Origin of the sequence: Micromonospora sp. NPDC050695 (genome assembly GCF_040654415.1) — a bacterium.
Lineage (GTDB): Bacteria > Actinomycetota > Actinomycetes > Mycobacteriales > Micromonosporaceae > Micromonospora.
The window spans coordinates 1-47,887 of record NZ_JBFAHZ010000042.1 but is presented as its reverse complement, the minus strand read 5'-3'; the positions used below and the strand labels follow the sequence as shown (position 1 = coordinate 47,887).

The window sequence follows — 47,887 nt, the reverse complement described above, 5'->3', positions numbered from 1 at the left end:
ACCAGAAGCCCACCCGGGACAACCTCACCAAAGCCGCATGACCCTCACACAGCGTCACCAGCAACCAGAACAGGACTTGCGACCTGCTGCACTAGTCACGGCCACCCCGGCGCGGGCCGTCCGGGTTCTCGGTGGACGGTGGCGTGTGGCCGAGCTCGGACGAGATCCGGTTCGCGGTGTCCAGGAGGAGCGGAAGGTTGCTCTTCAGCTGATCCAGGCTCGCGATGACCTCGATCGCCGTGAGCGAGGCGGCGGCGGTGACCTGCCCGCGTGAATCCCGGATCGGCGCGGCGACGCACATCACGTACGCGTCGTGCTCCCCGTTGTCGGCGGCCCAGCCGCGTTCACGGACGCGGGCGAGTTCGGCGTCGAGGGAGTCGTGGTCGGCGACGGTGGTGGCGGTGAACCTCTCGAGGACGACGTGCGAGAGCAGGCGCTCGCGTTCCTCGGGGGGCAGGTAGGCGAGGATCGTCTTGCCGACGGCGCTCGCGTGGATCGACACCGCCCGGCCTACCCGCGAGGGCAGCTTGACGGCGTCGAACGCCGGGCTGTCGACCTTGTCGATGTAGATGATCTCGTTGCCGGTCAGCTGGGCCAGGTGCACGGTGTGGCCGGTCTCGCGTTGCAGCGCCCGTAGCGGTGCGGCGGCGAGCTGGCGCAGGTCCATCGCGCCGAGCGCGAGCTCGGACAACTCGATCAGCCCGCTGCCGAGCACGTAGGTGCCCGCGCCGGTCCGGCGGACGAAGCGTTCGGCCTCCAGCGTCCGCAGGATCCGCAGGGCCGTGGACTTGTGGACGCCGAGTACGTCCGCTGCCTCCGTGAGGGACAGCGGGCGCTCCGCCGATCGACGGATGAGGTCGATCGCGCGGCGAATCGATTGGGCCACGGGCAGGTCCCCCCTTGCGCTACGGCTGCTGCGCCGCCGCTGTCGTTGCGTGATGTGCAATGTAGTCGACGCGATAAGCGACCACCGCTTGACGCCGTTGCATATGGCGCTACGATCGTTGCAAATTGATCCCTGGGGAGTGGCTCATGACGGTGCCAGAGCCCCGAGGGCGGGCCGCCGGCACGGACTGGTTCGGGACCGCCGTCGAGGCGCTGCCGGACGACGCCGACCTCGGCGTCCTCATCGGACGGATCTGGGATCCGTCCGTCGCCGGGCCGTCACCTGTGATCGTCCGAGGTGACGAGGTCATCGACGTCAGTCACCGGTTCCCGACCGTCCGGGACATCTGCGAGCTGCCCGATCCCGCCGCGACGGTGGCAGCGCTCGACGGACGACCGGTGGGCAGCGTCGAGGAGGTGCTGGCCAACACCGGCGCCGCGACCCGCGACCACACCCGGCCCTGGTTGCTCGCCCCGGTCGACCTCCAGGCGCTCAAGGCGGCCGGGGTGACCTTCCCCGTCTCGATGATCGAACGCGTCATCGAGGAACGAGCACGGGGAGACCTGGCACTCGCGGCGGACCTGCGTGGCCGGATGCTCGCCGACATCGGTGCCGACCTGTCCAGCCTGGCACCGGGATCGGCCGAGGCGGAGCGGCTCAAGAGTCTGCTGGTCGCCGAGGGCATGTGGAGTCAGTACCTGGAGGTGGGGATCGGACCGGACGCGGAGATCTTCACGAAGGGCCAGGTCCTCTCCGCCGTCGGCACCGCCGTTCCGGTCGGCGTGCTCGCGGCGTCCAGCTGGAACAACCCGGAGCCCGAGGTCGCGCTCATCGTCCAGTCCAGCGGCCGGATCATCGGTGCCACCCTGGGCAACGACGTGAACCTGCGCGACGTCGAGGGCCGTTCGGCGCTCCTGCTGCCCCTGGCCAAGGACAACAACGCCTCATGCGCCCTCGGTCCCCTGATCCGGTTGTTCGACGACCGGTTCGGCCTGGACCGGGTGCGCGAAGCCGAGGTCGGTCTGACGATCCGCGGCGCGGACGGCTTCCACCTGGAGGCGGTCTCGGAGATGACGCGGATGTCGCGCGACCCGGCGGCCCTGGTGCGGCAGCTGGTCGGCCCGCACCACCAGTATCCCGACGGTGCCGTGCTGATGCTCGGCACCATGTTCGCGCCCATCGAGGACCGGGACCGCCCCGGTGAGGGCTTCACCCACAACGTCGACGACGTGGTGCGGATCGGCTGCCCGGCGCTCGGCACCCTCATCAACCGCGTGCGGCACGCGGAGGAGTGCGAGCCGTGGCAGTTCGGCGTCCGCGATCTCATGGGCAACCTGGCAAGGAGGGGACTGCTGTGAACCTGGTCAGCACGGTCGATCCACGCGATGGTCGACGCCGCGCGACGGATCTCGTCGAGACCGACGAGATCCGGCTGGAGGCGATCACCGCCCAGGCGGCCCGGGCGGCGCGGTGGCTGTCCGACCTGGGGAGACTCGGCAGGGCGGAGCTGCTGGACGCGACGGCCGCCGCCCTGGAGACCCGTCGCGCGGACCTGGTCGCCGCCGCGGTGGCGGAGACCGGGCTGGGCCACGCGCGTCTGGACCAGGAGCTCACCCGGGCGTCGCTCCAGTTCCGGATGTTCGGCGACGTGCTGCGCGACGGCGGGTACGTCGAGGCGGCCATCGACCACGCCGCCGACACACCGATCGGGCGCGGCCCCGATCTGCGCCGGATGCTCGTACCCCTCGGGCCGGTAGCCGTCTTCGGGGCCAGCAACTTCCCGTTCGCCTTCTCGGTCGCCGGGGGCGACACCGCCGCCGCGCTCGCCGCGGGTTGCCCCACGGTCCTGAAGGCCCACCCGTCCCACCCGCTGACGTCACACGCGTCCGCCGACGCGATCGAGTCGGCCATTCGCGACGCGGGCGGTCCCGAGGGCGTCATGACCATCGTGTACGGGGAGCAGCCCGGCCGTTCGCTGGTACGGCATCCCGCGATCCGGGCGGTCGCACTGACGGGCTCCGTGAGCGCGGCCCGCGCCATCCAGGCGGCCATCGACGAACGACCCGATCCCATTCCCCTGTACGCCGAACTGAGCAGCGTGAACCCGATCGTCGTCCTGCCCGGTGCGGCCGCCGACCGGGCAGACCAGATCGCCGAGGGGCTGTTCGCCTCCTTCACGGCCTCGGGCGGTCAGCTGTGCACCAAGCCCGGACTGGCGTTCATCCCGGCGGACCGCGACGGTGACCATCTCGTCGACGGGCTGCGGGCGAGGGTCGGCGCCTCGGGCGGTGCCGTCCTGCTCAACGAGCGGATCCGGGACGCGTACGAGAGTCGGGCCGCGACGCTCGAACGGGCCGGCGCCCGCGTCTCGGCGCGGCCCCACGTCGCACCGGGGGAGGGGTTCACCGTCACGCCGGCGCTGCTGGAGATCGGTCTGTCGGGCCTGACCGCCGAGATCGCCGACGAGTGCTTCGGCCCGCTCATGGTCGTGGTCCGGTATCCCGACGTCGCCGACCTCGACGCGGTGCTGACGACCGTCCCACCGTCGCTGACCGGCTCGGTCCATCGTGGTCCGGACGACGACACCACTGTCGTACGCCGACTGGTCGACGTGCTCGCCGCCCGCGCGGGGCGCATCGTCTTCGACGGCTATCCCACCGGTGTCCGCGTGTCGTGGGCACAGCACCACGGTGGGCCGTGGCCGTCGACCAACGCCGTGCACACCTCGGTGGGCGCCACGTCGATCCGTCGGTTCCTTCGCCCGCTGGCCTGGCAGGACGCCCCGGACTGGGTCCTGCCCGAGGAACTGCGGGACGGGTACACCGCCATTCCCCGTCGCGTCGATGGACGCTGGGAAGCACGGATGAACAGGGAGGAGCGCTGATGTCGACGACGGATCGTCCGCTGCGCAGCGGACAGTGGTTCGGTGCGGAAGGCCGCAACGGGTTCATCCACCGCTCCTGGATGCGCAACCAGGGGTTCGCGGACGACGTGTTCGACGGTCGCCCGGTGATTGGCATCGCCACCACCTGGTCGGAGCTGACACCCTGCAACGCCCACCTGCGTGACCTGGCCGAGTCGGTGAAGCGCGGCGTGTGGGAGCGCGGTGGTCTGCCGTTGGAGTTCCCCGCGATGAGCCTGGGTGAGCCCCTCATGCGACCCACGACCATGCTCTACCGCAACCTGTTGGCGATGGAGCTGGAGGAGCTGGTCCGGGCCAACCCGCTCGACGGGGTCGTCCTGCTCTCCGGCTGCGACAAGACCACCCCCGGCCTGTTGATGGGCGCGGCGAGCGTCGACCTGCCGACCCTCATGATGACCGGCGGCCCGATGCTCAACGGCAAGTTCCGCGGTCAGGACATCGGTTCGGGCACCGTCGTGTGGCGCTTCACCGAGGAGATGCGGGCCGGCCGGATGAGCGCCGCCGACTGCGCGGAGGCGGAGGTCGGCATGTCCCGCAGCCGAGGTCACTGCATGACCATGGGTACCGCCTCCACGATGGCCTGCGTGACCGAAGCGCTGGGCGTGCAACTGCCGGGGGCCGCCGCCGTGCCGGCGGTCGACTCCCGGAGGTACGCGCTCGCGCACGCCGCCGGACGCCGGATTGTCGACATGGTCGGGCAGGACCAACGGCTGTCCTCGGTGTTGGACCGACGCGCCTTCGAGAACGCGATCCGGGTGAACGCCGCGATCGGCGGTTCCACCAACGCCGTCGTCCACCTGCTCGCGATCGCCGGACGCCTCGGCGTCCCGCTGTCCCTGGAGGACTTCGACACCCTCACCGCCGACGTGCCCATGCTCGTCAACCTGATGCCGTCCGGGGCGTACCTCATGGAGGACTTCGCCTACGCCGGCGGCGTCCCGGCCGTGATGGCGGAGATCGCCGGGCTGCTGCACCTCGACCACGTCACCGTCAGCGGGAAGAGCGTGGCCGACAACATCAGCGGCGCCCAGTGCTGGAACCGGGACGTCATCGGCACCATGGCGGAGCCGTTCCAGCCGACCGGCTCGGGCACCGTGGTGCTGCGCGGGTCGCTCGCGCCGTCCGGGGCTGTGCTGAAGGTCTCCGCCGCCTCCGCCCACCTCCTCGCGCACACCGGGCCGGCGCTCGTCTTCGACCGGATCGAGGACTATGTCGTCGCCGCCGACGATCCGGACCTTGCCGTCACCCCCGAGACGGTGATCGTGGTGCGGAACGCCGGACCGCGCGGCTACCCCGGCTTCCCGGAGGTGGGCAACGTGCCGATGCCGCGACGGCTGCTCGCCGACGGCATCACCGACATGGTGCGGATCTCCGACGCCCGGATGAGCGGCACCGGGTACGGCACCTGCATCCTGCACGTGGCACCGGAGGCGTCCGTGGGTGGCCCTCTGGCGCTGGTGCGCACCGGCGACCTGGTCCGCGTCGACGTGCCGACGCGGCGGTTGGACCTCCTGGTCGACGACGAGGAACTCGCCCAACGCCGGTCCGCCTGGCAGCCACCACGGCCGACGGCCGACCGCGGCTGGGCGCGCCTCTACAGCGAGCACGTCCTCCAGGCCGACCGGGGAGCGGACCTCGACTTCCTCGTCGGCGGCAGCGGCAGCGGCGTACCCCGGCACTCGCACTGACCGGAGGTCTCAGCTCTGTTGGTAGTTCACCGCGGTGAACCCGCACGGCTGGTGCAGGTGCAGGTAGTAGGCGCCCTCGCCGAGATCGTCCAGGTCAGCGCCGCCGATCAGACCGACATAGTCCATCGGTTGTCCGCAATCGGGGCAGTCGGGGTGCTCGGCGTCCTGGATCCAGTCCGGCCGGCCGCCCAGCGTCGAGCCGCCCCGGTCCCAGGCACTGGACTGGTAGGGGCTCGCCAGGGCCGGCCCCGGGACCGAGGTCTGCGTCGGCGGGTCCTCCGGCACGGCCGTCTCCGGCGGCAGGTAGCTCGGACGGGTGTTGCCCGCCCACCAGGTGGCGCCACCGCCCGGCGTGACCTGGCTGTAGAGGGTCGTGTAGCAGGCGCAGTTGTGGCAGGTCTCGAACACCAGCCGGCCGGACCAACGCGTGTGTGCCAGCGCGGCGCCGATGGCTGGTTCGGTGGTGTCGAGGTCGGCGGCGACCCAGAGCGGTGCGGCACACCACGGGCAGGTCGGCCCGCCCACACGTCGGGGTTCATCGCGCAGGACCAGGCGGTACGCGGTGTCCCCGCAGAGATCCCGCCGGTCGCCGGTGGGGTCGAGCGTCCAACCACCTTCGAGCGCGTAGCTCAGCGCACCGACGTGCAGCTGGTCCGCGCCGGCCGGCGGGTGCGTCGACCAGCGACGCAGGGCGCTCTCGGCGAGCGGGTGCGCGGTGTGGGCCAGGATCAGCAGCAGATTGTTGAGGTCATCCGTGCTCTGCCCGTCGTCGATCCGCTCGATGACCCGGCGGACCACGCCGGCGTCTGCCGCCCGGTACAACGTCGCCGGCCACCACAGGTCGAGATCGAGCAGAAGCTGATGGTGCGGGACCAGACGTCGCGGGTCGGCGGCGGCGATCTCGCACAACTTTTCCATCGCGTCGTCGTCCTCGGCGGCCGCTCTTTTGATCAGTTCCTCGATCACGAGCGGATGGTAGCCGTGCGGTACGACGAGACGCGCCGCGCTGGTCACCTCGTTCAGGGGTGGGCAGACGAGAGCGCCTCGGCGATCATCCGATGGCCCTGGGCCTCGAACGGCTCGTCACCGACCTGGTAGGCCCAGGCCGCGGTGCCGATCGCCGCGCGGACCCGGTGGCGATGCCAGTCGCCGGCCTCGCGGGGATCGGCGCCGTACCCGTCGAGGAAGGCCACCTCGAGGGCCGGGTCGCGGCGGAAGTCCTGGGCGGCCAGACGGGAGAAGTCCGTGGACGCGGGTCGCATCGCCGCACGGCCGAAGTCGATGACACCCACCAGGCCGTCGTGCACGAGCCAGTTGCGGGGCTGCCAGTCCCCGTGCGTGGGTACGAGGGTCGCGGGCGGCGTCGGCCAGGCGCTGATCTCGGATCGCAGTCGCGACACGGTGGGCGCCGCGATCCGGTGCGGTTGGCCGAGCCACGCCAGCGACTTCTCGTTCTCACGCCGTTCGTGGTCGTCATCCGCGACGGCGGTCTGCGTGTGCAGCAGGGCCAGCAGCTCGCCGGCCTGCCGGTAGGTGGCGGGGTCGTCGGCGTGTTCGCTGCCGAGCACCAGCTCGCCGGGCAGGTACCGGGTGATGAGGATCTTCGCGTCGGCGTCGCCGTGCACCAGCGTCGGCGCGCGACCTTTGCCGGTCCAGGGGCCCAACCAGGTGCGATGGGCGTCAAGTTCCCGCCGGATGTGATGGTCGTCGTCGCCGCCGGCCTTGACGACGAACCGTGATCCGGCGCGGGTCACCTCGAGAACGGTGGTCGTCGTCAGGCCCCAGCTGTGGTCGCGGTCGACGGTCGCGCCCGGGAGCCACTGGTCCACGAGTGCGCGCTGGCGCGCCGAGAGCTTCCCGAGCCCAGAGGTCACGGTGGAGATCATACGAGGCACGCGAGCAGGCGGCGGCGTGCCGCAGTGGGGTGCCGCCTAGGTCCGCTCGGTGCCCTCGTAGAGGTCGAGATAGAACTGCTCGATCTCGTCGGCCCTGCTCCCCAACCCGTCGGGGTCGACGATGTCGTGCCCGATGCCGAACTCACGCGGCAACTCGTGTGTCGAGAACGCGAGGTCGTTCCGGTCGGCGATGCCTCTCGGGATGTCGGTCGCCGCCTGACGGTCGATGACGCCGTCGTTGTCCGAGGTGACGATCGCCAGCTCGCGTAGATGCGGGCACCTCGGGTCGGCCTTGAAGTTGCGGACGACGCGCAGGTACTGCGACAGCGCCGCGGACGAGAAGCCCTCGGAGTCGACCCGGTCGGGGACGAGACCGAAGCCGAACAGGACGGTGAGGGGCTTGACGGCGACGTCGGGCACCCGGTCGGGGTTGGGTGCGTAGAGGGGCGACAGCAGGAGAGCACGATGCACCACGTCGGGACGGTGGCCGATCAGCCAGGTGGCCAACACGCCTCCACCGGAGATGCCCACGACGCCGACCGTGTCGCCCAGGCCAGCCGCGACGTTCAGCGCGTCGTTCGCGGAGTCGACCAGTTCGTAGGCGTCGACCTTCGCGTGCGCCAACCTGTCGGCGACACCGTGTCGGGGCGCTCGTGGCACCCAGACGTTGTAGCCCCGGTCGAAGAACAGCTTGGCCAGTCCGCGGTACTGGTCGGGGCACTCCGTGTGGCCGTGAAGCAGCAGGACGGCCTTCGCGCTCACCCGTCCGTGCGTGAGGAACTGACTCCGGCACTCGGGGAGCACCTGCGGGTCGGCCGTCTCGGCCGCGACGGTCCGCGCCGCCCGATCGCTCGCCGACTCGAAGCTCAGGGTCTCCGGCGTCGCGCGCTGCAGGGCGTCGGTGCGCAGCGGCCACCCGTACACCGTGGCGACGGCCACGACGACCAGGGCGAGGAAGCCGGTCAGTACGAGCGCGACGCGGGTGCGGCGACGGGCACGGACGGGACGGTTCCGGAGACCTCCGGCCAGCTCACTGTCCACCGTGTCCCCCATTTGTGCGCGTCGACGCCGCCATTCTGCCCACCACCCACTGGGCAAACTCTGGAGAAAGTGCGTATCGCCGCCATCGGTGCGGGTTGATCACGTCAAGTTGTGCGGAAGTCCGCGCTGCGAGCATGGCACCTGCCTCACTCCGCCACTCTCCTGGAGCCAATAGGTGCACGACACGATTCTCGACCGACAGCAGGAAACCGCGACCAGGTTGATCGGCGGCTCTCTGGGCAGCGTCACGAGTGCCTCCGGACTGCAATTTCTTCTCCGGCGCGCCACCGCGGACTGCCTGGATCTGGTCAACCGTTTCCATCGTCAGGATTGCTCCCTGGAGAGCCGGGCCGCCCGTTACCACGTCCCCCGCGATCGGATTCGCGTGGCCGAGTGGCGCATGCTGACCAGGGCCGAGGGAGGTTACACCGTCCTGATTTCGCGCCCCGGCCAGAACGATCTGGTCGGGTTGGCGCATCTGTTGTGGCAGGCGTCGGCACCACCGGAGGTCGCTCTGCTGATCGCCGACGCCTGGCAGGGACTGGGCGTCGGCAGGGCCGTCGGCGGGAGGCTGCGCGAGCTTGCGGCCGCGCACGGTCATCCGGTCCTGGGGGCCTGCGTGCGGCCGCAGAACATCCGCGCCATCCGTCTGGCCCGCCGCTTCGGTCTGGAACTCGACGACTCCGCCGACCAGGTGTGAGGCGACTCGCCGTAGATGCTTCCCCGCCGACCAGATGGTAACGGTGAGTATTGAGGACTGGACTGCGGGAGCGCGACCGTCGTCATCCTCATCCTCCTCGTGACGGGATGAAAAGGCAGGCCAGCCAGGGGTGCGGGTGCCTTCCGCGCTCGCCCGCTCGACGCCGAGTTGATTGCCGCGACAGCCGGTCTAGTTGTTGTCAAGAGAATCTTCACTGAGCGTGACTAGCTTGATTCGTGGCTTTGAATCGTGTCAGGGCTCTGGTTTGCGGCAACAGGGGGTTCCCGCAAGCCAGACGCGACGCGGGGGGGAATTCATGCAGAAAACGGGGGGCGAGTGCGTTTTGTCCCGCCACAGTTCGGCTGATACATCGGCGCCAGGGACCAGTGCGTGATCCCAGCCCAGCGCCGTCCATTCGACAGCAATACCCGGCCGGCAGGTGCAGGGGCCGGCCGGATCCACGACGGTGAAGGGGGACCGCTTCGCCTGCAAATCATGGGTCCATTGCGGGTCTGGCGGGGTGCCACCGAACTCGACGCGGGCCCACGGCAGCAACGGTGCCTGCTCGCGCTCCTGCTGGCTCGCGTGGGCCACCCGATCAGCATGACCGATCTGACCGCGCTGATCTGGGGCGCGGACTCACCGCCCAGCGCGGTAAATGTGATCCACAAATACATCGGTGCGTTGCGCCGCCTTCTCGAACCCGACCTGCCGCCGCGTGCCTCCGGGTCCTACCTGTTGCGCAGCGGCAACGGATACCGATTCACCGCGGGCCCGGAGATGCTCGACCTGGTGGCGTTCCGCTGGCGCGTCGCCTCGGCGCAGGCGAGCGTGGCCAAGGGCCGCCCGGACGAGGCGCTGGACTACTACGCCGAAGCCCTGCAACTCTGCCGCGGCTTCGCCGGAGACTCCCTGGCGGACAGCAACCGGGCCGCGGCGACCTTCGCGGGCATCGTGGGCGAATTCTTCGACGCGGTGGTCGACGCGGCCAGGATCGCCGTCCGGGTGCGCCAACCGTCGCGGGTTCTGACACCGCTGCGGCTCGCGGCCGAGATGGATCCGCTGCACGAGGTCGTTCACGCGAGCCTGGTGACGACCCTCGCCGCAGCCGGCCAGCAGGCCGAGGCGTTGGCGGTGTACCGGAAGATCCGCGAGCGCCTCGTCGAGGAGCTGGGCATCGATCCCGGGCACAGTCTCCAGGACGCCCACCGTCAGGTCCTGACCCAGAGCGCCCTGCCGCAGGCCGCCGAGGCGGACTCCGTCGTACCCGGCGTCCGGTCCGACGACGTCCCCGTCGCGCCGCTGGTCCGCCCGGCGCAACTGCCTCCGGACCTGTCGCAGTTCGTCGGGCGGTCGAGCGAGCTCGCCCTCCTGAGCGACCTCGTGGCCGGTATGCGCGACGACGGGAGGACCAGCCCACTGGTGGTGGCGATGGACGGCATGGGTGGCGTGGGCAAGTCCACTCTGGCCGCTCACTTCGCCCGTCTCGTCGCCGACGAGTTCACCGACGGTCAGCTCTACCTCGACCTCCAGGGCGAGCAGGACGACGACGATGCCGTCCGTGCCGGCGACGCCCTGCGCTCCATCCTGTACGCGTTGGGCGTCCCCGCGTCGCAGGTCCCCGACACGTTCGACGCGCGCGTCGGGACGTACCGCAGTTTGACGGCGGGGAAACGCGTTCTGCTGCTGGTGGACAACGTGCGCGATGCCGGGCAGGTTCGTCCGCTGCTGCCGAACTCCGCCGACAGCCTGGTGCTGCTCACCAGCCGGCGTCCGCTGCTCGGACTCGCCGCCTTCGACGGCGCGTACCTGCTGCGTCTCGACGTACCGGATCTCCCGTCGGCCCGGGAACTCCTGGTGCACCGCCTCGAGCGCTGGACGAAACGCAGGATCGGTCAAGCGGACATCGCGATCGTGGACGAGATCACCGAGCTGTGCGGGCGGCTGCCGCTGGCGCTGGCGATCCTGGCCGCTCGCCTCACCGCGCGTCCCACCCTGTCACTGGCGTCCGTCCTTGCCGACCTTCGTGACGGTGCGCGCCGTCTGGAGGCGTTCCCCGGGGGTGTGGGCGCGCACGATCCGCGCACCGCGTTCTCCTGGTCGTACCGGCAGCTCAGCCCCGGCGCGGCCCGGCTCTTCCGGCTACTGGCCGTCTCCCTGACCCCCGGAATCACGGCGCAGGCCTGTGTCAGCCTGTCGGGCCGGGAGTCGGCCAGGACGCACGCCGAACTTGCCGAGCTGACCGAGGCGGCGTTGGTGACCGAACACGAGGACGGACGGTTCACGTCGCACGTGCTGGTCAAGGCGTACGCGCAGGAGTGCCTCCAGGACGTCGAGTCGGCGGAGGAACGCCAGGACGCGGTCTGCCGCCTGCTGCAGTACTACCTGCACAGCAGCTACAACGCGCAGGTGCTGCTCGCACCTCACCGGGTTCCGATCGAGCCCCCGCCGGCGCCGCCCGGTGTCGTGCCCGAACAGCCGGCGACCTACGAGGAGGCCATCGCCTGGTTCGCCGACCAGCGTGAGGTGCTCAAGGAGGCTGTCCGGCTGGCGGAGCACCTCGGGTACGGCATCGTGCCCTGGCAGCTCGCCATCACCATGCAGCAGTACCTGCAGTGGGCCGGGTACTTCCAGGACTGGGAGGACGTGATGCGCGCGGCCCTGCAGGCGGCCCGGGAGGGCGGCGACGAGGTCGGCGAGGCGCACACCCTGCGCAGCCTGGCTGGCGCCCGGTGGTCGTTCGGGGCCAGCGAGGAGACGCTCGACCTGCTGGCGGCCGCCCTGCGGATCTTCGAGGAGCGGGGCATGCGTCTGGAGCAGGCCCTGGTGCACACCAACCTCCACTGGGTGCACGAAGCGCTCGGCCGGCACGGGCAGGCGCTCGTGCACGGCGAGACGGCGTTGGCCCTCTATCGCGAGATCGGCTACCGCCGTGCGGTGACCCTGAGCCTCATGTTGACGGGCAGTTCGCTTGCCCGTCTCGGTCGGCTCGACGAGTCGGCCGCCATGCTGGAGCAGGCCCTCGACCTGCACGAGCAGATCCGTGGCGACCTTGAGGCCGGCTGGGACGCGACGCTGATCGCGATGGAGGGCGAGACGCGGATGGCCATCGCCTCGAACCTCGCCGAGACGGGCCGCGTCCGCGAGGCGGTGGAGCAGTTGGAGTTATCGGCCGAGACCTCGCGGCGGGTGAGCCACCGGCCGAACGAGTTCGAGGCCCTGCACCGGCTCGCCGAACTGTTGATGTCCGTCGGTGACGTCGGCGGGGCGGCAGTGGTGTTCAAACGAGCCGGCGAGGTTCTCGCCAGCTTTCCGGACGGCGGGCCGGAACGGCTACGGGATCGTTTCGCCTGGCTGGCGCAGAAGATACCGTCGGACCACCGCGATGACCAGCGGTAACCTGCCGCCCGGCCACCCGGATCCAGGTGGCCGCGCACTGTCGAGGGGACGGTTATGACCAGCACCGCTGACCGGATGACGGCGGCCTATTTCGACGCCTTCGAGGCGCTCGTGGCGGTGACACCGAAGGGCTGGCACGCCGAGCGGGGCACCGCCCGGGGTTCGCTGACCCACTGCGGCGTGCCGCTGTTGAACGTGGCCTACGACATGACGCCGGAGCCGGATCTCGGGTCGCTCGACGAGGTGGCGACCGAGGTGGGCAGGCAGGGCGCACGGTGGTCGATCATGGTACGGCGTGGCGTGGGCGACGAGGTCGTCGATCTCGCGGCCCGGCACGGGCTGGTCGAGCGCCAGGAGGTGCCGATACTGGGCTGCGCCGTGGACGACCTCGTGTTCCGGGCGAGCGCGGCACAGCGCGAGCTGGTGCACCACGTCGGCGCGGCGAGGAGCGACCTCTACACGGAGATCCTCGCCCAGGGCTTCGAAACGCCCGAGAGCGTCTTCGGACCACTCATGGGCGGCGGCGTGCTCGATGCCGCCTCCATGACCGGATACCTGGCCGAGGACGACGGCCAGCCCGTCGGTACCGGCTTCGGAATCCGGACCCCCGACGCGATCGGTGTCTACAACATCGCCGTCGTCCCGTCCGCACGAGGTCGGGGCCTGGGCCGGGCGATCACCGAGGCGGTGCTGCGCGACGGCGTCGCAGCCGGCGCCCGATGGGCCTTTCTGCTGCCCAGCGTGATGGGCCAGCCGCTCTACGAGTCGATGGGCTTCCGGCTCGTGGACAACTGGACCATGTTCACGGCGCGGTGAGCGTCCGCTCCGGCGGACGACGCCGGAGCGTGGGCAGCCCGGTTACCGTTGCGTGTCCTGTGAGCGCGGCGGGAACTCGGTGACATAGTGCAGCCTGTCGCCGATGTCGCAGACCTTGTCGCGCATCGTCCGGGTGCCGCCGTTCTGCATGGTGTGCATGGCGTCGCAGGCGTTGCGCCACTCCTGGCAGGCCGCCGGCACGTCATCGAGATCGAGGTGCGCCTCGCAGAGCAGGATCGACGCCTGGAAGACACCGGTGCTGTTCTGCGCCTCGACGGCCGCCTCCACCGCCTGCTCAAGTTGCCGGACGGCCTGGTGCTGACGACCCATCTCACCAAGACACTCGGCGAGGGCGAGGCGGATGTCGGCCTCGTCCGTCCTCCACTCGGCCTGCACACTGCGGGCGAGCGCGTCCTGCAGGCACGACAGGGCCTCATCGACAGCGCCCAGCCGGGCGAGTGAGTGTCCCCGGGCCGCCAAGGCCCGGATCGCACCCTGTTCGACACCGGCGGCGCGGTACAGCGCCAGTGCCCTGTCGCTCTCCTCGAGCGCAGACTCGTGTCGGCCGAGCTCGGTGTTGATCCGGTGCAGGGTCGCGTGGACGATCCCCTGTTCCAGGAGCATGCCGTCCTCCGCGAAGACCTCCTGCGCATCCGAGAGCAGGTCGAGGGCCTCGTCGTAGGCGGCGAAGTAGTAGCAGGAGTCGGCGAGGCTTCGCATGGCCTGTGCCGCACCGACCCGATCCCCCCGGTCCCGGGCGGATTTCAGTGCGAGCCGCGTGACGTCCTGCCAGTCGTGGAACCGCCCGCTGCGCTGCAACCACGGCTGCATGGTGAGGGCCAGCTGCCACGGGACGGTGGCGACGTTGCCCTCGGCCGCGTGCCGCACCGCTTCCGGCAACACCTCGCGGTGGTCGTCGAACCACCGCATCGCCTCGCCGTAGCCGGTGGGCCGCTCCGGAACGATCGTGGCCGGCGCCGGTGGCGGGGCGATCATCGAACTCTGCGGCACCAGCGCGGTCGCCGCGTGGTAGCTGCTCTGCAGATAGTGCTGCAGGAGCCGGGTGGTCGCCGCCTCCCGGTCCGACGCGGACTCCTCCTCCAGGAACAGCTCCTGTGCGTACGCCTTGACCAGGACATGGGATGTGAACCGGCCCCTGTCGTCCTCGTCCAGCAGCGCCGCGTCGGCGAGGTCCCGCAGGATGGCGCGGGCGACCCGGGGCTGAGTCTCGGACAGGCTGGCGAACGCCGCGGCCGAGATGCCCGACGCCATGGCGGCGGAGGACAGCCGGAAGAGGCGGGCGGCCTCCGAGCTGAGCTGGCGGTACGACCAGGCGAAGGCGGCACGTGGATCGCGTACGCCTCGGCCGCTGGAGAAGGCCGCGAGCCGTTCGGTCCCGTCGCGGAGCTCGGCAGCCACGTTCGCGAGGGAGAGGTGGGGACGAGCGCTCAGGCGCCCGGCCAGGATGGCCAGCGCCAGTGGGAGGCGACCGCACAACTCGATGATCTCGTCCAGGATGTCGGCCGGAGCGGGGGTTTCCGCCACAGGACGGTTCGGAGCGCGGTCGAGCCGGCGCCGGACCAGCTTGCGGGCGGTCGTCATGTCCGGAGGGTCGAGGTGCAGCAGGTGGGCACCGTCGAGGGCGGAAAGCTCGACGAGCGGCTTGCGGCTCGTCACGAGAACCAGGCTCTCCGTCGAATTCGGCAGCAGCGGGCGTAGCTGCGCCGAGTCGCGTGCGTTGTCGAGGAGCACCAGGACGCGCTTGCGGGCGGTGAGGCTGCGGTAGATGCCGGCACGCGCGGCGAGGGTCTCCGGAACGCTGGACACGTGGACACCCTGGGAGGACAACAGCGACCCCAGGGCATCCCCGGCGGACATGCTCTCGACATCGGTCTGGTCTCCGCGCAGGTCCAGGTACAGCTGGCCGTCGGCGAAGTCACCGGCGACCAGGTGGGCGAAGTGGGCGGCCAGCGTGGATTTGCCGACCCCGCCCATCCCGTCGAGAGCCACGATCAGCGGACCGGTCCGCTCGGCGTCGTCCAGGCCGTCGCGAAGGCGATGGAGAGTCGCGAGTTCGTCGACACGGCCGACGAAGGTGGGCAGGTCGGGTGGCAGCTGTGCCGGCCGCACCAGCGGTGCCGCCGGGAAGCGGTCGAACGTCTGCGCCTCGCGGTCGCCCGCCCCGTCGGTGGCCGGCGCGATCGGCGCCTGGCTCAGCACCTGCCGGTGCGCGGCCTGAAGTGCCTCGCCGGGTTCGATGCCCAGGTCCTCGACGAGGCGGTTGCGTACGGTCCGGAACACCTCCAGTGCCTCGGCCTGGTGGCCGGCCGCGGCGAGGGCGGAGATGAGACCTGCCTGGACGGGTTCGTGCAACGGCGCCATCGAGGCGGCCAGTCGCAGGGGTCGCAGCACCCGTGCCGGACGACCCAGCGACACCGCCAGCTCGGCGGCGGACACGCACACGTCGAGGAACTCACGGTCGAGGGCAATGAAGATCGACATTGCGGGTGTCCCGTAGGCGTACGTGTCGCCCGCGGGCCCGCGCCAGAGCCCCAGCGCCTCGACGTAGCGGTCCAGTGCCTCGTCCCGGTGCCGCAGGACGAGACTGGCCCTTGCGGCGCTGACGAACTCACGGAAGGTGATCAGGTCCAGCATGCCGGGGGACGGAGCGAACAGGTAGCCGTCGCCGTGCCGCCGCAGATATGAACCGGTGCCGCGCAGCGGGAGCGCGGGTTCCATCAGGCGCCGCAACGTGCCGACGTACTTGTGGATCACATTGGCGGCGCTGGCCGGAGCATCCTCACCCCAGATCAGCTCGATCAGCTCACTCATGCTGATCGGCCGTCCGGGTCGAGCGAGCAGCAGGGCCAGCAGGTAGCACTGCTGCCGGGGCCCGGCGTTCACCTCGACGCCGTCGCGCCACAGCCGCAGGGGCCCCAGGATCTCGAAGTGCAGCGTGCCACCGGCCGGGCCTGGTCCCTCGTCGGCGCGGACGGCAAGTGCGCCGGCCGAGTTCGACATGTCAATCTCCTGCTTCTGTTTCGGGGCCCGTCGGGCAGACAGCCGCTCCGATCCCAACGGATCGCGAATGTGTCGTTGCCAGCGGTGCCGCCAAGTCTACGTCCGTCGCGCTGACCAGCCTCGTCGCGCCAAATCGAAACGGACACCCGCCGTCGAACGGCGAGGCCGGGGCGAAACCCTCCCCGCGACTCCGGGACGGAAACCAGAAGATGTCAACTGACCGTCGCCAGGATGTGCCCGGACATGTACCTCCCAGCAAGGACGGCCCCCCATGACTGCGTCAGGAAGCAGGACCCTGCGCGCCCCGGCTCACGCCGGAATGCACAACAAGGCGTACGAACCCCAGTGCGCCGCCGAGGAGGACCGGCACACCGGCGAGGCGACGTCGAGCCGCCGGGGCGGACTGACCCTGTTCGCCCTGGCCCTGGGGACCTTCGCCATCGGCACCGGTGAGTTCGGCAGCAACGGGATCATTCAGCTCTTCGCCGCCGACATGGGCGCGTCCATCCCGGTCGCGACGTACGCGATCAGCGCCTACGCGTTCGGCGTCATGATCGGCTCACCGGCGATCACACTCCTGGCGGCCCGAGCCAACCGTCGTACCCTACTGCTCGGCCTGATCGCGCTCTTCCTGGTCGGCAACGTGCTCTCCGCCCTGGCCCCGAACATCGTGACCCTCATCGTCTTCCGGTTCATCACGGGCAGCGTGCAGGGCGCGTTCTTCGGCGCCGGGGCGGTCGTCGCCGCCTACGTCTACGGGCCCGGCAAGGGCGGAAAGGCCTTCGCCACCGTGATGGGCGGCCTGACCGTGGCCACGGTCGTCGGATCGCCGTTGGGCACCTTCGTCGGTCAGCACGCCGGGTGGCGCACCACCTACTGGACCGTGGTCGGGGTGGGTCTGCTGGCCGGCGCGGCGCTGCTGGCCTGGCTGCCACGCACCGACGACCTGCGCGGTAGCTCGGTGGCACGCGAACTCGGCGCTCTTCGGCGGCTCAACGTCTGGCTCATGGTGGCGGTCGCGGCGCTCGGCATCTCCAGCATCTTCGCCGTCTACACGTTCATCGGGCCGTTCGTCACCGATGCGGCGCGGGAGAGCCCGGCACTCATCCCCGTCGCCCTCGCCGTCTTCGGCCTCGGCATGGCGTTCGGCAACTACTACGGCGGCCGGGCGGCCGACAGGTACGGCAGCCGCCCGCTGATCTACGGCTTCAGCTACGTGCTCGTGGTGCTCGTGGCGATCGGCGTCGCCGGCAGCGACATCCTGATCCTCCTGCCGGCACTGTTCGGCGTCGGCGCGACCATGATGTTCGCGATCCCCACGATCCAGGTGCGGCTGACCGGGTTCGCGCCCGACGCGCCGACCCTGATGGGGGCGCTCAACCTGGCCGCTCTCAACCTCGCCAACTCGCTCGGCGCGATCGGTGGCGCCGTGACCCTCGGCCTCGGATGGGGAACCCTCTCCACCGTCTGGGCGGGATTCGCCCTCACCGCCGCGGGTCTGGTCCTCTACCTCACCACCGTGGGTCGGGTCAGGTCAGCCGGTACGCCCAGCTGACGCGCACGTCGTGCGGTGGGCGGCCGGACCCGCGAGGGCCCGACCGTCCACCGGCACGGGCGTGCGTCACCAGCACAGAGGACGTACCGGCAGGCCGGCCGACTCCGGGTGGTCATGCGGGTTTCGCGTCTCCGGTGCCTCGGAGGGTGGAGTCGACCGCGGCGTCGACGCGCGGCGCGTGAACTCCCGCACCACGTGGGCGAACCGTTCCGCCTCCTCCAGGTGGGCGAAGTGGCCGCTGTTCTCGAACACGCGGAGTCCGGCATCGGGAATGCCCGCCTGCAGGATCGCGGCGCACTCCGGTCCGAAGCTGACGTCGTGCGCCCCGGCGATGACCATGGTCGGCACCGTGATCAGGTGCAGCTCGTCCCGCACGTCGAAGACCTCGTCGAACTCCACCGCCGGTCGCGGCCAGCACCGGAGCATGCCGCGCATGCCCACGAACTCCACCTCCCGCCGCGAATAGTGCGCGAAGTGTGCCGGGACGATCTCCCGCAGGCGTTGGGTGGCCGAGGGCATGTCCTGCCTCGGGGCGCTCTCCACGGCGAAGCTGCCCAGGGTCCGGCGTGCCAGCGCGGCCGGTGCCGTGGCGTAGAGGATCAGACCGGCGGTCTTGTCCGGCCGGCGCAACGCGTAACTCTGCGCGACGAAACCACCGTGCCCGTGCCCGAGAACGACGATCGGCCCCTCGGCGAAGAATCCGGCAACGGCGTCCAGGTGCTCCACGTAGGTGGCGATGTCGTACCGATGATCGCCGGACAGCCCACTCGAACCGCCCGTTCCGGCCGGTTCGAGGTAGATCACCGTGTGGTCCCGTTCGACCAACGGCATCCTCAGATATTCCCAGTGCATTCCGGGACCACCCGGATGCACCACGCACAGTGGGCCGTGGCCGCGAATATGACAGACCAGGGACACTTCGCCCGCTCGAACAGTGTGGCGGCCCTCAGGCGTACGACTCATGGCGTGCAAAGCTCCTCGAAGATCCGAGTTGAAAACGTCCCCAGTCGCCCCCCTGGCCGTCGATACTGCCGCAATAAAGTTGATTTCCAGTTCATTTCCCGTCCACTGCCGGGTTAAGAGCCGTCCCGCTGCGTGACGCGGTGGGGTGTCAGGTCGGTCGGGGTCGACCTGGCGATATCGCGACGAGGCCGTCCCCGGCGGTCCTAGACTGCGAGCGTGTCCGGCGGCGCTGCTCATTGCCGGCGGCGAGGGGACGGGTGTCATGCAATCTCGGTCGACGCGGGCCGGACCACGATCCGGCGAACGAACCGGGCCCACCGCCGGTGGGGCCAACCGCGAGATGCCGCCGGAATTGGGCTCGGACGCGATCGGCGTATTTGAGGGCCGCACGTTCATGTTGTCCAATTCGATCGGTGACGTGCCGGCGAACTCCATTGCCGGCCTGGTGCACGACGACACCCGTTTCATCAGCCGGTGGGAGATGACCGTCGACGGGCACGCTCCGCTGGTACTCAGTGCGAGCACGGTCGACGCGTACTCGGCGGCGTTCTTTCTCGCGAACCCGGAGATCCCGGGCCTGCCGACGAACCGGATCGGCGTGCGGCGTGAGCGGTTTGTCGGAGACGGCATGTACGAGCGGATCGCGGTGCAGTATTTCGGCGTCGAACCGGTCTCGGTGTGCCTGCGTTTGGCTGTCGACGCGGACTTCGCCGATCTCTTCGAGATCAAGCGGCAGGGCAGCCGGAGCCGGCAGTCCGACGTCCGGCGCACCCACCGGCCCGACGATTCCACCCTGTGCTTCTCGTACCAGAAGTCGAACTGGTCGGCCGTCACCACGGTCGAGGCCGAGCCGCGTGCCGACCGGCTGGAGGGCGATTCACTGGTCTGGGAGGTGCACCTTCGGCGAGGCGAGACCTGGCATGGCGAGCTGCGGGTGCTGCTGAACTGCCGAGGCAAGGAGTACCGGCCGAGCGGCCGTGGCTTCGGCGAGCCGCACGACCCCGGCCCGGACGACGCGACGTCGCGGTGGCTGGCCAACAAGCCGCACCTCAGTGCGGAATCGGACCTGTTGTACAACGTCTACCACAAGTCGGCAGTCGACCTGGTGTCGATGCGGATCGTCAAGGAGATCAATGGCGAGCAGGTCGTCCTGCTGGCCGCCGGCATGCCCTGGTTCCTGGCGGTGTTCGGGCGGGACACCCTGATCGCCGCGTACCAGAGCATCAGCTGTGGAGCGGACGTGGCCCGGGGCGCGCTGGTCACCCTCGCCAAACACCAGGGCACCGTCGTGGACGACTTCAGCGACGAGGAGCCCGGAAAGATCCTGCACGAGTTCCGGTCCGGTGAGCTGACGCAGCTCGGCGTCATGCCGTACGGTCCGTGTTTCGGCGCCGCCGACACGACCCAGCTGTGGCTCATCCTGCTCTCCGAGTACTGGCGGTGGACGGGCGACGACGCGTTGGTCCGGCAGTTGCGTCCCAACGCCGACGCGGCCCTGCGGTGGATCGACCACTTCGGGGACCGCGACGGCGACGGCTACGTCGAGTACGGCACGCGCTCGCACGAGGGCATGCGCAACCAGTGCTGGCGCGACTCGCCGGACGGCGTGCAGTTCGCCGACAGCACGCTGCCCGCCCTGCCGGTCGCCACCTGCGAGATCCAGGGCTACACCTACGACGCGAAGGTCCGTGCCGCCCAACTCGCCGACGGGCCCTGGGCCGACCCCGCGTTGGCTCGCCGGCTGCGCGCCGAAGCCGCCGATCTGCGGGAACGGTTCAACCGTGACTACTGGCTGCCCGCGCGCGGCGGCTACTACGCGATCGGCCTCGACGCCGACAAGCGTCCCATCGACTCGATCACCTCGAACATGGGCCACCTGCTGTGGAGCGGGATCGTCCCGCCCGACCGCGCCGAAGCGGTCGCCCGGCAGTTGATGTCGGATGAGATGTTCTCCGGCTGGGGCGTCCGGACCCTGTCCAGCGCGGATGTGGGATACAACCCCATCGGCTACCACCTCGGCACCGTCTGGCCGCACGACAACTCGATCATCGCCGCCGGCCTCGCCCGCTACGGCTACCGCGACGAGGCGAATCGGATCGCGACGGCGATGATGGAGGCGGCCGCCCACTTCGAGTACCGCCTGCCCGAGGCGTTCTCCGGGTACGATCGAGGGCTCGGCCGGCGACCGGTGCCGTACCCCACCGCCTGCAATCCCCAGGCCTGGGCCAGCGGGGCGCCCCTGCTGCTCCTGCGCACGATGCTCGGGCTCGACGTCCGCGACGGAACCGTCGCCATCGACCCGCACATCCCCGACGCGTTGGGGAGCATCCGGCTGGCCGGTGTCACCGTGCACGGTGTACGGCGGACCATCGAGGCCACCGGAACGCGCTCCTCCGCCTGATCCGCGCCACACCCCACCGGACCGGTCCGACGCCGACGTCTCATGGTGTCCGGCAACTCGCCCGCAGCGTGGACAGTGCCCAGCGGTGCCAGGACCTGACCGTACGGACCGGCACCCCGAGTGCGCGGGCCGTCTGGTGCGTCGTCCGACCCGCCAGGTAGGTGTGCAGCAGCACCGCGCGATGTTCCTCGGGAAGCCGCCGCAGCAGCGTGATCGCCTCCGCCGTGGCGACGGCGGCATCCGCGTGATCCGGCTGTGAGACGTCGAACTCGGGCTCGATGCTCTCGCGCTGGGCGGCGCACTCCCGAAGAGACGTGACTGCCAGGTCCCGCGCGACGGATGTCAACCAGTCCCGAAGCGGGCTCCCGCCGCAGGGGAGGCGGTGGGTGTGCCGCCACGCCCGCAGGAAGGTCTCCTGGACGATGTCCTCGGCGAGATGGTGGTCCCGCACCAGCGCTCTGACATAGGTGAACAGCGACTCTGCGTGATCGGACATCAGCTCGTTCAGCGATTGCGTTCGGCCGGCGTCCGCACAGTGTTGATCAGTGTTCGCCATCTCTGGTGCCTGGCCTCCCGAGATGTGGGCGGGGAGTGGCCCCACCCCGCGGTACCAGCGGTTGGTCCGCGCCCGACGCTACGGACCGCCACCATCCAGCCTCGTGAAGAACTCTTGGCGGGACGCCCACCGTCGCCGGTTCGGGAAAGTCCTCGTCAAGTCGGCGCCGTGAGCCCGGTCGGTGGGCAGCGCGCTGTGTGTGGCAGTTGGCGCTGATCTGCCACGTTTCGTGCCGGCCACGGCGGGTAGACCGGCGCGAATCACGCTCCAGGCAACCGGCCGTAGGCATCCCCACGCTGATCGGAGTTGTGCGATGAAGGCTGTGGTCTTTCACGGCTTGGGAGACATCCGTGTGGACACCGTCGCGGATCCGGGCCTCGAACAGTCGACGGACGCCGTCGTGCGGGTGACCACCGCGGCGATCTGCGGTACGGATCTGCACTTCGTCCGCGGCACGGTGCCCGGGATGAAGCCGGGAAAGATCCTCGGTCACGAGGGTGTGGGCGTGGTCGAGGAGGTCGGCTCGGACGTTCGGAACCTCAAGCCCGGCGACCGGGTGGTGATCTCAGCGGTGTGGGCCTGCGGGTCCTGCGCCTACTGCCGGGTCGGGCACTTCGCCCAGTGCGACAACGTCAATCCCTACGGCCCTCGGTCCGGCACCGGATCCCCCGGCTCCCCGGAGATGCAGGGCCCGTTCAACGGACTGCAGGCCGAGTACGCGCGGGTGCCGTTCGCGCACACGAACCTGTTCCGGATACCGGACTCGATCTCCGACGCGCAGGCGATCACGTTGTCGGACATCTACCCCACCGGCTACTTCGGCGCCGTCGTGGCCGATGTCTCCGACGGAAAGATCGCGACCGTCTGGGGCTGCGGGCCGGTCGGGCAGTTCGCCGTCCGCTCGGCGTTCCAGCGGGGCGCGGCCCGGGTGATCGCCGTCGACGGCCATTCCGATCGCCTCGAGCACGCCCGGGCCGCGGGTGCCGAGGTGATCAACTTCAATGAGACCGACCCGGTCGAAGCGATCATGGATCTGACCAACGGGATCGGCGCCGACTGTGCCATCGACGCGGTGGGGGTGGATTCCGAGAGCCCGAAGTCCGGCCCGGCGAGCGGCAAGGCCCGCCAGGCCGACCAGCAGTATCGCGACGAGCGCGCGCAGATCGCGCCCGAGACCAACCCGCAGGGCGAGCACTGGAAGCCAGGCGACGCGCCGAGCCAGGCTCAGACCTGGGCCATCGAGAGCCTCGCCAAGATGGGCACCCTCGGCATCGTCGGCGTCTACCCGATGACCGACCGGTTCTTCCCGATCGGCACGGTGCTCGGGCGCAACCTCACCGTGAAGGCCGGCAACGGCAATCACCCCCGCTACATCCCCCGGCTGATGGCCATGGTCGAGACCGGCCAGATCAACCCGGAGACCGTCCTGACCCAGCACGAGCCGCTCGCCGACGCGGTGGCCGCCTACACCGAGTTCGACCTGCGCAGCCCCGGCTGGCTCAAGGTGGCCCTGCGTCCGGCGGGCTGACCACTCATCTCGGGCGCGCGACCTCCAGCTGGCCGGTCCCTCGGACCGTCACCCAGGTCGTGACCGTCGTGCCGGCGACATCGGCGGTGCAGGTGAACCGGTGTCCGTCAATCACCGGCTGGTCGACCGGGCAGGCGACCCCGTCCGCGTCGAGCTTGTAGTCGTTGCGCAGCACGGTCAGCACCTGGCGCTGCAGAGCCGCGGTGTCGAGGACCTTCCGGTCCGACCGGCCGGGCCGGAGCACGGCCAGGACCGTCCCCACCACGATCAGGAGTACGACCGGGACGGCGACGGCCACCACGAGCCTGGCGGACGGTCGCCGCCGGCCACCCGACCCCGAGGCGGCCGTCGTCGGCCCCCACTGCGGCGGGGGCGCCGGCTTCCAGCGCGGTGCCAGCAGGGTCGCTCCGCTGACACCGGCGGTGTCGGAACTGCCGGGACTCCCGTGTGGGCTGCTCATGGTCAACTCCTCGGGCTCAGCGGGTGGCGGCGGTCGGCACGGTGACCACCTCCGGAAGCGGCTTCGTGCGCGCGCCCGTCGGGCTGACCGCGAACCAGGTGCCACCGACTCCCTGGCCCTTGATGTCGCCGGGGGCGGCGTCCTTGGCGAACCGGTAGACCGGCCAACCCCCGATGGTCACCTGGCAGGTCCCGTCGGCCCGTTCGACGTACCCGACGAGCTGTGGGTCGACCCCGTCCGGGTAGATCCGGCCGGGTGACGAGATGAGCACCGGAGGCCAGGTCTTGGCGCAGTCGCCAGCGCAGGTCGCCTTCGACGGCTTCGCCGTGTCCTTGTCGAAACGGTAGAGCGTCATGCCCCGGCCGTCGGCGACGTAGGTGCCGATGTCGTTCTGCTCCATGGCCCGCAGTTGCACCACCGAACTACCCCGACCGCTGTCCGCGGCGTCCCGGATGGGAACGTCGGACGGCCCGCTGTAGATCTGGACCCGACGCTGCGTCTTCGCCACCGTCGGCGCCGGGACCGGAGTCACCTCGACCACCTCCGGCGTCGGATCGGTGCCCGCCGTCGACGTGGCCGGTGCCGGTCCGTTGGACGGCGAGGCGGCGGTGGCGCCCGCACCCGCGCCAGCGGTGTCGCCGCAGGCGGCCAGCGCCGCCAGACTGATCAGTGCGATCGCGTGCCGCGCGATCCGCGCTTGCCCCACCATGTTTGCTCCACCTCGTGCTCGCTGTGGACCGGGCTTGTGCAACGGGTCCGGCACCCACACGGACGACCCCGCGAAACGGTTCACCGTCACCACCGCACGGGATGCCCGCGACGAAGGTGGAACTGCCCTGAACCGGATCGTGCCGGCATCCGTGTGGGTGGCGGCATCGGCGGAAGACGGTCCACCAGGGATCGGCTGTCCGAGCCGGAGACCCAGACACGAGGGAGGGCGACATGGCCACCTACCACATCGTCAGCGAGGACATCCAGGAGTCCGCGAGCTGGCTCCAGCAGAACATGCAGACCCTGTTGGACGGGATGACCCAGGCGAAGAGCAAGATCGACACTCTGATCCAGGGTGGCTACAACACCCCGGGCGCCCAGCAGCAGTTCGGTCCGTACTTCGAGGAGTACAAGGGCAGCGTCGACCAGACCCTGCACGGCATGGAGGGCATCAGCCAGTACCTCACGCAGGTCAGCGACGCCTTCTCCGAGACCGACACGCAGACCGCCGCCAGCCTCAGCCGCTGACGAACGAACGGTCGGGGCCGCGTGGTGAGTGATCACCACGCGGCCCCCGCCGTGTTCCCGACGGTTCATCCGACCAGGAGATACGCGTGCGCCTGTTGCTCACCGTCACGGACCAGTCCACCCCTGCCACCGACTACCAGATCGAGGCCGCCCTCGACTCCACTGTCGCGGAGCTCGCCGAGGTGTTGGCGGAGCGCCGTCCGCAACCCGGCCCCCGACCGCCGACGATCTTCGTCGCCGGCGCGCCACTGGACCCGGGGCTCACCCTCGCCGACGCGCCGCTGTGGCAAGGCAGCGTGCTCGAGCTGGACCACCCCACACCCGGGTCGTCGCCACGGCCGCCGGGCACACTGGAGATCCGGGTGGTCAGCGGTCTGGGTGCCGGCAGCCGGTACCAGCTCGACATCGGTGAGCACACCATCGGCTCCGCCGAGGACAACCAGGTACGCCTGGACGACGTCTCGCTCGGTCCCGTGATCGCGCGGGTCCGGGTCGGCGAGGACGGCGAGTGCTGGCTGCATCCGAGCGGACCCGGGTTGTTGCTCGACCGGGTGGAGATCGAGGACGAGCAGGTCTGGGCTCCCGGAGCGCAACTGGCCGCCGGTTCCTCCCTGCTGGAGTTGCGTCGCCCCGTGCACGACGAGGCGGCTCTGCAGATCTCGGAGGACCGCACCGGCCTGGACTACAACCGCCCGCCGCGGCTGCTGCCCGCGGCGCGGACCACCCAGTTCACCCTGCCCGGGCCGCCGGCGCCGCCCGAGCGGCGGCCGCTCACGCTGATCACCGTGCTGGCGCCGGTCGTGCTCTCCGGCGCCGCGTTCCTGATCACCCGCAACCCGCTCACGTTGCTCTTCGCCATCCTGTCGCCGCTGGTGCTGATCGCGGGCCAGATCGGCGCCCGCCGCCAGGGCCGGGCCACGTACCGATCCCGACTCGCCGACTACGAGGCGAAGAAGGGGCGCATCAGCAGCGAGGCGCAGGAGGCGTTGACCGTCGAACGGTTGGCTCGGCGGGACAACTTCCCCGACCCGGCCGCGACCGGACTGATCGCCGTCGAGCCGCAGCGTCGGCTCTGGGAGCGACGCCGTACCGACCCCGACTTCCTCGAACTACGCGTCGGCAGCGCCGACCTGCCGTCCGAGGTGGTGCTGCGGGACCTGAGCCAGGACGAGAACCGACGCGAGGTCCGGTGGAGCGCCCTCGACGTGCCGGCGACCGTGCCGGTCCGCAAGCACGGCGTCGTCGGGGTGGCCGGCGGTGCCGTCGCCCGCACGACGGCCCGCTGGATGCTGGCCCAGGCCAGCGCCCTGCACAGCCCGGAGGACCTGCAGATCTACCTGCTCGCCGGTGCCGACGACGAGGAGGGCTGGTCCTGGGCCGGCTGGCTGCCACACGTGCGGCCCCGCGACGGTCAGGACACCCTCGCCACCGTCGGCACCGACACGCAAAGCCTGGCCCGCCGGGTGGGCGAGCTGGTGACCATCATCTCGGCCCGGTCCGGCGAGCGGGCCAACGGGGCGTACCGCGACATCCTCGTGGTGCTCGACGGGGCACGGAAGCTGCGGTCCCTGCCCGGTGTCACGCAGATCCTGCGGGAGGGACCGTCGGTCGGGGTGTACGCGATCTGCGTGGACGCCGAGGAGAGGCTGCTGCCCGAGGAGTGCCAGGCGGTCATCGCCCAGCAGCCCGACGGGTCGCTGCTGGTGACCCAGACCCTCGCCGCCCCGATCGACGACATCCACCCGGACGTCGTCCCGCTCGAATGGCTGCACCGGGTGGCGCGCGCACTCGCGCCGCTGCGGGACATCGGCGGCACGGACGAGGAGAGCGCCCTGCCCGGTGCGAGCCGGCTGCTCGACGTACTCGGAATGGAGCCGCCGGAGCCGGATGCGGTGACGGCCCGGTGGACCTCCGGGGGTCGGACCACCGAGGCGGTGCTCGGTGTCTCGCTGGACGGGCCGTTCGCCCTCGACCTCAAGCGGGACGGGCCACACGGCCTGGTAGCCGGCACCACCGGTTCCGGCAAGTCGGAGCTGTTGCAGACGCTGGTGGCCTCGCTCGCCGTCGCCAACCGCCCGGACGCGATGACGTTCGTGCTGGTCGACTACAAGGGCGGCAGCGCGTTCAAGGACTGCGTCCTCCTGCCGCACACCGTCGGTATGGTGACCGACCTGGACACCCACCTGGTGAGCCGGGCGCTGACCTCGCTGTCGGCGGAGCTGCGGCGACGCGAGCACATCCTCGCCGAGGCCGGTGCGAAGGACATCGACGACTACGTCGAACTGCTGCGTCGTGAACCGTCCCGCGTCCCGATGCCGCGGCTGCTCATCGTGATCGACGAGTTCGCGTCGATGGTGCGTGACCTGCCCGACTTCGTGACCGGTCTGGTCAACATCGCGCAGCGCGGCCGGTCGCTCGGCATCCATCTCGTGCTCGCGACCCAGCGGCCGGGCGGCGTGGTCTCACCGGAGATCCGGGCCAACACCAATCTCCGTATCGCGCTGCGGGTCACCGACAGCAGCGAGAGCCAGGATGTTCTGAACGCCCCGGACGCGGCGACGATCTCGAAATCGACGCCGGGCCGCGCCTTCGTCCGTCTCGCCCAGTCGTCACTGGTGCCGTTCCAGGCGGGTCGCGTCGGCGGGTTCCGGCCCGGCGCGCGCACCACCGCCCGACCAGCGCCGTGGCTGGCGCCGCTCTCCTGGCCGGATCTCGGCCGCCCGGCGCCTCGCCGTCCCGGCGGCAAGGCGGAGCCCTCCGCCGAGCTGACCGACCTCGCCGTGCTCGTGGCGGCGATCCGGGACGCCAGCGAACGGCTCGCCATTCCCGCGCAGCACAGCCCCTGGTTGCCCGCGCTGCCGACGAAGCTGTCGGTGGACGCGCTGCCTCCGGCCCGTGCCGGCGGCTACCACCTCCCGGCGGTCGCGTACGGACTGGTCGACCTTCCCGCCCAGCAGGACCAGGTGCCGTTGGTGGTGGACCTGGGCACGCTGGGGCATCTGCACATCATCGGCTCCTCGCGCAGTGGCCGTTCACAGACGCTCCGGACGATCGCCGGGGCGCTCGCCCGCGTCCACTCCGCGGCGGACGTCCATCTCTACGGGGTCGACTGCGGCAACGGGGCGCTGCTGGCCCTCAACGGCCTGCCGCACTGCGGGGCGGTGGTGCAGCGTACCGAGGCGGAACGGCTCGGCCGGCTGTTCGCCCGCCTCGTCGCGGAGCTGGCCCGGCGGCAGCAACTGCTCGCCTCCAGCGGCTCGGCGAGCATGGTCGAGTACCGGGCCGGCGCGGCCGAGGGTGCACGACCGCCACACATCCTGGTGCTCCTCGACCGGTTCGAGGTCTTCGACAAGACCTTCGCCGACTACGACAACGGCACGATCATGGCCGGCCTGCTGACGCTGCTGCGCGAGGGCGCCGGGGCGGGCATCCACGTCGTGCTCGCCGGTGACCGGGCGATGTTCTCCAGCCGGATCTCCTCCACGTCGGACGACAAACTGGTGCTGCGGCTCACCGAACGCGGTGACTACAGCATGGTCGGCATCAATCATCGGCAACTGCCGGACGAGATCGAGTCGGGTCGTGCGATCCGTGCGGCCGACGGTGCCGAGGCGCAGATCGCGCTGCTCGGCGACGACGTGTCCGGCCAGGGACAGGCGCGCGTACTCGCCGAGATCGCCGAGGCGGCCCGGCAACGCGACGCGGACCTGCCGGCTGCCGGCCGCCCGTTCCGGATCGACGTGCTGCCCGACGAGCTGACCCTGGCGGACACCGAGGCGCTCGCCCGGCCGAGCGACCCGCTCTGGACGATGGTGGGTGTCGGCGGCGACGAACTCGCCGCGATCGGCCCGGACCTGACGATCATTCCGAGCCTGGTCCTGGCCGGTCCGCCGCGCTCGGGACGGAGCACCGCGCTGCTGACGATGGTCGCGGGTCTGCTGCGCAAGGGGACACCGGTGGTCGTGGCGGCACCGCGCCGGTCGCCGCTGCGCGAGCTGGCCGGCCTGCCCGGGGTCCTCGACCTCGTTGCGAGCGAGAACCTCACCTCCAAGGGGTTGGCGGCGGCGCTGGCGGAGCGGAACGGCCCGGCCGTGGTCGTGCTGGACGACGCCGAGTTGCTGCTCAAGTGCGATGCGGGAAGCGACCTGGGGGAGATTGCGCGGTCCGGTGCGGAACACGGCCTCGGGCTGATCATGGCCGGCACCATCGACGGTCTGTCCGGCGGCTTCGGCGGCTGGCACGTCGACGCCCGGCGCAACCGGCAGGGTGCGCTGCTCAGCCCTCAGGGCCTCGGCGACGGGGAACTCATCGGCGCCAAGCTGTCCCGCGGTCAGCTCGGTGTGGGGCGCCTGGGCCGGGCGCTGCTCCACCTGGGTGACGGCACCGTACGCCTGGTGCAGATTCCCCGGACCGACCCGGCCGCGCTACGGGCGCTGCTGACGCCCACCAGCGCGGAGCCGCACGTCGCGGCGGCCCAGGAGTGAGGTAGGCGGGCCGCGGCGGACATGGTCAGGGGGACACCGGATCGCGGTGTCCCCCTGACGTGTCCTCCCGGATCAACTGCCGGCCGCGGCCTCCCCGACGGACTCCGTGACGGCGGTCAGCGCCGGGAGGTCGTCATCCCAGGTGAACTTCAACGTCTCGGTGATCGCGCCGAAGAGTTCGAAGATGTCCTCCGCCTCCGCGAGGTTCGGGCTCGATCCGGTGACCACCACGACGTCCGCCGAACCCGGCATGGGCACGACGGTGTGCATCACCGCGCAGCGCATCGTCGCGCCGTCCTGGGTGACGTTCTGGATGCCGTACACCCGGCCCACCGTGCCGATCCCCGGAATCTCGGCGGTGCTCACCCGCCGCCAGGTGCCGTCGGCCCGGGCCGGCTGCCCCACCGCGGTCAGGGCACCGAGGATGTCGCCGCTGGCCGGCGGAGTCGCCACCGCGACCAGCACCGTCGCGGTGAGCGGGCCGTCCTCGTACAGCTGGAAGACACCAGCCGCGTGGACGGCACCGGACCGCCGGGCCTCGCGTACCGACCGGCGCACCTGCTCGGCGTACCGTCCCGCCTGGTCGGCGGTGAAACCGCCGGCGACGGCGTCCGCGCGCGCCCGGTCGGCCAGGCGGTTCTCACTCGCCTCGTCGGCCGTCGAGAAATCGACCCACGCCTCGGGGGTACGCAGGTGGAAGCCGGTCGGGATGGAAGCGGGAGCGTGGGTGTCCGTTGCCACGCCACCCTCGTCGCCGCTCACTGCGCCGCCTTCTCGTCCGGCGCCGTCAACGCGTTGACCGTCTGCTGATCGGCTTCCCGGAACGCGTCGGCGACAGCCTTCGCGGCATCACGCACCCCTTCGAGGTCCTTCGCCACCACATGCCGACCGTCACCCCACCGCTTCTCGAAGTGACGGGCGGCATCTTCCAGGTCGCGCTGCCCGAGCGTGTCGACTACCGCGCCCATCGACCTGACCGACGCGCTGTCCATCAGTTCCTTCGTGCGCTGTAGCAGCTCGTGGACCCGCTCCAGCTCCGCACCGGGTACGTGGATCACGCTCATCGCCCCAACCCCCCGGCCGGCATGCCATCCCGTTCGCTCATCTCCGCACCCCTCTGACGTCACGGCACCTTCGCCGTACACGGATCGGCAGGCGGAGCGGTTCAGCAGTGGTGCTGAACCGATCTTCGGCCGGCTACGTGTGCGAGTCGGCTCCCGTCGGATGGCTCGGGCGCCGGCCTGACGATGCGATGGGGAGGTTCGTCATGACGCGTCCGGGTGACGTCGAGTGGTCGGTGTTGCAGCTCGATTCGGATCCGGTGCCGGGTGATTCGGAGTCTTTTCAGGAGATCACGAGGGCGTATCAGGAGCTGGCGAGGACCACTCAGGAGGCGCATGACCTGTTGGCGTCGGGGAGTCAGGTCGATGTTGGTCAGGGCAAGGCGATGGAGGCGTTTCGGGATCTGATCGGCAAGCTGCCCGGGCGGTTGGACGGGATGGCGAATTCGTACGCCGCTGCGGCGGACGCCTACCTGCGCTATCTGCCGTCGCTGGAGGAGGCGCAGGCGATGTCGCTGCGTGCTCTGGATCAGGCGCGGCAGGCGGCGGGGGATCAGAACGCCGCGCAGGCGGCGGCCGCCTCGGCGGTGGCGGCGCTCGCCGCGTTGAACGCCGATGCCGCCCCGGACGCGAAGGAGCAGGCCACCGACGACGCCACCGCCGCCCGCAACCGTGCCGCCGATGCTCAGCAGGCGTTGGACGGGGCGAAGGCGTTGCTCGGTCAGGCGACGGCGTTGCGTGATCAGGCGGCGCGGACGGCGGCGGTGGCGCTGGACCAGTTGGCGAAGGACGCGCCGCAGCGGTCGCTGTGGGACAAGATCGTTGAGGCGTTTCACGCGTTCGTTGATTTTTTGCGGAGCACGGTGATCGAGTGGATCACCACGATCCTGGACGTGCTCTCGGTGGTGGCGTCGTTCATCTTTCCGCCTCTGGGTTCGGCGATCGGCTTCCTCTCCGGCGCGATCGACCTCGCCGCGGCCGCCGTCGGAGGCGATCCGGCCGAGATCGCCCTCGCCGCCGGTGGGTTGGCGCTTGGTCTGGTGCCGGGTGGGCGGATCATCAGCCGGGTCATCAAGGTCGCCGGCAAGTTGGGCAAGGTACGCCCCGGCAGCGTCGCGGACGGCATCAAGAACAGCACCAAGGAAGTCACCGGCAACCGCGGTGTCGCGGACGTCAGCGGCAGCGCCGCCACACCGGGTCGCGGGATCGACGCGAACGTCACCCGTCTCGGTGTTGGCAAGACGATCAAAGGCGTGTTCAACCGGGTCGGTCAGAAGATTTCGGATCTACGCTTTGATCGTGACCTCAAGGCAGCTCAGAAGAAGGCCGCACAGGATCCCACCCTCATCATCGGGCAGAGCAGTAAGGGCCGCCTGACGACCTTTCATGCCTCGGACGTCCGGTCCGTGCCGCTGACGAACAGCGACGGCAAGCAGATTGGCGTCCTCTTTCCCAGTACGGCCAACGACACGGAGAATTTCACCGACTGGGCGAGGATGGAGGCGAACGTTCCTCTCGGCAGCAACCTCGGCGGCTCTTTGAACGTTGGAGGCGCCAAGCTGGTTCGAACGATCGAAGGCAAGAGTGCCCCGTTGAGCACCGACCAATTTGATCTTGCACCCTGGGCCCGACTGAAGAGTCCGCCCATCTTCATCCTCGCCCACGGTGATCCGCACTCCGTCGACATCACCCTCAACGACGGCAGGGTGTTGTCGGTGCCGGGCAGGCAGTTCGGCAAGCTTGTGCACTTCGACGAGGTTTTCCAGGCTGCCGCAGGATCGAACAAGAAGGGATCCATCGTTCTGGTCTCCTGCAACTTCGCCAATCCTGCGGGAAGCGCCGGTCAGGATTTCGCCGACGTGATGCGGGATCTCGGCAACAACCGGAAAGTCTTCGCGTCGACGGAAGTCGTGCAGGCGAGCCGCGGCGTCGACGTTGACGGCCTGTTTACCGAACCCGGCAAGAGCATTGCCAACCTGACGGTGGAGAGCATGGGCAGTTTCCAGGAGATGAAGCCGGGCGTGACGAGGGATGTGACGAAATGACGGAGCAGGTCGAGGGCGAACAGCAGCGGAACTGGATGCTGCTGCTGGACGAGGAGTTGGCCGGGCCCGACGGCGCGGACGCCGACGCGGCGCAGATGCCACCGGTGGAGTACATCGTCGGTGGTTGGCTGGTGGAGTCGGACGGCACCGTCGGCCGTTTCACGGCCAACCCGCTGTACCGGCCGAAGGATCTGGAGGCGCCCACGAGCCCGGTGGACGCCACGGCGAGACTGGTCGCCACCGGTCGCGTTGGCGTCGACGCGGTGCTGCTGGCACTGCGCGACAGCCTTGTCGAGGTGGCACTGGACAGCGAGGGTCACGCCATCGTGACGCCGGCACCGGACGGCGTTCCCTGCGTGCTGGTCGCGACCAGCGCTACCGACCAGGCTCGGGTCGACGCGGCCGACTGGCGGCAGGTCGACCTGGACGAGTTGCTGGCGCTGCTGCCGGCCGGCGTCGACGTCCTGCTGAATCCGGGCGGGCACCGCGCGATGCGGTTGTTCGCCGACGCGTTGCGCGACATCGCCGCCGAGGGTGTGCCTCAGGGCGGCGAGCCGTGGCCGTTCGTCGAGTAGGGCGTCGTGGAACCGCTTCCCGCTGGGCTCGGATCGATCGTCCGAGCCCAGCGGGGATGGGCCGCGAGACGTATCGGCCACCGCTGACGTCTCGAATCGGCCTCAACGTGGGTCGGTAGACAAATTCTCGGGTGAACAACAGGCCCTGAGAACGGGGAGCGCATCCTGAGGACCCGTGAGCATTCGGCGGGAACGCCGGCGACGTGAGGGTCAGCAAAAGGGTGGTAGCTATGGCGGGATCGGGACCTGTTCGTCGGCGCGAAGTGGCAGGCGAAGCATTGGTCCGGTCCATATTCGAGGAGCACGGACGCGCGATGCTCGCTTACGCGACACAGTTGACCCGAGATCGCGCAGCCGCGGAGGACGTGGTGCAGGAGGCGCTGGTGCGCGCCTGGCGTCACCCCGACAGCCTCGTCAACGGCAAAGGCTCGGTGCGAGGGTGGCTGCTGACGGTCGTCCGCAACATCGTGACCGACACTGTACGCGCGCGAAGGGCGCGGCCACCCGAAGTGCCGGAAAGCCCGACCGAGGCGGCGACCGAACGTGACCTCGCTGAGCAGGTGGTGAACTCGATCGTGGTGACGGACGCGCTCAACCATCTCTCCCGCGAGCATCGACAGGTGCTGGAGCAGGTGTACCTGCTCGGGAGTACAGTCGCGGAAGCCGCCCAGGCGCTCGGTATCCCCCCGGGCACCGTGAAGTCTCGCTCCTACTACGCACTCCGGGCGCTCCGCGATCTCGCCGAGCGTCCAGCCGGGGTGGAACGGCCTGCCTCATGACGTCCGACAGTTCATCGCCCCACGCCGACCAGCTGGACATCGGCGGGTACCTGCTCGGGGCGCTCGACCCGGAGGAGACCCGCCGGGCCGAGGAGCACCTGACAGGTTGTGCGGAGTGCCGGGCCGAGGTCGAGTCGTTGCGGACGTGGTCGGGCGCGCTCGAGAACGTACCCGACGTGATGCTGCTCGACGGTCCGCCGGAGGACGGCGATCTTCTGTGGCAGCGCACCCTGCGGCAGATCCGCAGCGAGGCGGCCGACCAGCGGCGGCGCCGCCACGCGATGACCGGTGTCGCCGCGGCGGTCGTCGCGTCCGCCGTCCTCGGCGGAGTCCTCCTCGGCCCGGCGGGCGACGAGGCGCAGGACGCGACCGCGCAGCCGCAGCCGCAGCCGCAGCCGAGCGTGACGGCCGACCGGGGGAGCCGGACGGCCAGCGCCGCCGATGCGACCACCGGCGCTCGTCTCGCGGTGGCCGTGCAACCGGCTCCCGGCTGGGTACGCCTCCACGCGACAGTCTCCGGCATCCCGCAGGGCCAGCGGTGTCGGCTCCTGGTTGTCGGCAGGGACGGCAGCACGGTCCTGGCGGGCAGCTGGCTGGTGTCGGAGCGGGGAGCCGGCGAGGGCACCACGCTTGACGGCAGTGCCCTGATCGACCCGACCGAGGTCGACAGCGTCCGGGTGGAGACCACCGACGGCACGGCGTACGTCAGCGTGAAGCTCTAGCCCGAACGCACCCGGACAGCAGGACGCCGGCCCGGCCAGTTGGCCCGGGCCGGCGTCCACGCCGCCGCACAGGTCAGCCCAGACGGACCGAGACGACCGCGTTGTCGAAGTCGACCGTCGCCAGATCCGCGACGTCGCCGTTGATCACCTTCGAGCGACCGGTGCAGTCCTGGCCCGTCCAGATCTTGAGCGAGCCGGGCGCCGCCACGGAGGAGGCGACACCCGGACGGCTCAGGTTCTTGCAGCCGGTGCCTGCCACACCCTGCGAGCCGGCGCCGTCGCCGAAGGCCGGGTCGTCGAAGAACACGGCGCTGGTGGCCGGCTGGGCCGGCGCGGTGTCGGGTGCGGGCTCGTCGCCGCCGGCCACGCCGGCCTTCCCACCGGTCGGGGTCACCCCGAACCAGGTGCCGCCGACGCCCTGGCCGTTGGTGTCACCCGGCTTGGTGTCCTTGGCGAACCGGTAGATCGGCCAACCGTTGATGGTGACCTGACGGCTGCCGTCCGCGCGCGCGACCGTACCGACGGCCTCCTTCCGGACCCCGGCGACGAAGATCTTGCCGCCCGGGGAGACGGTGACCGGCGGCCAGGTGACGGCGCAGTCACCGTCGCAGTTCGAGACCGGCGGCTCGTTGCTGTCCTTGTCGAACCGGTAGAGGGTCAGCCCGGCGCCGTTGACCACGACGGGGTCGAGCTTCCCCGCCTTGCTCGCCGTCAGCTGGACCCAGCGCTGGGCGGATTCCTGAGTGGCCCCGGTCGCGACACCTCCGTTGGGCACCGCCCAGTCGCCGGTACCCGGCTGCGAGTTGTTGGACTTCGCCGTGCCGGGAACGAGCGCGAGGCCGCCGACGCCGGCCCCGCCATTCGGGGACGCCGCCTGGCTGGCGCCGAGGTCGGCGGCACGGGCCGGGCCGGGCGGCACCTGGTTCGAGCCGCACGCCGTCAGCGTCGCCGCGCCGGCGGCCAGCAGGGCGACGAAGGGAGTCAAGTGCTTGCGCATCATCCGGGGTTCTCCAGTGGTTACCCGGGCTCCCAGGATGTCCGGAAGCCGTTCGCCATCCACACGGCGCAGGTCCGCGATCGGTTCAGGCTCGGGCCGGGTACGCCTCGCGTCAGCGGGGGAGCGCGCGGAGGAACCGTTCCGCGATCGGGATGGCGGACGTGGCGCTGGATCCGCCCCCCTCCACGAAGACCGCGAACGCCACGTCGCCCTGCCAGCCGACGATCCAGGAGTGGGCGTGGGCCGGGTTGTTGTCGTACTCGGCGGTGCCGCTCTTGCCGTACACCGCCTTGCCGGGCACGTCCTTGAGCGCGTTGGCGGTGCCGTCGGTGATCACCTCGCGCATCATGGCCTGGACCGCCTTGACCGAATCCGGCTTCAGCTCGATGCGCGCGGCCGGTGCGGCCGGTGCCGGGTCCAGCAGCAGCTTCGGCTGCTCGAAGTGCCCACGGGCGACGGCCGCGGTGGCGGCGGCCATGGCCAGTGGGCTGACCAGGGTGGTGCCCTGCCCGAACGCGGCGGCGGCCTGTTCGGCGGGCGACCCGTTCGCCGAGACCTTGCCGGTGAACACGTCGACGCCGAGGTCCCACTTCCCCTCCAGCCCCAGGGAACGACCGGCGAGAGCCAGCCCGTCACCACCGAGCTTGGGTGCCAGGGATGCGAAGGCGGTGTTGCAGGACTTGGCGAAGTCGGTGCGGAACGGCACCCGGCCGAGCACGAAGTCGTGGGAGTTCTTGAACGAGCGGCCGCCCACCGAGAGGGACTTCGGGCAGTCGACCATCGCGTCCGGGGTCACCGCGCCCCTGTCCAGCAGGCCGAGCGCGCTGACCATCTTGAACGTCGAACCCGGTGGCACCTGAGCGTCGAAGGCCAGATTCGCACCGGCCGCGCCGGGACCGTTGGCGGTGGCGAGCACCGCGCCGTCGCTGATCCGTACCGCCACAATGGCGGCCCGCCGCTGCTCGGCACGCAACGCCGCGTCCGCCGCGTTCTGGGTGGCGACGTCGAGGGTGGTCGTCACCGCCTGCCCCGGCTCGGGCTCCCGGTGGAACACCTCGGTGCCGGTCGGCGTCGGCTTGCCGTCCTGGCCCGGCCGCTGGACGGTCACGGTCAACCCGGACCTGCCGCGCAGCCGGTCGTCGTAGCGCTCCTGGAGACCGCCATGACCGACCAGGTCACCGACGACGTATTTGTCGGGATGGGCGGCCAGGTCGTCGGCCTGCACCGAGTCCACCGAGCCGAGCAGCGCGCGGGCGAACTCCCGCGTGGGTGCCAGATCGAGCTTCTCGGTCCGGAACGTGGTGCCCGGCAGGGCCTGGAGGCGGGTTTTGACCTGCTGGTACGCCTCGTCGCGCAGCGTCACCACCTCGACGAACGCGTCCGGGTTCGCCTGCGCGAGCCGCTTCGGCAGGTCGGCGACGTCGACGGCGGGTACCAACGTCGGACGGATCGCGCCGAAGGCGGCGTCCAGCTCACCGACCAGCTTCTGCACGTCGGTCACCTGGTTCGGCTGCACGCCCACCCGCACCACCGGCCGGGGTGCCACGATGGGCTTGCCGGCGGCGTCCAGCACTCCGCCGCGGGGGGCAGCGTCGCGGCGCAGCCCCAGCCGGTCTCCCGTGGCGAGCTTCTCCTGTACCAGCTGCGGTTCCCAGATCACCCGCCACGTGTCGTCGCCGTCGCGGGTCAGCCGCACCGGCCGGTCGTACGTCCAGTGGGTGTCGCCGGGCAGCGTCCAGTCCACCCGGATGGCGGCGGTCGCCGTGTCGTCGTCCACCTTCGGGTCGCCCTGCCGGCTGACGGTAGGTGGGGTCGGGGCCAGCTCACCGGACAGTTCCTTGAGTTGCCGGGTCACCTCGGCCGCCGGCAGCGCGGCACCCGCCGGGTCGACGAAGGTGACCGCCCGCAGGTCACCGCTGCGCCAGCCGGCCGCGAAGGCGTCCACGCTGTCCTCGGGGCCGGTGTCGTCCGAACAGGCCGTCAACACGCTGCCGGCGATCATCGCCACGGTGATCGCGGTGAGCGACCGTCGGAGGTGGCCAGCACGCGGTGGGTGAGACGGATGCAGCACGCGGTTTCTCCTGCGTTCAGTGGTGATCGTCGTCGAGCACGGTACGCGGATCCAGGTGCTTGCCCCGCGCACGCTCCAAGGCGAAGGCGTTCACGCCGAGCGCCTTGACCCCGACGGTACGGACGGCGGCGAGGTCGGCAGCGTCGTCGGGGTCCGGCACCTGACCGAGCGCCGCGAACGCGGCCTCCGCGACGCCGCTCAGCCGTGCCGCGCGTGCGTGGTCACCCTCGGTGGAGGCGAGGACGGCACCGGCCAGGCAGACGTACGGCACGAAGTCGGTCCAGTCGTTGCGGAAGATCCGCTCGCGGCTCTCGGCCAGTAGTTTCCTCGCCACGTCGAGGTTGCCCAACCCCAACTCGCAGAGCGCGAGGTTGTGCATCTCGGTGGCGACCATCCTGGGCTGGTCCAGAACCTCGTTGAGCGCGATGCTCTCCTGGTACAGCACGCGGGCACGGCCGAGGTCACCGGACATGCGCGCCACCGCGGCCAACACGTGCCTCGGCCGTTCCTCCAGGCTCCGGTCGCCGGAGCGCAGGGCGACTCCGAGTGCTTCTCGGGCTCGGGCCTCCCCGCCGGACAGGTCGCCGCCGCGGAGGGCGACCCTGGCCAGGCTGTACCGGGCCTCCACCTCGCCCGCCGGGTCGCCGGCTTTGCGGGCACGCTCGATCTCGGTCTCGCTCATGCGCACCACGGCGTCGGTCTCACCCCGCCGGAAGGCCGAGCGGACATCGTCACTGAAGCTCACGAGTCGTTCCTCAAATCCGTCATTCGCCGGCGGTATGCCCCCGCACCGCGTACCCGCCGACCGCCCTCTCGTCGACCCTCGGCCGGGGCCACGCTAGCCCGGACGACTTGACAGACTCTTACCCGTGCTGACCGGCGTGACCATTGCGGTGAGGTCGACGGGGCGAGCCAGTGCGTCCGTTTCCGCATCGTCGCAACCGACATCGCCTGTGGTGCTCCCTTTCCGGAATCGGTGCGGCCCTCGTTTTCGGCTGCAGAAGCTCTTCACAATGCGTCGCTAGCGTTGCCGCCATGCTGTCCGGCAATGCGGCCGTCGACTGCGCGGTGCCGGGTCAGGCGCGTACGAGGCACCCGAACGCGGCACCAGTATGTTCGAGAATTCAGGAATAGAGGATCTGATGGACGCGACGCGTTCCCTGCGCGATCTCGAGCCGCAACTCGCGGCGAACCGGCGTTACTGGACCGGCTGGGCCGGCACCGACTCGAACGCCGATCCCGGGGCGGATCTGACCGTCTACCGCTCCGACATCGCGCACATCCTGCTCAATGGGGTCCTCCGGGTGCGGGACGTGCCGCTCGACGCGGCGGTCGCGGAGGCGGAGCGGCAGTTGGCGGGTACACGGTGGGCCTGGTGGGTCGGCGCCGACAGCGACGAGGGCACCGCCGAGGGCCTGCTCGCCCGCGGCGCCCAGCAGGTCGGCGACATGCCGGTGATGGCGATCGACGTCACGACCGTCGACGACGTGGACACGCCCGCCGAGCTGAAGATCAGCACGGTGACCGAGCCGGCGGAGATGCGGGAGTACGTCGAGGCGTACGCCGGGCCGTTGGGGTTCGAGCCGGGCAGCATCGACTCCGTGGTCGACCGGGAGTTGGGTTTCGGCTACCCCGACGTGGTCCGGCTCGCCGGCATCGTCGACGGCAGGACGGTCGCCACCTGCACGGTGTCGCTGGGCACCGAGGTCGCCGGCATCTACTGCGTCGCCACTCACAGTGATTATCGCCGGCGTGGCATCGCCACTGCTCTCACCGCCGAGGCGCTGCGCATCACCCGCGAGTCCGGGCGGCGCATCGCCACCCTGCAGGCCAGCAGCGACGGCGAGCCGGTGTACCGGCGCATGGGCTTCGAGGTCGTCACCCGCTACCGCCTGTTCGCCCTCCCGCAGTAGCGCTCGGAGGTCCGTCAGGCACCGCACCGCCCGGCAGGCTGGCGTAGCCGCTGACCCGCCTTCTGCGCAAGGGCGAGACCAGCGGCTACGCCAGCCTGCCGAGCGGTGGGGCGGGCCCGGGTATGCCGTACGTCCAGCTCTACCTGGATCGGGGCAAAGACGTCGCCGACGGGACCGTTGATCCCGCAGGACCGCGCCTTCGTCATGAACCTCATGGGTAAGGTGATCCCCGAGCAGCGATGTTGCCGGGCAGTCGCGACACCTACGTCAAGAACGGCTGGGACAACGTTGACGCCGATGGCGGCCGCTGGCTGGTGAACAGCATCGGGCGGATCGTCAAGCCCGGCCATGACTGGCTGATCGCCGTGCTCTCCGACCATCACGTGAGCCAGAAGGATGGCGTCCGCGTCGTCGAGAAGGCCGCCAGCTACGTGCTTCAGGAAATGCGCGCCGCCACCGCGCACGACGCTCCGGCCGCGTGACAGCCCGCCCGGGCAGGTCGGCCGTCGGTGCGGTCGACCTGCCCGGCGCGGGGCACGTCTACGTGCTGCGGAGTCGCGACCGGAACGAATAGCGCCCGAGCACCTCCCGGATCCGGTCCGCCTCATCGGTGCCGGCGCTCACCTCGGCCACGGGTACCCCGTCCTCGATCGCGACGACCACCTCGACGCCCGGGATCTCGGCCAAGAGCACCCGGCGGACCGCGTCGGCGCGCAGCGCCGGCTTGAAGTCCTTACCGACGGCCGTGACCGGCAACTCGTCGAGCACGTGGACGGCCTTCGGCGCCACCGCCCGTTCGGCGACACGCCCCGCCGCCCAGCGCGTCAGCTCGTCCTCGCTCGCCTGGGCGCCGGGCCGCAGCGTGACGTAACAGACCGGCACCTCACCGGCGTGCCGGTCGGGTTGGCCCACCGCCGACGCGGCCGCGACCGCGGGATGGCTGAGCACGGCCTCCTCGACGAGGGCCGGGTCGATGTTGTGGCCACCCCGAATGATCACGTCCTTGAGCCGGCCGGTGATGAACACGTAACCATCGGCGTCGACATGGCCGAGGTCGCCGGTGTCGAGCCAGCCGTCGACGACCTTGCCCAGCGGATCCACCACGATGTCGCCGTCCGGCCCGGTCGTGACGTAGCCGGGAAACACCGCCGGGCCGCTGATCGTGATCACGCCGGTCTCGCCCGGCGGCAGCGGGCTGCCGTCGCCCGGCCGGACCGCGCGGATCTGCTGGTACGGCATCCGCAGACCCACCGAGCCCTCGCGTGGGTGCCCGGGCAGGATCCGCGCCGAGGCGCAGGTGGCCTCGGTCAGCCCGTACCCGTCGCAGATCGCCACCGACGTGTGGTCCTCGAACGCCCGTCGAACCGTCGACGGCATGGCGGCGGCACCGCTGACCGCGAACGTCAGCGACGAGATGTCCGCACCGCCGATCGGCACCTGGGCCAGCCGCGCGTAGACGGTCGGCACGGCGGACATCGTGGTGACCCGGTACCGCTCGATGAGCTGCCAGAACGCGGGGTAGAGCGCCGGATCCCGGTATCCCAGCGGACCGGGCCAGACCACCCGGGCCCCGGTGACCATCGGCGCCAGCACGGTCACCATGACCGCGTTCACGTGGAACATCGGCAGGCCACCGAGCACGGTCGCGTCGAGGCCGTCGATGCTGGCCGCGCCGCTCCAGGCGACGAACACCTGGCCCGCGTGGGTGTGCGCGGCCAGCCTCGGCGTACCGGTGGTGCCGCCGGTGTGGAAGTAGGCCGCGATGTCCCCGGGTGCCGCCGGCGCGGCGGCGAGGGCGTCGGCGCTCTCCTCGGCCGCGTGGTCCTCCAGGTAGCCGACCGTGACCGCGGCATCGTCGAGGTGCGGCCGTTCCCCGTGCTGACCCTCCGGGCGCAACGCCAGGACGGCGTCCAGGCCGAACCGCTCGCCCAGATGCACGGCGAGGTTCCACAGCGGAACGCTGATCTCCGGTCCGGCGGCGATCAGCACCTTGGTCCGGGCGAGCTGGAGCATCGCCGCGATGGCGTCCGGCGCCAGGACCGGGTTGATCGGTTGTGCGATGCCCACCGCCTCGGCGGCCAGGATAGCGGTGAGCAGCTCACCGCTGTTCGGGCCGAGCAAAGCGACGGCGTCACCGCGCCCGACGCCGATCCTGGACAGCGCGTTGGCAGTTCCGGTCACCCGGCGTAGCAACTGCTCGTAGCTGACCGTCCGGGGCGCGTCATCGATCCCGCTCAGCAGGACCAGCGCCGTACGGTCGCCGTGGCTCTTGGCCGTCCGTTCCAACAGGGCGTACGTGCTCGGGGGCAGGTCCCGCGCGGAGAGCGGAACCTGCTCCATGGCGGTCGGATCGAGGACGGAATTCATTCGAGGTGCCGTCTCGCTAGCGGTTGACGTCGTCGGCGGGTGCCGGCAGCAGCTCGGCGACCAGCGCGCGGGCCTTCACGCGCCGGACCTTGCCGCTGGTGGTCACCGGGAGGGCGCCGGTGGGCACCAGCACGATCACGTCGACCTCGACGCCGTGCTCGGCGCGTACCGCCTCGCGGATCACCGACTCGAACTCGGCCTGTCGCGGGGCGTCCAGTGGAAGCGGTAGCCGTACCTCCGCAGCGACCGCGAGTCGGTCGCCCTTCTCGCCGTACGGCACCACCGCGCACCGGCGCCCGTGCAGCGCGGTGTTGCTGCGCTCGACGGTGTGCTCGACGTCCTCGGGGTGCAGGAGCCGCCCGTCCAGGTCGATCACGTCGGCGAGCCGGCCGGTGACGAACAGCTCTCCCTCCCAGAGGAAGCCCCGGTCGCTCGTGCGCAGGTACGGCTGCTCGTCGAAACCGGCCATCCGGGCCTCGAAGACGGCGGAGCTGTTCTCGCTGCGCCAGTAGCCGCGGCCCACACTCGGCCCGTGCACCCAGATCTCGCCGAGCACGCCCGGCGGTCGCTCGACCAGGGTGTCCGGGTCGACGATCCGCACCGTGAGCCCTTCCGCGCGCCGACCGCAGCCGACCAGCGGCCGCCCCGCCAGGGGTTCCTCGATGGCGAAGCCGGTCTGCAGGGCCTGCCGGTCGAAGCGGACCGTCCGGGGCGTGCCGCCGTAGCGCACACCGCTGACGAACACGGTGCCCTCAGCCAGCCCGAAACACGGCGCCATCGCCTCCGGGCGGAAGCCGGCCGTACCGAAGTGCTCGGCGAACCGGTGCAGGGTGTCCGCCCGCACGGGTTCGGCGGCGTTCAGGACGAGCCGCATCGAACTGAGGTCGAGGCGGGCCGCCTCCTCGGCGGGAACCCGCCGTACGCAGAGGTCGAAGGCGAAGTTCGGCGCCGCCGTGAGGTTCCCGCCGACCTCGCCGATGGCACGCAGCCAACCCGCGGGGTCCTTGAGGAAGCTGATCGGCGGAATCATGGTCGCCGTTCCGGCCCGCAGCGCCGTGAACATCATCAACGCCAGGCCCATGTCGTGGAAGTGCGGCAGCCAGCAGACCATCTGCAGATCACGGATCTGCGGCGCGACGGACCGGGTGAACTCGTCGAGCATCCGCAGGTTCTCGAGATAGTTGCGGTGCGTCACCAGCACGCCCTTGGGTGACCCCGTCGAGCCCGACGTGTACTGCAGCAGCGCCACCTCGTGAGAGGCCCCCTCCGCCGTCCGGTTCGCCGCCAGCGCCTGGTCCACCGTCACGTGTCGGCCGGGGAACACCTCGGCGAATTCGTCGGTGGTGACGACCATCGACGCCTGCGCGTGCGCGGCCGCGCGTTCCCCGGCCCGGCCAGGTGGTACCGGAACGGCAATCGCCCCGGCGTACCAGCAGCCGAACAGGGCCGGCAGGAAGTCCACGTCGGTCGGGAACGACAACACGACCCGGTCTCCCGGAGCGACGGACCTGCTGAGCAGGCCGGCCACGGCACGGGCCCGATGGTCCACCTCGGCCCAGGTGAGCACCTGCCGCCCGACGCGTATCGCCGGCCGGTCGCCGTGCTCCCTGGCGTTGCGCTCCAGGAGCCGAACGAGACTTGCCAGATTCTCCTGCATGATCTTTCCTTCGGTGAATTGCCACGGCGCGGCCGGATCGGCGTACGCCGGCGGTGCGCCGTGCGCCCGGCGGGCGATGGAAAGGCGGGTCCGGGAACCTATTCGCCGCTCTGCGGCGCCGGCCCACGCAACAACCAGGTCACCGCCTCGAGGAACTCGTCGGGCTCCTCGATCTGGCCGAAGTGACCGCTGTTCTCCAGGATCACCAGTCGCGAACCGGCGATGCCCTCGTGGAGCATCTCCGCCCAGACCGGACCGCAGATGAAGTCGTGCCGACCGGTCACGATCACCGTGCGGGCGGCGATCTTCGGCAACTCCGCCCGGTAGTCGATCTCGTACGAGTCGAACCGGGTGATCCAGCTCCTGATGTTGTCCTGGAGGTGCTTGAACTCGGCACGGCGCCCCCACCAGTCGGCGAAGTACACCGGCAGGATCGCGCTGAGGTTCTTGGTCGCCTCCTCGTCGGTCTGCGCCGGCTCGGACCGCCCGATCGCCTCGAGTACCTGCGCGGCCTCCGGGACGTCGGGATGACGCTGCGGGTAGGCGGCCGCAGCGGCCCGCTCCGCCTCCCAGAAGTCCGGGGTCGTGGTCGGGGAGGTGCTGTAGAGGGCGAGACCGGCAACGCGCTCGGGGTGCAGCAGGGCGAACCGCTGGGCGACGAAGCCACCGTGGGAGTGGCCGAGCAGGTGCACCTGAGGCACGCCGAGATGGTCGACAAGGGCGTGCAGGAAGTCGACGTAGGTGTCGACGTAGGTCGCGCCGGCGGGAAGTGGGCCCGAGTCGCCGGTGCCGACGGGCTCGGGGTAGACCATCGTGAAGTGCTCTTCCAAACGAGCGGATCGCAGGTAGGACGAGTCAACCCCGGGGCCGCCGGAATGGGTGATCATCACCGGTCCGGTGCCCGCGACGTGGTAGACCTGGCGGGTGCCGTCGACCGTGAAGCTGTGGACGCCCTCATCGAGGTTGCTCATTGCTCGGAGACTCCTAAGATGGTGAACCGAAGGGGTGAGGTGCACGCGTCTGGAGCGCCTCTGAGCGGCCCGGAACGGAATCCTGAGAACGGCCAGGCTCGCATATTCGGGAAAGATTAGGCCGGCCGACTGGAACACGAGTGGACGCGTACTGGACCGGCACTGGCCCCGCACCGAGCCGTTATGCCACTCGGCGTCAAGTCCTCTTACATTCGCCCCGGGCTACCGTCGGTAATTGACGGCCGGCCGTGCGCTGGATGCCCCACATCCAGGCCGTGAGGGTCGGAAGTGGTGGTCTGGAGAGGAAAAGAATGACAGTCGACATGTATTACGACGCGGACGCCGATCTGTCGATCATCCAAGGGCGCAAGGTCGCCGTCATCGGGTACGGCAGTCAGGGGCACGCGCACGCATTGTCGCTGCGCGACTCGGGCGTTGAGGTCGTGGTCGGTCTGCCGACGGGGTCTCGGAGTCGTCCGAAGGCGCAGGAACAGGGTCTGGACGTGCGGACGCCGCAGGAGGCGGCCGAATGGGCCGACACCATCATGGTCCTTGCGCCGGACACCGTGCAGCGGACGCTGTTCGCGGACGAGATCGCACCGCATCTGCGCGCCGGTGACGCACTTCTGTTCGCCCACGGCTTCAACATCCGATACGGATTCATCAAGGTGCCCGCCGACGTGGACGTCGCGATGATCGCGCCCAAGGGGCCGGGGCACCTCGTACGCCGACAGTTCGTCGACGGCAAGGGGGTGCCGGTCCTCGTCGCGGTGGAGCAGGACGCGACCGGAGGGGCCTTCCCGCTGGCCCTGTCCTACGCGGCCGCCATCGGCGGCACCCGGGCCGGCGCCATCCGCACGACGTTCGCCGACGAGACCGAGACCGACCTGTTCGGTGAGCAGGCGGTGCTCGCGGGCGGGGTGACGGCGCTGGTGAACACCGGGTTCGAGGTGCTCACCGAGGCCGGGTACCAGCCGGAGATCGCGTACTTCGAGTGCCTGCACGAGCTGAAGCTCATCGTCGACCTGATGTACGAGGGCGGCATCGCGCGGATGCGGTACAGCATCTCCGACACCGCCGAGTACGGCGACTACAGCCGGGGTCCGCGAGTCATCGACGCTCGCGTGAAGGAGGAGATGGTCCGCATCCTGGCGGAGATCCGGTCGGGTGAGTTCGCCCGTGAGTGGATCGCCGAGGACGATGCCGGCCGTCCCAACTTCCGCAGGTACCGGGAGCAGGCGGCGGCCCAGCCGATCGAGGAGACCGGCCGTGCCCTGCGAGCGATGATGAGCTGGGTCGACCGGCCGATCACCGAGACCGCCTGATCCGGGCGGGACGCACCGCCGATCGGCGCGGCTCCGCCACCAGCGACCCGGACCATCGGTCGTGGACCGGTCAGTCCTGGTGGCGGATCCGCGGCCGATGGAGCAACCCGGGACGGATCCCTTCACTCGTGACGCCGTGGTAGACGATCATCACGACGATGCCGATCAGTCCGAGCACGGGATTCACGAACCAGCCGAGGAGCCCGGCCAGGCCGTAGAGGACGAGCCCGGTGATCGGTCGCGCCTCCTGCGCGCGGACCTGCTCCCGGTCGACATGATCTCCGTGCAGCGCCGGATGGCGGCGGAGATACGCGAAGAACACCAGCCAGGGCGCCGACATCAGTGCCGCCGCGACCGAGTACATGACAACGGCCACCCGTTGGTCATCCCGATCACCGTCGGTGAGGGCTGCGGCCAGGACCGCGGTCGGGAACGGTATGACAACCACGCCGAACAGGATGGCGAGGTTGATCCAGCCGAGCGCGAGGGTGCTGCCACGGACCAGCCGGAGCACCGCGTGATGGTTGAGCCAGAGAACGCCGATGTAGATGAACGAGACGATGAAGGCCAGGAACGACGGGGCCTCGTCGACGAGTGAATCGGCCAGGTCGCCCTCGTGGAAGTCGGGCACCCGCAGGTCCAGCACCAGCAGTGTGATGACGATGGCGAAGACGCCGTCGCTGAACGCCGCCACCCGGCCGGTGTCGGCCAGATCGGGTCCGGGTCGGCCGGGTGGGACGTTTCCCGAAGCCGCTGACATTGCCGCAGGTTAACAGCCAGGCACCGGCCGACTAACCACGATCACCGAATTCCTCGCCCGGGTCCGGGTCGCGGCGGGAACCTCGGCGACCCCGGGCGCCGTAGCCCGCCGCCGTCGGCGTGGTGTGCGAACGGGCGGTGTTCCGTGCGGATTACGACTTGACGAACAGCATGTTATCGCTCACAGTCGATGGACAAGGGCGACGACACCCGCGGCTTACCGGGCAAGCCTGCTTCGTCAACCCCGATTCAGACGTGCATCTGGACGTGCAGGGGGTCGTGTTAACGCGAACATTCCCGGTGCATGGGTCCGGCCGCGCGACACGGTGCGCCCGCCTCGGGTGAACCGTTCGGCTCCTGGTCACTGGAGGAGGATCATGTCTGCCTTGGATAGGTCTCCATCGATCACACCGCCCTCGGGGCGGCGTCGCGGATGGTTGCTGCGACTCGTCAGCGCCGGCGTGGCCGCGTTGGTGGTCGGTGGTGCCGCCGCGGTGGCGGTGTCGACGCCCGCCGCCGCGGCGACGGTCGACACGAACGCGTGGTACGTCCTGGTCAACCGCAACAGCGGCAAGGCCCTGGACGTGTACAACCTGGCCACGAACGACGGCGCCCGGATCACGCAGTGGGCGCGCAACAACGGCAACCAGCAGCAGTGGCAGTTCGTGGACTCCGGCGGCGGCTACTGCCGGTTGAAGTCGCGACTGTCCGGCAAGGTGCTGGACGTCTACAACTTCTCCACGGCCAACGGTGCCAGCATCGTGCAGTGGACCGACGGCAACGGGACCAACCAGCAGTTCCGGCTGGCCGACTCCGACAGCGGCTACATCCGCTTGATCAACCGGAACAGCAACAAGGTCGTGGAGGTGCAGGGTGCCTCGACCGCGGACGGCGGGAACATCGTGCAGTACGACGACTGGAACGGCAGCAATCAGCAGTGGCAACTCGTTCGCGTCGACGGCGGAGGCAACCCGACCACGCCACCACCGAGCGGCACGTGTGACCTGCCGTCGACGTACCGCTGGTCCTCGACCGGTGTGCTGGCCAACCCGAAGTCCGGCTGGGTGTCACTCAAGGACTTCACCGTCGC

37 protein-coding genes are annotated in these 47,887 nt (G+C 70.4%); 19 read left to right on the top strand and 18 right to left on the bottom strand.

Annotated elements, in window-relative coordinates; translation table 11 throughout:
• Positions 1 to 91: 91 nt before the first annotated feature.
• A complete protein-coding gene (locus AB0H52_RS24705; protein WP_357950262.1) occupies positions 92 to 886 on the bottom strand; it encodes an IclR family transcriptional regulator in 795 nt (264 codons plus the stop codon).
• A 146-nt stretch (positions 887 to 1,032) separates the two neighbouring features.
• Here AB0H52_RS24705 and AB0H52_RS24700 point away from each other — a divergent pair, with 146 nt between their 5' ends.
• Genes AB0H52_RS24700 through AB0H52_RS24690 form a run of 3 tightly spaced genes read left to right on the top strand, consistent with a single transcriptional unit; the run spans position 1,033 to position 5,497 of the window.
• On the top strand, positions 1,033 to 2,244 hold the full coding sequence (locus AB0H52_RS24700) for a fumarylacetoacetate hydrolase family protein (RefSeq protein WP_357950259.1): 1,212 nt from the start codon (positions 1,033 to 1,035) through the stop codon (positions 2,242 to 2,244).
• On the top strand, positions 2,241 to 3,770 hold the full coding sequence (locus AB0H52_RS24695) for an aldehyde dehydrogenase (NADP(+)) (RefSeq protein WP_357950256.1): 1,530 nt from the start codon (positions 2,241 to 2,243) through the stop codon (positions 3,768 to 3,770). Before AB0H52_RS24700 ends, AB0H52_RS24695 begins: the two co-directional genes overlap by 4 nt.
• On the top strand, positions 3,770 to 5,497 hold the full coding sequence (locus AB0H52_RS24690; RefSeq protein WP_357950253.1) for an IlvD/Edd family dehydratase: 1,728 nt from the start codon (positions 3,770 to 3,772) through the stop codon (positions 5,495 to 5,497). The genes AB0H52_RS24695 and AB0H52_RS24690 overlap by 1 nt, the downstream gene beginning before the upstream one ends.
• Positions 5,498 to 5,506: 9 nt before the next feature.
• Here AB0H52_RS24690 and AB0H52_RS24685 read toward each other — a convergent pair whose 3' ends face one another.
• Genes AB0H52_RS24685 through AB0H52_RS24675 form a run of 3 tightly spaced genes read right to left on the bottom strand, consistent with a single transcriptional unit; the run spans position 5,507 to position 8,433 of the window.
• Positions 5,507 to 6,463 (bottom strand): hypothetical protein, encoded by a 957-nt coding sequence (locus AB0H52_RS24685; protein WP_151488225.1) that lies wholly within the window; start codon positions 6,461 to 6,463, stop codon positions 5,507 to 5,509.
• Positions 6,464 to 6,516: 53 nt separating this feature from the next.
• Positions 6,517 to 7,371, bottom strand: a complete 855-nt coding sequence (locus AB0H52_RS24680; RefSeq protein ID WP_225854147.1) for a phosphotransferase — start codon at positions 7,369 to 7,371, stop codon at positions 6,517 to 6,519.
• Between the two features lie 57 nt (positions 7,372 to 7,428).
• Positions 7,429 to 8,433 (bottom strand): alpha/beta fold hydrolase, encoded by a 1,005-nt coding sequence (locus tag AB0H52_RS24675; protein WP_192580127.1) that lies wholly within the window; start codon positions 8,431 to 8,433, stop codon positions 7,429 to 7,431.
• Between the two features lie 175 nt (positions 8,434 to 8,608).
• Here AB0H52_RS24675 and AB0H52_RS24670 point away from each other — a divergent pair, with 175 nt between their 5' ends.
• The 3 genes from AB0H52_RS24670 (at position 8,609) to AB0H52_RS24660 (ending at position 13,348) form a co-directional block, all read left to right on the top strand.
• Complete coding sequence (locus AB0H52_RS24670; RefSeq protein WP_151488222.1) at positions 8,609 to 9,133, top strand: GNAT family N-acetyltransferase; 525 nt, start codon at positions 8,609 to 8,611, stop codon at positions 9,131 to 9,133.
• Positions 9,134 to 9,628: 495 nt separating this feature from the next.
• Entirely contained in the window at positions 9,629 to 12,532 is a 2,904-nt protein-coding gene (locus AB0H52_RS24665) for a BTAD domain-containing putative transcriptional regulator (RefSeq protein ID WP_151488221.1), read from the top strand.
• Between the two features lie 54 nt (positions 12,533 to 12,586).
• Entirely contained in the window at positions 12,587 to 13,348 is a 762-nt protein-coding gene (locus tag AB0H52_RS24660) for a GNAT family N-acetyltransferase (protein WP_151488220.1), read from the top strand.
• 42 nt (positions 13,349 to 13,390) lie between these two features.
• On the opposite strand, the gene AB0H52_RS24655 is transcribed toward AB0H52_RS24660, so the two are convergent.
• The gene (locus AB0H52_RS24655) at positions 13,391 to 16,369 is read right to left on the bottom strand and encodes a BTAD domain-containing putative transcriptional regulator (RefSeq protein ID WP_151488219.1); all 2,979 of its coding nucleotides are present in this window, start codon (positions 16,367 to 16,369) and stop codon (positions 13,391 to 13,393) included.
• A gap of 271 nt (positions 16,370 to 16,640) precedes the next feature.
• Here AB0H52_RS24655 and AB0H52_RS24650 point away from each other — a divergent pair, with 271 nt between their 5' ends.
• Entirely contained in the window at positions 16,641 to 17,924 is a 1,284-nt protein-coding gene (locus tag AB0H52_RS24650; RefSeq protein WP_225854146.1) for an MFS transporter, read from the top strand.
• Between the two features lie 66 nt (positions 17,925 to 17,990).
• Here AB0H52_RS24650 and AB0H52_RS24645 read toward each other — a convergent pair whose 3' ends face one another.
• Complete coding sequence (locus AB0H52_RS24645) at positions 17,991 to 18,887, bottom strand: alpha/beta hydrolase (RefSeq protein ID WP_225854145.1); 897 nt, start codon at positions 18,885 to 18,887, stop codon at positions 17,991 to 17,993.
• Positions 18,888 to 19,149: 262 nt separating this feature from the next.
• Here AB0H52_RS24645 and AB0H52_RS24640 point away from each other — a divergent pair, with 262 nt between their 5' ends.
• On the top strand, positions 19,150 to 21,288 hold the full coding sequence (locus AB0H52_RS24640; RefSeq protein WP_357950246.1) for a glycogen debranching N-terminal domain-containing protein: 2,139 nt from the start codon (positions 19,150 to 19,152) through the stop codon (positions 21,286 to 21,288).
• Between the two features lie 40 nt (positions 21,289 to 21,328).
• Here the strand turns inward: AB0H52_RS24640 and AB0H52_RS24635 are convergent, their stop codons facing one another.
• Complete coding sequence (locus AB0H52_RS24635) at positions 21,329 to 21,844, bottom strand: sigma-70 family RNA polymerase sigma factor (RefSeq protein ID WP_192580125.1); 516 nt, start codon at positions 21,842 to 21,844, stop codon at positions 21,329 to 21,331.
• Positions 21,845 to 22,196: 352 nt separating this feature from the next.
• Between AB0H52_RS24635 and AB0H52_RS24630 the strand changes: the two genes are divergently transcribed.
• Positions 22,197 to 23,372, top strand: a complete 1,176-nt coding sequence (locus tag AB0H52_RS24630; protein WP_255473638.1) for an alcohol dehydrogenase catalytic domain-containing protein — start codon at positions 22,197 to 22,199, stop codon at positions 23,370 to 23,372.
• 4 nt (positions 23,373 to 23,376) lie between these two features.
• Here the strand turns inward: AB0H52_RS24630 and AB0H52_RS24625 are convergent, their stop codons facing one another.
• Together AB0H52_RS24625 and AB0H52_RS24620 are read right to left on the bottom strand one after the other, a co-directional pair.
• Complete coding sequence (locus tag AB0H52_RS24625) at positions 23,377 to 23,832, bottom strand: DUF4333 domain-containing protein (RefSeq protein WP_151488214.1); 456 nt, start codon at positions 23,830 to 23,832, stop codon at positions 23,377 to 23,379.
• Positions 23,833 to 23,848: 16 nt separating this feature from the next.
• Positions 23,849 to 24,541, bottom strand: a complete 693-nt coding sequence (locus AB0H52_RS24620; protein WP_151488213.1) for a hypothetical protein — start codon at positions 24,539 to 24,541, stop codon at positions 23,849 to 23,851.
• Positions 24,542 to 24,774: 233 nt separating this feature from the next.
• On the opposite strand from AB0H52_RS24620, the gene AB0H52_RS24615 reads away from it, so the two are divergent.
• Together AB0H52_RS24615 and AB0H52_RS24610 are read left to right on the top strand one after the other, a co-directional pair.
• Positions 24,775 to 25,071, top strand: coding sequence for a WXG100 family type VII secretion target (locus AB0H52_RS24615; RefSeq protein ID WP_007457407.1), 297 nt, complete (start codon positions 24,775 to 24,777; stop codon positions 25,069 to 25,071).
• Positions 25,072 to 25,157: 86 nt separating this feature from the next.
• Entirely contained in the window at positions 25,158 to 29,555 is a 4,398-nt protein-coding gene (locus AB0H52_RS24610; RefSeq protein WP_151488212.1) for an FtsK/SpoIIIE domain-containing protein, read from the top strand.
• A gap of 72 nt (positions 29,556 to 29,627) precedes the next feature.
• Here AB0H52_RS24610 and AB0H52_RS24605 read toward each other — a convergent pair whose 3' ends face one another.
• Positions 29,628 to 30,317, bottom strand: a complete 690-nt coding sequence (locus AB0H52_RS24605) for a hypothetical protein (protein ID WP_151488211.1) — start codon at positions 30,315 to 30,317, stop codon at positions 29,628 to 29,630.
• The gene (locus AB0H52_RS24600) at positions 30,314 to 30,619 is read right to left on the bottom strand and encodes a hypothetical protein (RefSeq protein ID WP_151488210.1); all 306 of its coding nucleotides are present in this window, start codon (positions 30,617 to 30,619) and stop codon (positions 30,314 to 30,316) included. The genes AB0H52_RS24605 and AB0H52_RS24600 overlap by 4 nt, the downstream gene beginning before the upstream one ends.
• Positions 30,620 to 30,822: 203 nt before the next feature.
• On the opposite strand from AB0H52_RS24600, the gene AB0H52_RS24595 reads away from it, so the two are divergent.
• The 4 genes from AB0H52_RS24595 (at position 30,823) to AB0H52_RS24580 (ending at position 34,737) form a co-directional block, all read left to right on the top strand.
• Positions 30,823 to 32,661 carry a hypothetical protein gene (locus tag AB0H52_RS24595; RefSeq protein WP_357950239.1) on the top strand — a complete coding sequence of 613 codons (1,839 nt, stop codon included), beginning with the start codon at positions 30,823 to 30,825 and terminating at the stop codon, positions 32,659 to 32,661.
• Positions 32,658 to 33,236: a type VII secretion system-associated protein gene (locus AB0H52_RS24590; RefSeq protein ID WP_357950236.1), complete on the top strand. Its 579-nt coding sequence runs from the start codon at positions 32,658 to 32,660 to the stop codon at positions 33,234 to 33,236. The genes AB0H52_RS24595 and AB0H52_RS24590 overlap by 4 nt, the downstream gene beginning before the upstream one ends.
• Positions 33,237 to 33,514: 278 nt before the next feature.
• The gene (locus AB0H52_RS24585) at positions 33,515 to 34,015 is read left to right on the top strand and encodes a sigma-70 family RNA polymerase sigma factor (RefSeq protein WP_225854151.1); all 501 of its coding nucleotides are present in this window, start codon (positions 33,515 to 33,517) and stop codon (positions 34,013 to 34,015) included.
• Positions 34,012 to 34,737: a zf-HC2 domain-containing protein gene (locus AB0H52_RS24580; protein ID WP_357950233.1), complete on the top strand. Its 726-nt coding sequence runs from the start codon at positions 34,012 to 34,014 to the stop codon at positions 34,735 to 34,737. The genes AB0H52_RS24585 and AB0H52_RS24580 overlap by 4 nt, the downstream gene beginning before the upstream one ends.
• Positions 34,738 to 34,810: 73 nt before the next feature.
• Here AB0H52_RS24580 and AB0H52_RS24575 read toward each other — a convergent pair whose 3' ends face one another.
• From AB0H52_RS24575 to AB0H52_RS24565, 3 genes are all read right to left on the bottom strand, one after another.
• Positions 34,811 to 35,737, bottom strand: coding sequence for a hypothetical protein (locus tag AB0H52_RS24575; RefSeq protein ID WP_151488205.1), 927 nt, complete (start codon positions 35,735 to 35,737; stop codon positions 34,811 to 34,813).
• 109 nt (positions 35,738 to 35,846) lie between these two features.
• Positions 35,847 to 37,736 (bottom strand): penicillin-binding transpeptidase domain-containing protein, encoded by a 1,890-nt coding sequence (locus AB0H52_RS24570; RefSeq protein ID WP_151488256.1) that lies wholly within the window; start codon positions 37,734 to 37,736, stop codon positions 35,847 to 35,849.
• Positions 37,737 to 37,821: 85 nt separating this feature from the next.
• Positions 37,822 to 38,550: a tetratricopeptide repeat protein gene (locus tag AB0H52_RS24565; protein WP_151488204.1), complete on the bottom strand. Its 729-nt coding sequence runs from the start codon at positions 38,548 to 38,550 to the stop codon at positions 37,822 to 37,824.
• Between the two features lie 397 nt (positions 38,551 to 38,947).
• On the opposite strand from AB0H52_RS24565, the gene AB0H52_RS24560 reads away from it, so the two are divergent.
• Together AB0H52_RS24560 and AB0H52_RS24555 are read left to right on the top strand one after the other, a co-directional pair.
• Positions 38,948 to 39,718: a GNAT family N-acetyltransferase gene (locus tag AB0H52_RS24560; RefSeq protein WP_192580124.1), complete on the top strand. Its 771-nt coding sequence runs from the start codon at positions 38,948 to 38,950 to the stop codon at positions 39,716 to 39,718.
• 239 nt (positions 39,719 to 39,957) lie between these two features.
• A complete protein-coding gene (locus AB0H52_RS24555; protein ID WP_357950229.1) occupies positions 39,958 to 40,200 on the top strand; it encodes a hypothetical protein in 243 nt (80 codons plus the stop codon).
• 58 nt (positions 40,201 to 40,258) lie between these two features.
• On the opposite strand, the gene AB0H52_RS24550 is transcribed toward AB0H52_RS24555, so the two are convergent.
• The 3 genes from AB0H52_RS24550 to AB0H52_RS24540 form a co-directional block, all read right to left on the bottom strand.
• Entirely contained in the window at positions 40,259 to 42,085 is a 1,827-nt protein-coding gene (locus AB0H52_RS24550) for an acyl-CoA synthetase (RefSeq protein WP_151488201.1), read from the bottom strand.
• A 16-nt stretch (positions 42,086 to 42,101) separates the two neighbouring features.
• Positions 42,102 to 43,742 carry a fatty acyl-AMP ligase gene (locus tag AB0H52_RS24545; RefSeq protein WP_151493066.1) on the bottom strand — a complete coding sequence of 547 codons (1,641 nt, stop codon included), beginning with the start codon at positions 43,740 to 43,742 and terminating at the stop codon, positions 42,102 to 42,104.
• Positions 43,743 to 43,840: 98 nt separating this feature from the next.
• Complete coding sequence (locus AB0H52_RS24540; protein ID WP_151493065.1) at positions 43,841 to 44,713, bottom strand: alpha/beta hydrolase; 873 nt, start codon at positions 44,711 to 44,713, stop codon at positions 43,841 to 43,843.
• Between the two features lie 311 nt (positions 44,714 to 45,024).
• Here AB0H52_RS24540 and ilvC point away from each other — a divergent pair, with 311 nt between their 5' ends.
• Positions 45,025 to 46,038, top strand: a complete 1,014-nt coding sequence (gene ilvC, locus AB0H52_RS24535; protein WP_151493064.1) for a ketol-acid reductoisomerase — start codon at positions 45,025 to 45,027, stop codon at positions 46,036 to 46,038.
• Between the two features lie 70 nt (positions 46,039 to 46,108).
• Here the strand turns inward: ilvC and AB0H52_RS24530 are convergent, their stop codons facing one another.
• Positions 46,109 to 46,798 (bottom strand): TMEM175 family protein, encoded by a 690-nt coding sequence (locus AB0H52_RS24530; RefSeq protein WP_151493063.1) that lies wholly within the window; start codon positions 46,796 to 46,798, stop codon positions 46,109 to 46,111.
• Between the two features lie 376 nt (positions 46,799 to 47,174).
• Between AB0H52_RS24530 and AB0H52_RS24525 the strand changes: the two genes are divergently transcribed.
• The coding region (locus AB0H52_RS24525) for a non-reducing end alpha-L-arabinofuranosidase family hydrolase (RefSeq protein WP_357950224.1) at positions 47,175 to 47,887 on the top strand (713 nt) is incomplete at its 3' end.

Bases quoted from the DNA above. Each gene is read 5' to 3' on its own strand.
- AB0H52_RS24550 (WP_151488201.1), bottom strand. From the start codon at position 42,085: ATGAATTCCGTCCTCGATCCGACCGCCATGGAGCAGGTTCCGCTCTCC.
- AB0H52_RS24555 (WP_357950229.1), top strand. From the start codon at position 39,958: ATGTTGCCGGGCAGTCGCGACACCTACGTCAAGAACGGCTGGGACAAC.
- AB0H52_RS24625 (WP_151488214.1), bottom strand. From the start codon at position 23,832: ATGAGCAGCCCACACGGGAGTCCCGGCAGTTCCGACACCGCCGGTGTC.
- AB0H52_RS24690 (WP_357950253.1), top strand. From the start codon at position 3,770: ATGTCGACGACGGATCGTCCGCTGCGCAGCGGACAGTGGTTCGGTGCG.
- AB0H52_RS24560 (WP_192580124.1), top strand. From the start codon at position 38,948: ATGGACGCGACGCGTTCCCTGCGCGATCTCGAGCCGCAACTCGCGGCG.
- AB0H52_RS24545 (WP_151493066.1), bottom strand. From the start codon at position 43,742: ATGCAGGAGAATCTGGCAAGTCTCGTTCGGCTCCTGGAGCGCAACGCC.
- AB0H52_RS24645 (WP_225854145.1), bottom strand. From the start codon at position 18,887: ATGAGTCGTACGCCTGAGGGCCGCCACACTGTTCGAGCGGGCGAAGTG.
- AB0H52_RS24620 (WP_151488213.1), bottom strand. From the start codon at position 24,541: ATGGTGGGGCAAGCGCGGATCGCGCGGCACGCGATCGCACTGATCAGT.
- AB0H52_RS24540 (WP_151493065.1), bottom strand. From the start codon at position 44,713: ATGAGCAACCTCGATGAGGGCGTCCACAGCTTCACGGTCGACGGCACC.
- AB0H52_RS24595 (WP_357950239.1), top strand. From the start codon at position 30,823: ATGACGCGTCCGGGTGACGTCGAGTGGTCGGTGTTGCAGCTCGATTCG.
- AB0H52_RS24650 (WP_225854146.1), top strand. From the start codon at position 16,641: ATGACTGCGTCAGGAAGCAGGACCCTGCGCGCCCCGGCTCACGCCGGA.
- ilvC (WP_151493064.1), top strand. From the start codon at position 45,025: ATGACAGTCGACATGTATTACGACGCGGACGCCGATCTGTCGATCATC.
- AB0H52_RS24700 (WP_357950259.1), top strand. From the start codon at position 1,033: ATGACGGTGCCAGAGCCCCGAGGGCGGGCCGCCGGCACGGACTGGTTC.
- AB0H52_RS24600 (WP_151488210.1), bottom strand. From the start codon at position 30,619: ATGAGCGTGATCCACGTACCCGGTGCGGAGCTGGAGCGGGTCCACGAG.
- AB0H52_RS24640 (WP_357950246.1), top strand. From the start codon at position 19,150: ATGCAATCTCGGTCGACGCGGGCCGGACCACGATCCGGCGAACGAACC.
- AB0H52_RS24580 (WP_357950233.1), top strand. From the start codon at position 34,012: ATGACGTCCGACAGTTCATCGCCCCACGCCGACCAGCTGGACATCGGC.
- AB0H52_RS24635 (WP_192580125.1), bottom strand. From the start codon at position 21,844: ATGGCGAACACTGATCAACACTGTGCGGACGCCGGCCGAACGCAATCG.
- AB0H52_RS24590 (WP_357950236.1), top strand. From the start codon at position 32,658: ATGACGGAGCAGGTCGAGGGCGAACAGCAGCGGAACTGGATGCTGCTG.
- AB0H52_RS24660 (WP_151488220.1), top strand. From the start codon at position 12,587: ATGACCAGCACCGCTGACCGGATGACGGCGGCCTATTTCGACGCCTTC.
- AB0H52_RS24615 (WP_007457407.1), top strand. From the start codon at position 24,775: ATGGCCACCTACCACATCGTCAGCGAGGACATCCAGGAGTCCGCGAGC.
- AB0H52_RS24570 (WP_151488256.1), bottom strand. From the start codon at position 37,736: ATGATCGCCGGCAGCGTGTTGACGGCCTGTTCGGACGACACCGGCCCC.
- AB0H52_RS24530 (WP_151493063.1), bottom strand. From the start codon at position 46,798: ATGTCAGCGGCTTCGGGAAACGTCCCACCCGGCCGACCCGGACCCGAT.
- AB0H52_RS24665 (WP_151488221.1), top strand. From the start codon at position 9,629: ATGGGTCCATTGCGGGTCTGGCGGGGTGCCACCGAACTCGACGCGGGC.
- AB0H52_RS24655 (WP_151488219.1), bottom strand. From the start codon at position 16,369: ATGTCGAACTCGGCCGGCGCACTTGCCGTCCGCGCCGACGAGGGACCA.
- AB0H52_RS24575 (WP_151488205.1), bottom strand. From the start codon at position 35,737: ATGATGCGCAAGCACTTGACTCCCTTCGTCGCCCTGCTGGCCGCCGGC.